The organism is Xinfangfangia pollutisoli (assembly GCF_020179405.1).
GTDB lineage: Bacteria > Pseudomonadota > Alphaproteobacteria > Rhodobacterales > Rhodobacteraceae > Pseudogemmobacter > Pseudogemmobacter pollutisoli.
In genome coordinates this window covers 113,195-169,315 of the sequence record NZ_JAICBZ010000001.1, presented here as the reverse complement: position 1 = coordinate 169,315, position 56,121 = coordinate 113,195, and the positions used below count along the sequence as shown (strand labels likewise).

52 protein-coding genes (2 of these 52 only partly in view) are annotated in these 56,121 nt (G+C 66.3%); 31 read left to right on the top strand and 21 right to left on the bottom strand.

The window, feature by feature from the left end; genetic code table 11:
• The 4 genes from K1Y73_RS00750 to K1Y73_RS00735 all read right to left on the bottom strand — a co-directional run.
• Positions 1–376 carry the 5' portion of a carbohydrate ABC transporter permease gene (locus K1Y73_RS00750; protein ID WP_225025996.1) on the bottom strand. The gene continues 470 nt to the left of window position 1, outside the view, so only the first 376 of its 846 coding nucleotides appear in the window; it begins with the start codon at positions 374–376; its stop codon lies beyond the left edge, outside the window.
• The gene (locus K1Y73_RS00745) at positions 373–1,260 is read right to left on the bottom strand and encodes a carbohydrate ABC transporter permease (protein ID WP_225025995.1); all 888 of its coding nucleotides are present in this window, start codon (positions 1,258–1,260) and stop codon (positions 373–375) included. Before K1Y73_RS00745 ends, K1Y73_RS00750 begins: the two co-directional genes overlap by 4 nt.
• 65 nt (positions 1,261–1,325) lie before the next feature.
• Complete coding sequence (locus tag K1Y73_RS00740; RefSeq protein WP_225025994.1) at positions 1,326–2,600, bottom strand: ABC transporter substrate-binding protein; 1,275 nt, start codon at positions 2,598–2,600, stop codon at positions 1,326–1,328.
• A 132-nt stretch (positions 2,601–2,732) separates the two neighbouring features.
• The gene (locus K1Y73_RS00735; RefSeq protein ID WP_225025993.1) at positions 2,733–3,839 is read right to left on the bottom strand and encodes an ROK family transcriptional regulator; all 1,107 of its coding nucleotides are present in this window, start codon (positions 3,837–3,839) and stop codon (positions 2,733–2,735) included.
• A 324-nt stretch (positions 3,840–4,163) separates the two neighbouring features.
• On the opposite strand from K1Y73_RS00735, the gene K1Y73_RS00730 reads away from it, so the two are divergent.
• On the top strand, positions 4,164–5,027 hold the full coding sequence (locus tag K1Y73_RS00730; RefSeq protein WP_225025992.1) for a universal stress protein: 864 nt from the start codon (positions 4,164–4,166) through the stop codon (positions 5,025–5,027).
• Positions 5,028–5,055: 28 nt separating this feature from the next.
• Here the strand turns inward: K1Y73_RS00730 and K1Y73_RS00725 are convergent, their stop codons facing one another.
• The 5 genes from K1Y73_RS00725 to K1Y73_RS00705 form a co-directional block, all read right to left on the bottom strand.
• Positions 5,056–6,498, bottom strand: coding sequence for an NAD-dependent succinate-semialdehyde dehydrogenase (locus K1Y73_RS00725; protein WP_225025991.1), 1,443 nt, complete (start codon positions 6,496–6,498; stop codon positions 5,056–5,058).
• 51 nt (positions 6,499–6,549) lie between these two features.
• Complete coding sequence (locus tag K1Y73_RS00720) at positions 6,550–7,305, bottom strand: IclR family transcriptional regulator (RefSeq protein ID WP_225025990.1); 756 nt, start codon at positions 7,303–7,305, stop codon at positions 6,550–6,552.
• A 107-nt stretch (positions 7,306–7,412) separates the two neighbouring features.
• Positions 7,413–8,495 (bottom strand): extracellular solute-binding protein, encoded by a 1,083-nt coding sequence (locus tag K1Y73_RS00715; protein ID WP_225025989.1) that lies wholly within the window; start codon positions 8,493–8,495, stop codon positions 7,413–7,415.
• Positions 8,496–8,530: 35 nt separating this feature from the next.
• On the bottom strand, positions 8,531–10,315 hold the full coding sequence (locus tag K1Y73_RS00710; protein ID WP_225025988.1) for an ABC transporter permease subunit: 1,785 nt from the start codon (positions 10,313–10,315) through the stop codon (positions 8,531–8,533).
• The gene (locus K1Y73_RS00705) at positions 10,312–11,454 is read right to left on the bottom strand and encodes an ABC transporter ATP-binding protein (protein ID WP_225025987.1); all 1,143 of its coding nucleotides are present in this window, start codon (positions 11,452–11,454) and stop codon (positions 10,312–10,314) included. Before K1Y73_RS00705 ends, K1Y73_RS00710 begins: the two co-directional genes overlap by 4 nt.
• A gap of 262 nt (positions 11,455–11,716) precedes the next feature.
• Between K1Y73_RS00705 and K1Y73_RS00700 the strand changes: the two genes are divergently transcribed.
• The 18 genes from K1Y73_RS00700 (at position 11,717) to mnhG (ending at position 32,054) form a co-directional block, all read left to right on the top strand.
• Positions 11,717–12,502 (top strand): CoA transferase subunit A, encoded by a 786-nt coding sequence (locus tag K1Y73_RS00700; RefSeq protein ID WP_225025986.1) that lies wholly within the window; start codon positions 11,717–11,719, stop codon positions 12,500–12,502.
• Positions 12,499–13,257, top strand: coding sequence for a CoA transferase (locus tag K1Y73_RS00695; RefSeq protein WP_225025985.1), 759 nt, complete (start codon positions 12,499–12,501; stop codon positions 13,255–13,257). Before K1Y73_RS00700 ends, K1Y73_RS00695 begins: the two co-directional genes overlap by 4 nt.
• 15 nt (positions 13,258–13,272) lie before the next feature.
• Positions 13,273–14,466, top strand: coding sequence for a CaiB/BaiF CoA transferase family protein (locus K1Y73_RS00690; protein ID WP_225025984.1), 1,194 nt, complete (start codon positions 13,273–13,275; stop codon positions 14,464–14,466).
• Positions 14,463–15,512: a 2-hydroxyacid dehydrogenase gene (locus K1Y73_RS00685; RefSeq protein ID WP_225025983.1), complete on the top strand. Its 1,050-nt coding sequence runs from the start codon at positions 14,463–14,465 to the stop codon at positions 15,510–15,512. Before K1Y73_RS00690 ends, K1Y73_RS00685 begins: the two co-directional genes overlap by 4 nt.
• A 9-nt stretch (positions 15,513–15,521) precedes the next feature.
• Complete coding sequence (locus K1Y73_RS00680) at positions 15,522–16,199, top strand: L-fuculose-phosphate aldolase (RefSeq protein ID WP_225025982.1); 678 nt, start codon at positions 15,522–15,524, stop codon at positions 16,197–16,199.
• 2 nt (positions 16,200–16,201) lie between these two features.
• Positions 16,202–17,716 (top strand): FGGY family carbohydrate kinase, encoded by a 1,515-nt coding sequence (locus tag K1Y73_RS00675; RefSeq protein WP_225025981.1) that lies wholly within the window; start codon positions 16,202–16,204, stop codon positions 17,714–17,716.
• Entirely contained in the window at positions 17,713–19,263 is a 1,551-nt protein-coding gene (locus tag K1Y73_RS00670) for an acetolactate synthase large subunit (RefSeq protein WP_225025980.1), read from the top strand. Before K1Y73_RS00675 ends, K1Y73_RS00670 begins: the two co-directional genes overlap by 4 nt.
• Before the next feature lie 11 nt (positions 19,264–19,274).
• Positions 19,275–21,596: a molybdopterin guanine dinucleotide-containing S/N-oxide reductase gene (locus K1Y73_RS00665; protein WP_225025979.1), complete on the top strand. Its 2,322-nt coding sequence runs from the start codon at positions 19,275–19,277 to the stop codon at positions 21,594–21,596.
• Complete coding sequence (locus K1Y73_RS00660; protein ID WP_225025978.1) at positions 21,593–22,162, top strand: peroxidase-related enzyme; 570 nt, start codon at positions 21,593–21,595, stop codon at positions 22,160–22,162. Before K1Y73_RS00665 ends, K1Y73_RS00660 begins: the two co-directional genes overlap by 4 nt.
• Positions 22,163–22,164: 2 nt before the next feature.
• Entirely contained in the window at positions 22,165–22,557 is a 393-nt protein-coding gene (locus K1Y73_RS00655; RefSeq protein WP_225025977.1) for a rhodanese-like domain-containing protein, read from the top strand.
• A gap of 100 nt (positions 22,558–22,657) precedes the next feature.
• Positions 22,658–24,307, top strand: coding sequence for an acyl-CoA synthetase (locus tag K1Y73_RS00650; RefSeq protein WP_225025976.1), 1,650 nt, complete (start codon positions 22,658–22,660; stop codon positions 24,305–24,307).
• Between the two features lie 18 nt (positions 24,308–24,325).
• Positions 24,326–25,726: an FAD-binding oxidoreductase gene (locus K1Y73_RS00645; protein ID WP_225025975.1), complete on the top strand. Its 1,401-nt coding sequence runs from the start codon at positions 24,326–24,328 to the stop codon at positions 25,724–25,726.
• A 285-nt stretch (positions 25,727–26,011) separates the two neighbouring features.
• Positions 26,012–28,900, top strand: coding sequence for a monovalent cation/H+ antiporter subunit A (locus tag K1Y73_RS00640; protein WP_225025974.1), 2,889 nt, complete (start codon positions 26,012–26,014; stop codon positions 28,898–28,900).
• Positions 28,900–29,244, top strand: coding sequence for a Na+/H+ antiporter subunit C (locus K1Y73_RS00635; RefSeq protein WP_225025973.1), 345 nt, complete (start codon positions 28,900–28,902; stop codon positions 29,242–29,244). The genes K1Y73_RS00640 and K1Y73_RS00635 overlap by 1 nt, the downstream gene beginning before the upstream one ends.
• Positions 29,241–30,914, top strand: coding sequence for a monovalent cation/H+ antiporter subunit D (locus K1Y73_RS00630; protein ID WP_225025972.1), 1,674 nt, complete (start codon positions 29,241–29,243; stop codon positions 30,912–30,914). The genes K1Y73_RS00635 and K1Y73_RS00630 overlap by 4 nt, the downstream gene beginning before the upstream one ends.
• The gene (locus tag K1Y73_RS00625; RefSeq protein WP_225025971.1) at positions 30,911–31,399 is read left to right on the top strand and encodes a Na+/H+ antiporter subunit E; all 489 of its coding nucleotides are present in this window, start codon (positions 30,911–30,913) and stop codon (positions 31,397–31,399) included. The genes K1Y73_RS00630 and K1Y73_RS00625 overlap by 4 nt, the downstream gene beginning before the upstream one ends.
• Positions 31,396–31,674: a K+/H+ antiporter subunit F gene (locus K1Y73_RS00620; protein ID WP_225025970.1), complete on the top strand. Its 279-nt coding sequence runs from the start codon at positions 31,396–31,398 to the stop codon at positions 31,672–31,674. The genes K1Y73_RS00625 and K1Y73_RS00620 overlap by 4 nt, the downstream gene beginning before the upstream one ends.
• Positions 31,671–32,054, top strand: a complete 384-nt coding sequence (gene mnhG / locus K1Y73_RS00615; protein WP_225025969.1) for a monovalent cation/H(+) antiporter subunit G — start codon at positions 31,671–31,673, stop codon at positions 32,052–32,054. The genes K1Y73_RS00620 and mnhG overlap by 4 nt, the downstream gene beginning before the upstream one ends.
• A gap of 25 nt (positions 32,055–32,079) precedes the next feature.
• Here mnhG and K1Y73_RS00610 read toward each other — a convergent pair whose 3' ends face one another.
• A complete protein-coding gene (locus K1Y73_RS00610; RefSeq protein ID WP_225025968.1) occupies positions 32,080–32,775 on the bottom strand; it encodes a DnaA N-terminal domain-containing protein in 696 nt (231 codons plus the stop codon).
• 513 nt (positions 32,776–33,288) lie between these two features.
• Here K1Y73_RS00610 and K1Y73_RS00605 point away from each other — a divergent pair.
• Together K1Y73_RS00605 and K1Y73_RS00600 are read left to right on the top strand one after the other, a co-directional pair.
• A complete protein-coding gene (locus tag K1Y73_RS00605) occupies positions 33,289–34,584 on the top strand; it encodes an AAA family ATPase (protein ID WP_225025967.1) in 1,296 nt (431 codons plus the stop codon).
• Between the two features lie 13 nt (positions 34,585–34,597).
• Entirely contained in the window at positions 34,598–35,710 is a 1,113-nt protein-coding gene (locus K1Y73_RS00600; RefSeq protein ID WP_225025966.1) for a ParB/RepB/Spo0J family partition protein, read from the top strand.
• 21 nt (positions 35,711–35,731) lie between these two features.
• Here K1Y73_RS00600 and K1Y73_RS00595 read toward each other — a convergent pair whose 3' ends face one another.
• Together K1Y73_RS00595 and K1Y73_RS00590 are read right to left on the bottom strand one after the other, a co-directional pair.
• Positions 35,732–36,772, bottom strand: coding sequence for a tyrosine-type recombinase/integrase (locus K1Y73_RS00595; protein WP_225025965.1), 1,041 nt, complete (start codon positions 36,770–36,772; stop codon positions 35,732–35,734).
• Between the two features lie 266 nt (positions 36,773–37,038).
• Entirely contained in the window at positions 37,039–38,136 is a 1,098-nt protein-coding gene (locus K1Y73_RS00590) for a tyrosine-type recombinase/integrase (RefSeq protein ID WP_451923577.1), read from the bottom strand.
• A 126-nt stretch (positions 38,137–38,262) separates the two neighbouring features.
• Here K1Y73_RS00590 and K1Y73_RS00585 point away from each other — a divergent pair, with 126 nt between their 5' ends.
• Positions 38,263–39,180 carry a DUF1403 family protein gene (locus K1Y73_RS00585; protein WP_225025963.1) on the top strand — a complete coding sequence of 306 codons (918 nt, stop codon included), beginning with the start codon at positions 38,263–38,265 and terminating at the stop codon, positions 39,178–39,180.
• 2 nt (positions 39,181–39,182) lie between these two features.
• A complete protein-coding gene (gene scpB / locus K1Y73_RS00580; protein WP_225025962.1) occupies positions 39,183–39,812 on the top strand; it encodes an SMC-Scp complex subunit ScpB in 630 nt (209 codons plus the stop codon).
• A gap of 189 nt (positions 39,813–40,001) precedes the next feature.
• On the opposite strand, the gene K1Y73_RS00575 is transcribed toward scpB, so the two are convergent.
• The 5 genes from K1Y73_RS00575 to dctP all read right to left on the bottom strand — a co-directional run bounded on the left by K1Y73_RS00575 (position 40,002) and on the right by dctP (position 44,168).
• Entirely contained in the window at positions 40,002–40,853 is an 852-nt protein-coding gene (locus tag K1Y73_RS00575) for a shikimate dehydrogenase (RefSeq protein WP_225025961.1), read from the bottom strand.
• A 4-nt stretch (positions 40,854–40,857) separates the two neighbouring features.
• Positions 40,858–41,286, bottom strand: a complete 429-nt coding sequence (locus K1Y73_RS00570; protein ID WP_225025960.1) for a type II 3-dehydroquinate dehydratase — start codon at positions 41,284–41,286, stop codon at positions 40,858–40,860.
• A 15-nt stretch (positions 41,287–41,301) separates the two neighbouring features.
• The gene (locus K1Y73_RS00565) at positions 41,302–42,603 is read right to left on the bottom strand and encodes a TRAP transporter large permease (RefSeq protein WP_225025959.1); all 1,302 of its coding nucleotides are present in this window, start codon (positions 42,601–42,603) and stop codon (positions 41,302–41,304) included.
• Positions 42,600–43,112 carry a TRAP transporter small permease gene (locus K1Y73_RS00560; RefSeq protein WP_225025958.1) on the bottom strand — a complete coding sequence of 171 codons (513 nt, stop codon included), beginning with the start codon at positions 43,110–43,112 and terminating at the stop codon, positions 42,600–42,602. The genes K1Y73_RS00565 and K1Y73_RS00560 overlap by 4 nt, the downstream gene beginning before the upstream one ends.
• A 63-nt stretch (positions 43,113–43,175) precedes the next feature.
• Positions 43,176–44,168, bottom strand: a complete 993-nt coding sequence (dctP, locus tag K1Y73_RS00555) for a TRAP transporter substrate-binding protein DctP (protein ID WP_225025957.1) — start codon at positions 44,166–44,168, stop codon at positions 43,176–43,178.
• Positions 44,169–44,362: 194 nt separating this feature from the next.
• Between dctP and K1Y73_RS00550 the strand changes: the two genes are divergently transcribed.
• A complete protein-coding gene (locus K1Y73_RS00550) occupies positions 44,363–45,055 on the top strand; it encodes a GntR family transcriptional regulator (protein ID WP_225025956.1) in 693 nt (230 codons plus the stop codon).
• A complete protein-coding gene (locus K1Y73_RS00545; protein ID WP_225025955.1) occupies positions 45,052–45,762 on the top strand; it encodes a GntR family transcriptional regulator in 711 nt (236 codons plus the stop codon). Before K1Y73_RS00550 ends, K1Y73_RS00545 begins: the two co-directional genes overlap by 4 nt.
• Positions 45,763–45,860: 98 nt before the next feature.
• Here K1Y73_RS00545 and K1Y73_RS00540 read toward each other — a convergent pair whose 3' ends face one another.
• Both K1Y73_RS00540 and K1Y73_RS00535 read right to left on the bottom strand, forming a co-directional pair.
• The gene (locus K1Y73_RS00540; protein WP_225025954.1) at positions 45,861–47,948 is read right to left on the bottom strand and encodes a calcium-binding protein; all 2,088 of its coding nucleotides are present in this window, start codon (positions 47,946–47,948) and stop codon (positions 45,861–45,863) included.
• Positions 47,912–49,021 carry a calcium-binding protein gene (locus tag K1Y73_RS00535; RefSeq protein WP_225025953.1) on the bottom strand — a complete coding sequence of 370 codons (1,110 nt, stop codon included), beginning with the start codon at positions 49,019–49,021 and terminating at the stop codon, positions 47,912–47,914. The genes K1Y73_RS00540 and K1Y73_RS00535 overlap by 37 nt, the downstream gene beginning before the upstream one ends.
• A gap of 679 nt (positions 49,022–49,700) precedes the next feature.
• Here K1Y73_RS00535 and K1Y73_RS00530 point away from each other — a divergent pair.
• Positions 49,701–50,285, top strand: a complete 585-nt coding sequence (locus K1Y73_RS00530; protein ID WP_225025952.1) for a hypothetical protein — start codon at positions 49,701–49,703, stop codon at positions 50,283–50,285.
• Positions 50,222–50,515: a LytTR family DNA-binding domain-containing protein gene (locus tag K1Y73_RS00525; protein ID WP_225026043.1), complete on the top strand. Its 294-nt coding sequence runs from the start codon at positions 50,222–50,224 to the stop codon at positions 50,513–50,515. The genes K1Y73_RS00530 and K1Y73_RS00525 overlap by 64 nt, the downstream gene beginning before the upstream one ends.
• A gap of 12 nt (positions 50,516–50,527) precedes the next feature.
• On the opposite strand, the gene K1Y73_RS00520 is transcribed toward K1Y73_RS00525, so the two are convergent.
• Together K1Y73_RS00520 and K1Y73_RS00515 are read right to left on the bottom strand one after the other, a co-directional pair.
• The gene (locus K1Y73_RS00520) at positions 50,528–50,896 is read right to left on the bottom strand and encodes a hypothetical protein (RefSeq protein ID WP_225025951.1); all 369 of its coding nucleotides are present in this window, start codon (positions 50,894–50,896) and stop codon (positions 50,528–50,530) included.
• Between the two features lie 515 nt (positions 50,897–51,411).
• Positions 51,412–52,206, bottom strand: coding sequence for an IclR family transcriptional regulator (locus K1Y73_RS00515; RefSeq protein ID WP_225025950.1), 795 nt, complete (start codon positions 52,204–52,206; stop codon positions 51,412–51,414).
• Between the two features lie 61 nt (positions 52,207–52,267).
• On the opposite strand from K1Y73_RS00515, the gene K1Y73_RS00510 reads away from it, so the two are divergent.
• The 4 genes from K1Y73_RS00510 to K1Y73_RS00495 form a co-directional block, all read left to right on the top strand.
• Positions 52,268–53,257 (top strand): TRAP transporter substrate-binding protein, encoded by a 990-nt coding sequence (locus K1Y73_RS00510; protein ID WP_225025949.1) that lies wholly within the window; start codon positions 52,268–52,270, stop codon positions 53,255–53,257.
• A gap of 66 nt (positions 53,258–53,323) precedes the next feature.
• Positions 53,324–53,815 carry a TRAP transporter small permease gene (locus tag K1Y73_RS00505; RefSeq protein WP_225025948.1) on the top strand — a complete coding sequence of 164 codons (492 nt, stop codon included), beginning with the start codon at positions 53,324–53,326 and terminating at the stop codon, positions 53,813–53,815.
• Positions 53,812–55,092 (top strand): TRAP transporter large permease, encoded by a 1,281-nt coding sequence (locus K1Y73_RS00500; protein ID WP_225025947.1) that lies wholly within the window; start codon positions 53,812–53,814, stop codon positions 55,090–55,092. Before K1Y73_RS00505 ends, K1Y73_RS00500 begins: the two co-directional genes overlap by 4 nt.
• On the top strand, positions 55,092–56,121 hold the 5' portion of the coding sequence (locus K1Y73_RS00495; RefSeq protein WP_225025946.1) for a tRNA-dihydrouridine synthase. Its footprint extends 32 nt past the window's final position; 1,030 of the gene's 1,062 nt are visible here — the first part of the coding sequence; it begins with the start codon at positions 55,092–55,094; its stop codon lies beyond the right edge, outside the window. The genes K1Y73_RS00500 and K1Y73_RS00495 overlap by 1 nt, the downstream gene beginning before the upstream one ends.

Here is a 56,121-nt window from a genome sequence, read left to right as displayed (position 1 = left end):
CCGCCGTCGGCACCATCAAAGACAGCATGACCACGGCAAACAGCGCCTTGCGGCCCGGAAAGTCGAACAGCGAGAATTCGAAGGCCGCCAGCGATCCGAACAGCAGCACGCCCGCGATGGTCAGCACCGCGTAAAGCAGCGAGATCGCATAGGCGCGCAGATAGCCGGTCTCGGCAAAGATCATGTGGATCTTGTCGAACCCCGCCGAAAGCGAGGTGGGCCAGAGCCGCGGGTTCAGCGACACCGGCTCGCCCGGCAGGGCGAAGACCACGTTGATCATCCACCAGATCGGGAACAGCGCCACGACGGCAATCGCCAAGGCCAGCATCCATTTCGCCACCGTCCAGGGGGTGACGCCTGCGGTAACGGCATTCATCTCCGCTCTCTCCAGCTGCGCAACAGGAACATGGCGGCGGTGATGGCGATGATCGCCAGGGTCAGCAGGAAGCCATAGGCGGCGGCCTCGCCGAACTTCACCCCGCCGAAGGCGCGGCCCATCATGTCCATCACCGGAAACAGCAGCGCATTGCGCCGCCCGCCATAGCTGGTGAAGGACGATCCGGTCAGCAGCCAGGGCTTGTCGAAGACCTGCATCGCCGAGATCAGCCCGTAGGTGAAGACGAAGAACAGGACCGGCGCCAGCATCGGCACGGTCACATGCACGATCTGCTGCCACTTGTTGGCGCCATCGAGCCGCGCGGCCTCGTACAGCTCGGTCGGGATGTTCTTCAGCCCGGCCAGCAGGATCACCATGTTGAACCCGGCCGAGACCCAGACATCGACGGCGATCAGCGCATACATCATCGTGCCGGTGTCGTTCAGAAAGTTCACCGAACCCGCGCCGAACCAGCCCAGGATCACATTCAACAGCCCCAGATTGGGCGCATAGATCCAGCGCCAGATCGTCGCCGCCAGAAAGGCGGGCAGCACGACCGGCATGAAATAGGCGTTGCGGAAGAAATTCGCCCAACGGCCGGTGAAACTGTCGACCAGCAAAGCCAGGCCAAGCGCCACCAGAATGCCCAGGGGCACGGTGATCGCGATATAGATCAGCAGGTTGCCCATGGCCCGGCTGAAATCGCGCGAGGCCAGGATCTTCTCGTAATTCTGCAGGCCCACGAATTCCGGCGGCTTGGCGCCGTTCCAGTCGTGGAAGCTGTAATAGAAGCCGCTCAGGATCGGATACAGGAAGAAGACCGCGAACAGGATCATGAACGGCGCGATCATGAGGTAATGCGGCAGATGGCGGCGCAGGGACATGCGGGCTCCGTCAGGGGATGCGGCCGGCACCTTGGCCGACCGCAGGGATTTGGATCGCGCAGGGCCTATTGGGCCAGGCAGGCGTTCAGCTCTTCGATCATCGCCTTGGCGCCCTCTTCGGGCGTGTATTCCCCATCGGCCGTGGCCGAGGCGAAGTCGATCACCGTCGCGTTGTAGCAGCTGGGCACCGAATCGATGAAATAGGGCGCCGCCACATCCATCGCGCCATGCGCCGCATCGACCGAGACCTTGATCAGGGGCAGCGCCGAGACATCGGGGTCGGCCATGGCCGCGGCATTGGCGTTGTAGCGCGACAGAAGCTTGGCCCAGCGGGCCATCTGCGCCTTCTCGGTGATGAAGGCCGCGAATTCGAAGGCGATTTCCGCATTCGGGCCCGGCGCCACGCCGATCATCTCATAGCTGCGGATGCCGCCGGTCTTGCCCGGCTCGTCGCCCGGGATCAGCACGAAATCGTATTTCAGCCCGCTGGCCTTGGCCGCCTCGGCATAGGTCGGGTTGACCCAGGGGCCGACCGTGTGGAAGGCCAGCTGATCCGAGATGAACAGATCCTTCGTCGCCTGATCGTTGCGGCTGGTGCCGGTGTTCAGATCCTTCATGTCGACGAATTTCTGCAGCACCTTGGTCATGATCGCCGGGTCGATCCGGGTCTTGCGGTTTTCCCAGTCGAAACCCCAGGTCTCGGTGCTGCCCGAGGTCGCGTAGATCTCGGCGATCGAGTTGAAGACCAGCGTCTCATCCGGGATCGCATAAAGACCCGCCGCCTTGACGGCCTGCATCTGCGCATACCAGTCGGCCCAGCTGGCCGGCGGCACCGAGGCGTCGATCCCGGCCTTCTCCAGCACGGTCAGGTTGCGATAGAGAAGCGAGCCGAAGCCGGTATAGGGCAGGCAGTACAGCTCTTCGGGGCGCGGCATGCAGGCGGCCAGGGCCGATTCGTCGAACTGGGCCCGAAACGCTTCGGGCATGGCCATCCATTTGCTGTACAGATTGTCCAGCGCCCCCACCTCGACCAGCTGGGCGCCGACCGATTGGGCATTCATGAACACGTCCGGCAGGTTGCCGCTGGCCGCACCCGCCACCTGGCCCGCGGTCAGGTCGTCATCGCCCTTGCCGACGATGTTCACCGTCACGCCCGGATGCGCGGCGGTGAATTCCTTGATGAAGTCCTGCTGCAGGGCCAGCGCCTCGCCCTGGGCGAAGTCGGAATAGACCCAGTATTCCAGCGTCACATCCTGCGCGGCGGCGATGCCCGCCATCGACATTGCGACCAGCGCGGCAATCCCGGCCGCCCCGGAACGAAGAGTGCTGTGCGTCTTCATTTTTCCTCCTGTTGGAACCCGCGCCGTCGGGGACGGCCCGCCGCCCTTATGTGTTAGGCTGCTTAACTAATAAAAACGAACAGGCAGACGTCAAGCCTTTCCTGCAGGCAGGACGGCAAAATCTGCGGAAGGTCAGGCCTCTTGCCCGATCACCCGCGGCAATGCTGTTTCGATGGCCAGCCGCTCGATCCCCAGCACGGTCGCATCGGCGCCCAGCAGGGTGGACCGGATCTCGGCGGCATAGGACAGGCGGTTCACCGTCTCGCGCACGCCGGGCAGCAACAGGGGCGAGGCGCCAAGCCCCCCGCCCAGAACGACAAGACCGGGATCGACCACGCTGACACAGCTGGCCACCGTCGCGCCGATGTCGTCGGCATGGCGCGCCACATGCTGCAGCGCAAGCGCATGGCCCGCGCCGGCCAGCGCCAGCAATTCGGCCGTGTCGGCTGGCGCCGTGCCCGCATCGGCCGGCCAGTCGGCGCGCACCCGGGCCAGAAAGGCCTCGGTGCCCAGATATTGCTCGGCCTCGCCGGGCCGGGGCTGCAGGCCGGGGGCAAAGGGAAAGCTCAGATGGCCGATCTCGCCCGCGGCGCCGTTGCGGCCGCGGATCAGCTGATCGCCCAGCATCAGCCCCATGCCGATCTTCACCCCGACCTGGACATAGGCGAAATTCGCCTCGCCCCGCGCCGCGCCGTAATGGCGCTCGGCCACCGCGGCGCAGTTCACGTTGTTCTCCAACACCACATCCACGCCCGGCGGCGGGGTGAAGGCGCTGAACACCACTTCCTGGCGGCTGGCCACCACATCGCCGCCCGGCCCCACAACCCGCGTCGGCACCGCAATGCCAAGCGCGCGCAGCGGCCCCCAGTCGGGCTGCGTCGCCGCCAGCGCCGCCGCCACCTGCTGGGCCACGGCGCGGCTGACCTGATCGTTGATCGAGATCTGGCTGACCGGCAGGCGGTAGACCCGCGCATCCAGAAGCCGCCGGTCCAGCGTCGAGACCCGCAGGCTGACATGGGTCGATCCCGCATCGACCGCCATCACATGGCCCGCGCCCTGCCCCACCCGGTATTGCGCCGCACTGCGCCCCAGGGGCCCCTGCACGGCACCGATCATCTCGACCAGGCCGGGCTTTTCCAGTTCGGCAATCGCCGCCGACATGGTCGGTCGCGACAGGCCCAGCGACTGGCCGATCTGCGGCCGGGTCGAGGGGCCTTCTTCGACCAGACGCCGGAACACGGCGCGCGCGCTGCCGGTCAGCGCAGGTCGGGCTGCGGCAGGCAGTCTCTGGTCCAAAGCGTCCTCGAACATGGTAGGGGCGCAGAGTGTCAGACTGACCGGGCAGAGTAAAGCAAGCGCCCGCGCGTCGCTTCCGCCTTGTGCAGCCCGAACCAGCGCAGGCGGTTTGGCCTGCGGGCGGGCCGGCGGTCAAGCGGCATGGCCTAATGCCATGCGCTGTCCTATCCTGCGGCTGAGCGATGATTTGAACGGCCCGGCGGCCCGTTTCCCGCCAGGGCCTGGTCGGCCATGGTCTTCCCGCCCGACCGAAGCGAAGGACAGACCATGCCCCCCCGCCTTCTTTGCGCCACCGATTTCTCGGAACGCTCCGACCGGGCCCTGCGCCGCGCCGTTCTGGTGGCCCAGGCGCATCAGGCCCGGCTGGATCTGGTTCATGTCGTCGATGACGACCGCCCCAAACGGCTGGTCGATCACGAGGCCGCCGATGCCCGCGCCCTGCTGCACCGGATGGCGCAGACGCTGCAGCAGCATGACGGCCTGCGCTCCGAGACCGAGGTGATCTTCGCCGATCCGTTCGAGGGGCTGTTGCGCGCGGCCGAAACCCGGCCCCTGCTGCTGGTTCTGGGCCCGCATCGCCGCCAGGCCCTGCGCGATGCCTTCATCGGCACCACGGCCGAGCGGGTGATCCGCAAGGCCGCCTGCCCGGTGCTGACGGTCAATGCCCCGCCGGCCGGCCCCTATCGCCACATCCTGCTGACCACCGATCTTTCCGAAACCTCGGCCGCGGCGCTGCAGGGCTTTCTGGATCTGGGGCTGTTCCCCCAGGCGCGGCATTCCCTGCTGACCGTCTTCGATCTGCCCTTCCTGCGCCTGGCCATGGCCGACACTTTGCCGCCGCCCGACCAAAGCCGCGAAATCGCCGCCCATTCCGCCACGTCGCTGGCCGATCTGGCGCGCTTCGCCGCGGGCTTGCGCGGCCCGCTGCTGCAGCCCCTGACGCGGCGGCGCGAAGCGGGCGAGGCGGCCGAGATCCTGAAGGCCGCGGCCGAGATCGGGGCCGATCTGGTGGTCATGGTCAGCCAGGGCAGAAGCGCGCTGGCGCGGATGATGTTGGGCAGCGTCACCCAGCAGGTGCTGCAGCAGGCCCAGGTCGACGTGCTGACCCTGCCCTGCCCCGCCAGCGCCTAGGCAGCCCCCTGCGCCGCGGCTTTCCCGGTCATTCGGCCATCTGCGTGACGAATTTCGTCGTCAGATAGGCCTCGATCGCCTCGGACCCGCCTTCCGTGCCATAGCCCGAATCGCGCACGCCGCCGAACGGCACCTCGGGCAGGGCCAGACCCAGATGGTTGATCGTGGTCATGCCGGCGTCGATCTCCAGCCCCAGCCGCTGGATCGAGCGGGCCGAGCGGGTGAAGGCATAAGAGGCCAGGCCGTAAGGCAGGCGGTTCGCCTCGGCGATCGCATCGTCCAGCGACGCGAAGCGGTTCACGATGGCCACGGGCCCGAAGGGTTCCTCATGCATGATCCTGGCCGACAGCGGCACATCGGCCAGCACTGTGGGCGGGAAGAAATTGCCGACATTGCCGATCCGCTTGCCCCCGGTCACCAGCTTTGCGCCCTGCGCGACCGCATCGGCCACCAATGTCTCCAGCGCGGCCACGCGGCGGTCATTCGCCAGCGGCCCGATCTGGACACCCTCCTCCAGCCCGTTGCCCTGGCGTGCGGCTTGCACGGCCGCAGTAAAACCGGACAGGAAGGGATCGAACACCGCCTCTTGCACCAGAAAGCGCGTGGGCGCGACACAGACCTGCCCGGCATTGCGCAGCTTGCTGCCCGCGATCAGCCGCACCGCCTTGTCCAGATCGGCGTCGTCACAGACGATCACCGGCGCATGGCCGCCCAGCTCCATCGTCACCCGCTTCATGTGCTGGCCGGCCAGCGCGGCCAGATGCTTGCCGACCGGCGTCGAGCCGGTGAACGAGATCTTGCGGATCACCGGATGCGGGATCAGGTATTCCGAGATTTCCGCAGGCACCCCGTAGACCAGATTGATCACGCCGGCCGGCACGCCGGCATCGGCAAAGGCGCGGATCAGCGCGGCCGGGGCGGCGGGGGTTTCCTCAGGCGCCTTGACGATGATCGAACAGCCCGCCGCCAGGGCGGCCGAAACCTTGCGCACCGCCTGATTGATCGGGAAGTTCCAGGGCGTGAAGGCCGCAACCGGGCCGACCGGCAGCTTGACCGTCATCTGCGTGACGCCCGGCACCCGGGCCGGGATGATCTGGCCATAGGCGCGGCGACCCTCTTCGGCGAACCAGTCGATGATATCGGCGGCGGCCAGCACCTCGCCGCGGGATTCCGCGACCGGCTTGCCCTGTTCGCGGGTCAGGGTGACGGCAATCTCTGCCGCCCGCGCGCGCAGCAGGTCGCCGGCGCGGCGCATGATCCGGCAGCGCTCGAACACACCCGTGGCCGCCCAGATCGAAAAGCCGCGCGCGGCGGCGTCAAGGGCGGCATCCAGATCGGCGATCTCGGCCCGGGCGACGGTGCCGATCTGTTCCGAGGTGGCGGGGTCGATCACGGGAATGACACGCCCGCCGCTGCCCGCACACCAGGTGCCGTCGATGAAAAGCTGGGTATCGGGGTAAGTCGCAGTCATCGGATGTCCTTGGCGGATGCGGAAACGGAATGCGGCGAAGGCCGCGCGGGGTCAGTTGCCCGGCAGATAGCCAAGCGCGGCCGAAATGGTCTGGGCCGCCTCCATCACTTGCGGGGCGATCAGTTTCAGCTGTTTGCGCTTGATGCGGGAATCGGGGCCGGACATGCCGATCGCGCCGACCAGATCCCCCGTGCGGCCCAGGATGGCGCAGGCACAGGCGGCAATGCCCTCGCGCCATTCGCCCTGCAGCACCATCGCATAGCCCTGCTCTCGGGCCAGCTGGATATCCGCGCGCAGATCCTCGATCGTGACACGGGTGGTATCGGTGTAGCGGCGCAGATGGGGCCGGAACCGTTCCAGATAGTCGTCGGGCATATGGGCCAGCATCGCCTTGCCGGTGGCCACGGTGAAGGCCGGCGCGCGCGAGCCCACACTGGTATTGGCGCGGATGTGATGCGCGCTTTCGATCTTTTCGACATAGACGACGTCGATATCGTCCAGGATCGACAGATGGATCGTCTCGCCGGTCTGGTCGGCCAGCCGCTGCATCGTCGGACGGGCGACCGAGATCAGATCCATGCGCCGGATCACATGGCTGCCCAATTCCCAGATCTTGGTCGTCAGCTCATAGGTGCTGTTCGGCGGCACCTGCCTTACATAGCCTTGCGCCTGAAGGGTTTGCAGCAGGCGGTGGATATTGCTTTTCGTCATCGCCAGCTGCGTGGCAAGATCGCTGACGCCGCGCGGCTTGGGACTGACGGCAAGGCATTCCAGCAATCGCAGCCCCTTTATGAAAGCCTTGTCCATCACGGCACGTCATTCCTTTCGGCACAGATCGCCACAGGCGCGCGATCTTTGCCAGTATACGGTAGGTTGCGGTGGCCGCCACCGCAGCAAGCGGCCACCGCGCAAGATTATTGCGCCAGAAGCGCGTTCAGCTGTTCCTGACCATATTCCTCATTGGTCATGGCGCCGTCCGCCGTCATCGCCCCCCAGTAATCCGGGCTCCATTCGATGGCGCGCGACACGTTTGCCGGGTTGTTGGCCCAATAGACGCTGATCGCGGGATCGGCCGCCTCGAACACCACCGGCGAAGGCAGCGCCACCGGGAAGTTCGAGGTCAGCTCGGCGGCGCGCTGCGGCTCCAGCCGCCAGGACAGCAGCTTCATCGCATTCTCGTAATTCGGCGCCCCCTTGGGGATCGAGAAGAAGTCGTAATAGACGAAGCCCTGGTTCCATTCGACTTCGATCGGCGCGCCTTCAAGCGCCAGCTTCGAGGTCGAGCCGGTATAGGCCATGCACATATCCGCCTCGCCATCCAGCAGCAGCTGCGGCGGCTGGGCCGAGGTGGTCCACCATTTCGACACATGCGGCTTGATCTCGGCGATCTTCTTCAGCGCGCGCTCCATGTCCAGCGGGTAAAGCTGGTCCTTCGGCACGCCATCGGCCATCAGCGCCGCTTCCATCACGAAGCGGGGCCAGGCGGGCAGGCAACGCTGGCCCGGGAATTTCTCGACATCCCAGAAATCGGCCCAGCTGGCCGGCTTCGCATCGCCGCTATAGACGTCCTTGTTATAGACCAGCCCCACGCCGATCACCTGCAGCGCCACCCCCTTCTGACGCTTCAGATTGTCGGGCATGGCGGCAAGGGTCTTCTGCGCCTCGTCGGACATCATGCTGTAGTCGATGTCGGCCAGGCAGCAATCGCCCAGAAGCTTGGTTTCCTGGTCAAAGATGAAGGTCAGGTCCCATTCGGTTTTGCCGGCTTCGACCTGGGCCTTGATGCGCGGGCCCGAGCGCGCCTCTTGCACGGTGACCACGGTGATGCCGGTTTCCGCGGTGAAGGGATCGTACATGACCTTGCGCAGCGCCTCGCCATAGCCGCCGCCGGGATCTTGCATGATGACTTCGGTGCTTTGCGCGGCCACCGGCCCCGCCAGCAGGGTGGTCACGGCCAGGGCCGAAACCAATCCCCTCAGGTTTTTCCGTTCAAGCATAACATCCTCCTCCGTTGTTGGGCTTGATCTTGTCGTCAATGGCCTCCACGCGACCGGGACAGAACCGGACGCGCCAGGATCACCCCGCCGACCACCAGCAGCACTTCCAGCGTCGAGACCACCGCCAGAACCGGGTTCAGCTGGTAGTTGATGTCCGCCCACAGCATCAGCGGCAGCGTCTTCATCCGCGGGCTGGACAGGAACAGCGACAGCACCAGCTCATCGAACGAATGCAGGAAGGCGAAGAACACCGCTGCCGCCAGACCCGGCGCGATGGCGGGCAGCGTGACGGTGCGAAAGACGGTCAGCGGCGATGCGCCATGCACGGCGGCGCCCTGCTCCAGCCGGCGATCCACCGCCTGCAGCGAGGCCGCGACAATCACCACCACGATCGGGATACCGCCAATCGCATGGGCGGCCGCCAGTCCGAAATAGGTGCCGACCAGCCCCAGCTGCAAAAACAGGCTGTACAGCGACAGGCCCATCACCACGGGCGGCACGATCATCGGGCTGACCAGCAACAGCATCAGCGCCGATTTGTAGCGGATCTCGCTGCGCACGATGCCCATGGCCGCGGATGCGCCCAGGGTGACCGCAATCACCGCCGACAGCGCCGCGATCCCCATCGAATTCCAGAAGGCCGTCATCCAGTTGGAATCCGAGAAGAACTTCTCATACCACTTCAGCGACCAGCCCGGCGGCGGGAAGGTCAGGTAGCTGGCCTCGCTGAACGAGATGACGATGACGACAAGGATCGGCAGGATCAGCGCGCTGATGATCACAAAGCCGATGCCCCGCACCGTCCATATGCCCACCGAAGCCGGCATCCGGCCCAGGATCCGCAGCAGCGGCCAGCCGACCGTATCGGCGAAGACCATGCCCAGGCTGCGGCGCCGCGGCCGGGTCTTGCCGGGCCGCGACTCGGTGGCGGTCTCGGCCGGTTCCGCCAATTTGCCGCCGCCCCAGATGAACTCGAACCCCATCAGGCGCCCCGCCACGCCCACGACGATCAGCGTGATCAGCAAAAGCACGACCGCCAGCGCCTGAAGGAAGCCCTCGCCGGTGATGGAATCGGCCTGCTGGGTGATGTGCATGGCGAACATCTGATCCGCCGGGCCGCCCAGAAGCGTGGGCGTGATGAAGAAGCCAAGCGCGCTGACGAAGACCAACAGAAAGCCTGCGCCGATTCCGGGCAGGGTCAGCGGCAGAAGCACCCGCCAGAACACGGCCAACGGCCCCGCCCCACTGGCCAAGGCCGCACGGGTCAGGCCGGGATCAAGCCGCGACAGGCTGGAATAGATGCTCAGCACCATCAGCGGCATCAGCACCGCCGTCATGCCCAGAAGCACCGTGCCGCGATTGAACAGCAAGGCCAGCGGCTGGTCATAGATCCCCAGCCAGATGGCGAATTTGTTGATCGGCCCATTGCGGCCAAGCAACACCATCCAGGCATAGGTGCGGATCAGAATGGCGATGAAATAGGGCAGGATGACCGCGGTCGCGATCAGCACCTGCGTCGTGCCCCGGCTGCGCTGGATCAACAGCGCGGTCGGATAGCCGAAGACCACGCAAAGACAGGCCACCGTCAGCGCGATCTGCATCGTCCGCACCAGCGAATCCCAGTACAGCGGCACCGAGAAGACACGGTCGAAATAGGCCCACCAGGGATCGCCCGACAGGCTGACGCGGCCCAGATCAATCAGCGGCATGACATAGATCACCGCCAGGAACAGCGTCGCGGGCACCAGCAGCAGGGCGGGGTTGCGCAGCAGCGGTCTGCGGCGCGCCGGGGCGGTCTCGGAGACAGGCAGGTCCGTCATGCCAGCACCCAGCAATCCTCAGCGCCCCAGCTGACATGAATCTGGCTGCCGACCTGCGGCAGGCTGCGCGCGGCCGTGTCCTGGCAGCGGATCAGCAGGGTCTCGCCCCCGGCCAGCTCGGCCTCGATCCGCAGGGTTTCGCCCATGAACAGGGCCGAGGTCACGGTGGCGGGCACGCTTTCGGCGGTTGCCGTGTCGCAAAGCGCGATGCGTTCGGGGCGCACCAGAACCGTGGCCGTGCCCCGGGCACCGGGATCGCGGCTTTGCGCCTGAAACAGCAGGCCCGCGCGGCTGCGCAAGCGCATCATGCCGCCGCGATTCTCCAGGATCTCGGCCTCCAGCAGATTGCTTTCGCCGACGAAAGACGCAACGAAGCGGCTTTGCGGATGACGGTAGATTTCCAGCGGACGCGCGACCTGGATGATGTGACCCTTGTCCATCACCGCGATGCGGTCGCTCATCGTCAGCGCCTCGCTTTGGTCATGGGTGACGAAGATGATCGTGCTGCCGATGGTCTGGTGCAGGGCGCGGATCTCGATCTGAATCGATTCGCGCAGCCGCCGGTCCAGCGCCGAAAGCGGCTCGTCCATCAAGACGACCTTGGGCCGCATCACGATCGCCCGGGCAATCGCCACGCGCTGCTGCTGACCGCCCGACATCTCGGACGGCGTCTTGCGCGCATGCTCTGACAGCCGCATCATTTCCAGCGTTTCGGCCACGCGCCGGTCGCTGGTGGCACGGTCGACGCCCGCCATGCGCAGCGGGAAGGCGACGTTCTGCGACACCGTCATGTTGGGGAACAGGGCATAGCTCTGGAAGACCATGCCGAAGCCGCGCCGATGGGTGGGCACATGGGCGATGGACTTGCCATCAATCAGGATTTCGCCACCGTCGATGGTCTGGAATCCGGCCAGAAGGTTCAGAAGCGTGGTCTTGCCGCTTCCCGAGGGCCCCAGCAAGGTGATGAACTCGCCCGGCTCGACATCCAGGCTGATGCGGTCCGCCGCGCAGAAGGCCCCATAGGTCTTCACCACGTTCCGCATCGAGATGCTTGAACCGATCACGTCGCGGCTGGCCTCAATCGGGGCTGCAGCCGCGACGCCCCGACGGGGTTCGCGCCAAGCCAAGGTCTCTGCCATTGCTTCCTCCCTCGTGTTCCATAGTATGGAACGCCATTCTGTATCTTATTTTCCGGCGACATTTTCACTTGTCAAGAAAATCCGCAGGCCCCTCTGCCGCCGGGTCGAAATAATCCTCGCAGCACAGACATTGACACGTCGCGCGGGCTCTGCCTATCATAATTTCAGAAAGCCGTTCCACGATATAGAACGCGCTGACGCCGGGCCCTTCGGGGCCGGGCGCGAGGGGGGAAGGATCGGAATGCAGGGCGATCTTCGGTCAATGGCAAGCCGGGTCCGGCCGGGCATGTGCCTTGCGCTGCCGGTCGATTATGCCGGCGTCTCGATGGCGATGACCGCGCCGCTGATCCAGAATGGCGCGGGCGATTTGCATCTGGTCTGCGTCCCGACCGGCGGCTTGCAGGTTGATCAGCTGATCGGGGCCGGACTTGTGGGCCTGGTCGAAACCAGCGCCGTCAGCCTGGGCGAAGCGGGCGGTGCGCCCCGTTTCAACGCAGCGGTCAAGTCGGGCAGCATTCGCCTGCGCGATGCCACCTGCCCGGCCATCCATGCCGGGCTGATGGCCGCCCAGAAGGGCAGCCCCTTCATGCCGATGCGCGGCCTGATCGGAACCGATGTGCTGCGCCATCGCCAGGATTGGCGGGTGATCGACAACCCCTTTGCCACCGAGGGCGATCCGGTGGTGCTGATCCCCGCCATCCACCCCGATATCGCGATCTTTCATGCGCCGATGGCCGACCGTTCCGGCAATGTCTGGATCGGACGGCGGCGCGAGCTGGCGGCGATGGCCTATGCATCGTCCCAGACGCTGGTGACGGTCGAGCGGATCGTCGAGCAGAACCTGCTGGCCGACGAGACGACCGCGGCCGGCACTCTGCCCGCGCTTTACGTGACCGAGGTCGCCCAGGCGCCGCGCGGGGCCTGGCCCTATGGGCTTTGGGGCGAATATCCCACCGATACGGCCGAACTGATGCGCTATGCCAGCGCCGCCCGCAGCGCCGAGGGTTTCGCCGATTACATGGCCGGGCAGGCAAAGGTGCAGGCATGACTTTGGCCCCGCTTCCGCGTGAGATCCTGATCTGCACCATTGCCCGGCTGCTCGACGGCGTGCGCCATGTCGCGGTTGGCGCCTCTTCGCCCATGCCCGCCGCCGGCGCGATGCTGCGCCGCGCGCTGGATGAGGGCCAGGCGCAGGTGCGGCTGTCGATCCTTGGCTCGGTTGCGCATAACTTCTTCACCAATGGCTCGGCCGAGCTGTTCGACAGCGCCGGTCAGGGGCGGCTGGATGCCTTCTTTCTGGGAGGCGGCCAGATCGACGGTCAGGCCAATGTCAATCTGGTGGGCGTGGGCGACTATCCGCAGACCAGCGTGCGCTGGCCGGGATCCTTCGGGTCCGCCTATCTGTACTTCACCGTGCCCCGCGTGATCCTGTTCCGCGAAGAGCATACGCCCCGGGTGATGGTCGAGAAGGTCGATTTCATCTCGGCCCCCGGGATCAGCCCGCCGGGGGTCTATCGTCCGGGCGGTCCGGTGGCGCTGCTGACCAGCAAGGCGCTGTTCCGCTTCGAACGCGACCGTCCCGGCTTCGTGCTGGAAAGCCTGCATCCCCGTCACAGTCTGGACGAGCTTCGCGCCGCGACCGGCTTTGCCTTTGCCCATGACGAAGACCCGCCCGTGACGCCTGCGCCCGATGCCGCCACGCTGGCGCTGCTGCGCGGGCGCGTGCTGGACGAGCTGGAAGAAACCTACCCCGCCTTTGCCGCGGACTGGCGCCGCGAATTGGCGGCGCATTCTCTTGCCTGATCGAAGGACATTCCAATGCTGCATCCCGGCTCTTTGGCCAATCTCAAGGTGATCGACGCCAGCCGCGTGCTGGGCGGCCCCTATGCCGGGCAGATCCTGGCCGACCACGGCGCCGATGTGATCAAGGTGGAACCGCCCGGCGGCGATGAAACCCGGGGCTGGGGCCCGCCCTTCCTTGAAGGCGCCGCCAGCTACTTCCTGGGTCTGAACCGCAACAAGCGCGGCATCGCCGTCGATCTGGCGCAAGAGGCCGGACGCGCCCTGCTGCTGGAACTGCTGGCGGGGGCGGATGTCTTCATCGAGAATTTCAAGACCGGCACATTGGAACGCTGGGGCCTGGGCCATGACGAGCTGGCCGCCCGATTCCCCCGGCTGATCCATTCCCGCATCTCGGGCTTCGGCGCCGATGGCCCGATGGGCGGCCTGCCCGGCTATGATGCCGCCATTCAGGCGCTGTGCGGCATCATGAGCGTGAATGGCGAGGCCGGAGGACAGCCGCTGCGCGTCGGCCTGCCCGTGGTCGATATGGTGACCGGGCTGAATGCCACGATCGGCATCCTGATGGCGCTGAACGAGCGTGCCCAAAGCGGCAAGGGCCAGTTCGTCGAAACCAGCCTTTACGATTGCGGCGTCTCGTTGCTGCATCCGCATCTGCCGAATTACTATCTGTCGGGCAAGGTTGCGGGCACCTCGGGCAATGCCCATCCGAACATCTGCCCCTATGACAGCTTTGCCACCGCCACGACCCCGATCTTCCTGGCCGTGGGCAACAACCGGCAATTCGTCACCCTCTGCCGCCAGATCGGCCGTCCCGACCTGCCGGATGACCCGCGCTTTGCCACCAATGGCGAGCGCAACATCCACCGCGACGCGCTGAAGGTCGAACTGGAAGCCGCCCTGGCAGGCTTCGACTGTGCCACATTGTCGGATCAGCTGATCAAGGCCGGCGTCCCCTGTGGCGCGGTGCGCAGCATTGACGCTGTGATGGCCGATCCGCATACGCTGCATCGCGAGATGGTGGTGGATATCGGCGCCTATCGCGGCACGGGCAGCCCGATCAAGCTGTCGCGCACCCCGGCCAGCTATCGCCGCGCGCCGCCGCAATTTGCCGAACACAGCGTCGAAGTCCTGCAAGAACACGACCTCGACGCCGAAGCCTACAGCGCCGTCCTTCCGGGCCTCGGCGCGCACGCAAAGGATGCGACATGACCCAGACAGAACTGACCATCGGCGTCATCGGCGACGGGTTCATGAAACCCGCATTCTTCATCGACGCCCTGAAGACCCGCCTGGGCGCGCGCCCCGTCTCGTTCCGCGAGATGGAGATCGGCTGGCCCCTGCAGCGGCAATCGACCAAATATGACAAGACCTTGCCGGTCGGCGAATTCGTGGGCCGCCCCGAGGAATATTACGGCTTCATCCAGGGTCTCGATATCCTGGTGACCCATCTTGCGCCGATCATCGGCGACAGCATGGATCAGGCGCCCGACCTGAAGGTGATCGCCGTCTCGCGCGGCGGGCCGGTGAATGTCGACATGGCGGCCGCGCGCGCCCGCGGCATCACGGTGATCAACACGCCCGGGCGGAATGCCTCGGCAGTGGCGGAATTCACCGTGGCCTCGCTGCTGGCCGAGACGCGCAACCTGATCCGCGGCCATAATGACGTGGCCAACGGAACCTGGGGGCGCAGCTATTATCACAGCGATCATGTCGGCCCCGAACTGTGCGAACTGACCATCGGGATCGTGGGCTATGGCGATATCGGCACCCGGGTCGCGCGGCTGCTTCAGCCCTTTGGCTGCAAGATCGTCATCTATGACCCGTTCAAAGAGCTGACCGAGGCCGAGAAGGCCGCCGGATTTGAAAAGGCCGATCTGGACGATCTGATGCGGCGCTGCGATGTGGTGACCCTGCATCCGCGCGTGACGCCCGAGACCAAGGGCATGATCAGCCGCGCCCGCATCGAAATGATGAAGCCCGGCGGATATATCGTGAACACGACCCGCGGCCAGGTCCTGGATTACGCCGCACTTTACGATGCGCTGGTCAGCGGCCATCTCAGGGGAGCCGCGCTGGACACGTTCGAGCCGGAACCCCCGCCGAAGGACTGGCCGTTGCTGAAGCTGCACAATGTGACATTGTCGCCGCATATCGCGGGTGCCTCGCGTTATGCCGCGGTGAAATGCGCCCGGATGATCGCCGAGGATATCGCCTTGATCCTTGACGGCCAGCCGCCGCTCTATCCCTGCAAATGAGGTGATCCGATGACCGATGACGAACGCGCGCTGCGCAGCGAACTGATCGAGGCCTGCCGCAGCATGAACCGGCTGGGCATCAACAAGGGCACCGCGGGCAATATCAGCCTGCGCTATGGCGACGGGTTCCTGATCTCGCCCACCGGCATCCCCTATGACAAGCTGACGCCCGAACATGTGGTGGCGATGAATTGGGATGCGACCTTTGCCGGCGATGTGCTGCCCTCGTCGGAATGGCGCTTTCATCGCGACATCCTGATGGCCCGGCCCGATCTCAATGCGGTGGTTCACACCCATTCCACCAACGCGACCGCCGTCTCGATCCTGGGGCGTGACATTCCGGCGATCCACTATGCCATCGCGGCGGCGGGCGGCGGCACCATCCCCTGCGCGCCTTATGAGATCTTCGGGTCTCAGGAATTGGCCGATGCCGTGGTGCGCGCGCTGCAAGGCCGCCGCGCCTGTCTGATGGCGCATCACGGCGTGATCGCCGCGCATGTGTCGATCGCGCGGGCCCTGGCCCTGGCGGTGACGGTGGAAGAACTTGCGACGCTCTATCTGCAATGCCTGCCCCTGGGCGAGCCGCCGATCCTCAGCGACGCGCAAATCGCCGATGTGATGGAGAAGTTCAAAACCTATGGCCAGCAGACCCCCGAGGTTCAGCAAGGGTTGCGTCAGGCGTCTTGACCATGGACCCGATCCTGCTTGCCCTTGATTCCGGCACGACGGCGGTGAAGGCGGCGGCCTTCGCCGCCGATGGCCGGATGATCGCCACGGCCGAGCGCGCCAATGGCGCGTTGCGGCGCGACGGCATCCGGGTCGAGCAGGATATGGAGGTGACGCGGGACGAGGCTTTCGCCGTGCTGCGCGACTGTGTCGCGCAGATTGGCGGGGCCGCGCAGGTCCGCGGCCTGGTGCTGACGGGCCAGGGCGATGGGCTTTGGCCGGTGGATGCCGCAGGCCAGCCGCTGGGGCGGGCGATGACCTGGCTTGACGGGCGCGCCCGCGACATGATGCCGGCGCTGGCGCCGCAGATGGATGCGGTGCAGGCCATCACCGGGTCGCGCCCGACGGCCGCCTCGGCCAGCCTGCAACTGCTGTGGCTGCAACGCCACGATCCGGCGCGGCTTGCGTCGATCGCGCAGGCGCTGCGGCTGAAGGAATGGCTGCTGCTTTGCCTGACCGGGCAGGTCGCGGCCGAGCCGACCGCCGCCCTGCCGGTCTGGGGCAGCTGGCAAAGCGGCGAGATGCGGCCCGAGGTGCAGGCCGCCCTTGGCCTGCAGCGGGGGTTGGACCTGCTGCCCCCCTTCAGCCCGGTCGGCCAATGCGGCGCGCCGCTTGCCGCCCGGGCCGCGCGCGATCTGGGCCTGCCTGCGGGCCTGCCGGTTCTGCTGGGGCCGGGCGATGTGCAGGCCAGTTTTATCGGCATGGGTCTTGGCAGCCGGCCCGGCGTGTCGCGCGGCTCGATCTTCGGGACCAGCGCGATCCATGCCTGCCTGCACCCCGATCCCGCCGCGATGCAGGCCACCCCGGCCGGGACGATGGTGCAGCGCTTCGCCCTGGGAGAAGGGTATCTCTGCTTCCATCCGGGCTTCAACGGCGCGACGCTGCTGCACCATCTGGCCCGAACCTTCCAGGATCTGCCAAACCCCGCCCCGCCCGCCTATTCTGCGCTGATCCTGCATCCGTTCCTGGAACCGGGCGGCGAACGCGCCCCCTGGACCGACCCGCATGCACAAGGCGCGTTCCTCGGCCTGACCGCAGCCTCCTCCCCCGCCGAGATCGCCTGGGCCGGGCGCGAGGCGCTGGCCTTTGTCGCCTGTCACAGCCATGCCCTGCTGGGCGGCGCGCCGGGCGCGCTGGCTTTGGGCGGCGGGCTGGCCGCCGACCGTTCTTTCGCGCAATTCCTGGCGACCGCGTCCAATCGCATGGTGCAGCGCAGCACCGGCGGCCATGCCGGTCTGCGCGGGCTGGCGGTGATCGGCGCGCGCAGCCTGCTGCAGGTCAGCCCGGACGACCTGGCCGCGCATTGGCTGACCCCGCCGGACGAAACCCTGCTGCCGCAAACCGGCGCGGTGGCGGATTACGCTGGGCAAAAGCGCCGCCTGTTCACCGATCTTCTGGACGCGGTGATGCCCTTCTGGGCGGCCCTGTCCGATCTGCGGGCCACAGCCCAAACCCTGACAAAGCGAGACACGGCATGAACGGTGCGGATATCCTGTGCGAAACCCTGTTGGCCAACGGGATTGACACCTGCTTTGCCAATCCCGGCACCTCCGAGATGCATTTCGTGGCGGCGCTGGACCGTCAGCCCCGGATGCGCTGCGTTCTGGGCCTGTCCGAAGGCGTGGTGACCGGCGCGGCCGATGGCTATGCGCGCATGGCCGGAAAGCCGGCCGTCACGCTCTTGCATACCGGGCCGGGCCTGGCCAATGGTCTGGCCAATCTGCACAACGCGCGCCGGGCGCGCAGCCCGATGGTGAATGTGGTCGGCGATCACGCCACCTACCATCTGCAGCATGACGCGCCGCTGACCTCGGATATCGAGGGGCTGGCCCGGCCGATGTCGCATTGGGTGGGCCGGATCACCGATGCCGGAGATCTGCGCGCCCGCACCGAAGCCGCGATCCGCGCCGCGCTGACCGGCGCCGGCGGGATCGCGACGCTGATCCTGCCCGCCGATGCCGCATGGTCGGCCGCAATCGGCGGCACGCCCACAGCCATTGCCCGCCCGCAGCCCGATCCGGTCGATGCCGGGCGGGTCGATGCGGCGGCACGCGCGCTGGCCAATGGCTTGCCGACGACGATCCTGGTGACCGGCACCGCCCTGCGCGCCGGCACGCTGGAGGTGCTGGACCGCATCGCCCAGAAGACCGGGGCCCGGGTGATGGCGCAGCAGGCCAATGGCCGGATGCAGCGCGGCGCGGGCCGGGTCGCGCTGGACCGGGTGCCCTATGTCATCGACCAGGCGCTGGACAGCTTTGCCCAAACCGCCCAGCTGATCCTGATCGGCGCCAAGGCTCCGGTCGGTTTCTTCGCCTATCCGGGCAAGCCGGGCAGCATGCTGCCCGAAGGCTGCAGCGTGATCCAGATGGCCGGCGCCGATGCCGACCTGCCCGCCGCCGTCGAGGCGCTGGCCCAGGCGGTGGGCGCCAGCCCCGCCCTGCCCCCCCGGCTGGCCGCGCGTCAGCTGCCCGATCTGCCCGGCGGCGCGCTGACGCCCGATGTCATCGCACTGTCCCTGGCGCGGCTGATGCCGGACGAGGCGATCATCTGCGACGAATCCGTGACCTCGGGCCGGGATTTCTTCCGCGCGACCTATGGCGCCGCGCCGCATGATTTTCTGCAATTGACCGGCGGCGCCATCGGCATCGGCATTCCGCTGGCCACCGGCGCGGCCGTCGCCTGCCCCGACCGCAAGGTGATTGGCCTGCAGGCCGATGGCAGCGGCATGTATACCCTGCAGGGCCTGTGGACACAGGCGCGCGAAAACCTGGACGTGGTGACCATCGTCTTTGCCAACCGGCGCTACCAGATCCTGCATGGCGAGTTGAAGAATGTGGGCGCGGGCCAGCCGGGCGAGAATGCGCGCCGGATGCTGGATCTCGACAATCCGGCGCTGGACTGGGTCAGCCTGGCCCGCGGCATGGGGGTCGAGGCCGCCCGCGCCGAGACCGCCGAAGCCTTCCATGACCTCTTGCAGGCCGCCTGCCGCCGCAAGGGGCCGTTCCTGATCGAAGCCGTAATCTGAAGAGGCGACCGATGATCAAGCGGGTTCCACATTGCAGCCATTGGGGCGCCTATACCCTGCTGGTCCAGGATGGCCGGATCGTCGGGGTCGAACCCTTTGCCCAGGATCCGGCCCCGTCCGAGCTGATCCATTCGGTGCCGGAATGGGCCAAGCCCGATCGCCGCGTGCTGCAGCCGATGGTGCGCGAGGGCTGGCTGGCCCATCGCCAGCACAGCGACCGGCGCGGCCGTGGCCGCGAGCGGTTCGTGCCGGTCAGCTGGGACGAGGTGACCGATCTGGTCAGCGCCGAAATCCGCCGCGTCTCGGCCGAGCATGGCAATTCGGCGATCTTTGCCGGCAGCTATGGCTGGACAAGCTGCGGCAGGTTCCACCACGCCTCGACCCTTCTGAAGCGGATGCTCAATCTGGTCGGCGGTTTCACCGGGCATGTCGACACCTATTCCATTGCCGCCGGGCCGGTGATCCTGCGCCATACGCTGGGCGATGAAAGCGCCTGCGGCGGCCAGTCCAACACGCTGGACAGCATCGCCGATCACAGCGAGACGCTGGTGGTCTTCGGCGCGATGTCGCCCCGCACCGCCCAAAGCGAGGCCGGCGGCATCGGCGCGCATTACCTGGAAACCTATCTGCGCCGCATCGTCGACCGCGGGGTCCGGGTGATCCTGGTCTCGCCGCTGAAGGATGATCTGCCGGACTGGGTGGGCGCCGAATGGTGGCCGATCCGCCCGAACACCGACACGGCGCTGATGCTGGGCCTGGCCGGAGAGATCCTGCGCGCCGGGCGGCAGAATGCCGACTTCCTGGCCCGCTGCACCAGCGGATCGCCGCTGTTTCTGGCCTATCTGCGCGGCGACAGCGACGGCCAGCCGAAGGATGCCGATTGGGCGGCGGCGATCACCGGCCTTCCGGCCGAGGCGATCCGGGCGCTGGCCGGCCGCTTGCCCGAAACCCGCAGCATGCTGACGGTCAGCTGGGCCTTGCAGCGCGCCCATCATGGCGAACAGCCGTTCTGGGCCGCCCTTGGGCTGGCGGCGGTGATCGGACAGATCGGCCTGCCGGGCGGCGGGGTCGGCTACGGCTATGGCTCGCTGGGCGGGGTCGGCGCGCCCTTCACCATCGGCAAGTCGCCGGCCATGTCGCAATTGTCGAAGCCGATCAACAGCTTCATCCCGGTCGCACGGATCAGCGACATGCTGCTGAACCCCGGCGCCCCCTACAGCTACGAAGGCCAGGACCGCCACTATCCCGATATCCGGCTGATCTATTGGGCCGGCGGCAACCCGTTCCACCACCATCAGGACCTGAACCGCCTGGCCGAGGCCTGGACCCGGCCCGAAACGATCATCGTGCAGGATCCGATGTTCACCGCCACGGCACGGCGCGCCGATATCCTGCTGCCCGCCTCGACCTCGATCGAGCGCAACGATCTTGCGGGCAACAAGCGCTCGGATGCGATCCTGGCCATGGGTCAGGCCATCGCGCCCCTGGGCCAATCCCGGTCGGATTTCGACATCTTCAACGCGCTTTGCGAAAAGCTGGGCGTGGCGCCGGCCTTCAACGAGGGCCGCGACGAGATGGGCTGGGTCCGCCACCTTTACGACGAAAGCCGCGATTATGCGCAACAGCGCCACGGTTTCGCGATGCCCGATTTCGACACGTTCTGGGCGCAGGGCTATGCGAAATGTCCCGTGCAGCGCGACCATGTCTATCTGGCCGAGTACCGCGCCGATCCGCAGGCCCATCCGCTTGATACCGAAAGCGGCTTGATCGTGCTGGGAAGTGAAACGCTGGCCCGGCTGGGCCATGCCGATTGCCGGGCGCATCCGGCCTGGATCGCGCCGGCGGAATGGCTTGGCGCGGCCGGGCCCGGCGAGTTGCACCTGATCTCGCATCAGCCCAACGGCCGGTTGCACAGCCAGCTGGAGACCGGCAAAGCCAGCCTCGCCGGACGGCGGGCGGGGCGCGAACAGGTTCTGCTGCATCCCGCCGAAGCCCGCGCCCGCAAGATCGCCGACGGGCAGACCGTGCGGCTCTGGAATGCGCGGGGGGCCTGCCTTGCCACGGCGCGGGTGACCGACAGCGTGGCCCCGGGCGTCGTCATCCTGCCGACCGGCGCCTGGTTCACCCCCTCGGACACAGGCGGGCCCGAGCTTGCCGGCAACCCCAATGTGCTGACCCTTGATATCGGCACCTCGGCCTTCGGGCAGGGCTGCTCGGCCCAGACCTGCCTGGTGCGGGTCGAGCCCCATGCCGGCGATGCCGGCGATGCCATCCAGATCTATGACGCCCAACTGGCAGAACTCCTGCCCAACCGTGAAGGACATTTCTCATGACCGCAGCCGCCATCAGCCGCTTCCCGATCCCCGAGATCGCCGACATGCCCGAAGACCTGCGCGACCGCATTCTGGCCGTGCAGGAAAAATCGGGCTTCGTGCCGAATGTGTTCCTGACGCTGGCGCATCGCCCCGATGAATTCCGCGCCTTCTTTGCCTATCACGACGCGCTGATGGACAAGCCGGGCAATCTGACCAAGGCCGAGCGCGAGATGATCGTGGTCGCCACCTCGAACCTGAACCAGTGCCAGTATTGCGTCGTGGCCCATGGCGCGATCCTGCGCATCCGCGCCAAGGATCCGCTGATCGCCGATCAGGTGGCGATCAACTACCGCAAGGCCGACATCACCCCGCGCCAGAAGGCGATGATCGACTTCGGGGTGAAAGTCTCGGTCCGGGCCTACGAAGTCGGCGACGACGACATCGCGCTGCTGAAATCCCATGGCTTCACCGAGGAAGACATCTGGGACATTGCCGCCATCTCGGCCTTCTTCGGCATGTCGAACCGGCTGGCCAATGTCACCAGCATGCGCCCCAATGACGAATTCTACAATCTCGGGCGCTAGGCATGGCCAAGGGATATAAGGACATGCTGGCCGAGGCCGAGGCCGTCGTGACCTCGGTCGAGGGCGACGAGATGGCGGCGCGCCTTCAGGACCCCGAGATCGTCATGGTCGATATCCGCGACCCGCGCGAATTGGAACGCGAGGGGATGATCCCGGGCGCCTTCCATGCGCCGCGCGGAATGCTGGAATTCTGGATCGACCCCGACAGCCCCTATCACAAGCCGCGTTTCGCCGAAGGCAAGACCTATGTCTTCTACTGCGCCAGCGGCTGGCGGTCGCTGCTGGCGGCCCGGGTCGCGCAGGAAATGGGTCTGCAGGCGCGCAGCCTGCGGGGCGGTTTCGGCGGCTGGAAGACGGCGGGCCGGCCGGTGGCCGAAATGCCCCGGCGCGGCTAGGGCTCGGAACGGCGGCGCGAAACGGCTGGGGAGCGAAACGACTGGGGCCCGGCGCGGCTGGGCCCGGCGGGCTTTGGGGGACAGGCCCGAGGGGGGAAGAATGAGCAAATACGAAGACGGCCTTGGCCGATGCGCCGCCAATCACCAGCCGCTGACGCCGATTTCCTATCTTGAGCGGGCCGCCCACACCTACCCGGCCCATCCGGCGATCGTGCATGGAAGGCAGCGTCATTCCTATGCCCGGCTGTGGCAGGATTGCCGCCGCCTCGCCTCGGCGCTGATCGCGCAGGGCGTCGGCAAGGGCGATACGGTCACGGTGATGCTGCCCAATGTGCCGCCGATGGTGCAGGTCCATTACGCGGTGCCCATGGCCGGGGGGGCGGTGCTGCACGCGCTGAACACCCGCTCGGATGCGGCAACCATCGCCTTTCAGCTGGACCATGCCGAAACCCGCGTGTTGATCGTCGACCGCGAATATGCGGCGGTCATGGCCGAGGCGCTGGCCCTGGCCCGGGTGCGGCCGCTGGTGATCGACTATGATGACAGCGAATATCCGGTTGCGGGCGGTCCGCCCAGGGGCGCCCGCATCGGCACGCTCGACTATGATGCCTTCCTGGCCAGCGGCGACCCTGACGGCGCCTGGTCCCTGCCCGCCGATGAATGGGATGCGATCGCGCTGAACTATACCTCGGGTACGACCGGCAACCCCAAGGGCGTGGTCTATCACCATCGCGGCGCGGCGCTGATGGCGCTGAACAATGTCTTGCATGGCGAGATGGGCAAACATCCGGTCTATCTCTGGACGCTGCCGATGTTCCATTGCAACGGGTGGAGCTTCAGCTGGGCCATCGCCGTTCAGGCGGGCACCCATGTCTGTCTGCGCTGGGTGCGGGCGGGCGCAATCTACGCCGCCCTTGCCGACCATGCGGTGACCCATCTGTGCGGGGCGCCCATCGTCATGTCGACGCTGATCAACGCCCCCGATGCCGAACGGCGCGCGCTGCCGCATCGGGTGATCTTCAACACTGCCGCCGCCCCCCCGCCCGAAGCGGTGCTGCAGGCGATGGCGAATGCCGGGTTCCGGGTCAACCACCTGTACGGGCTGACCGAAACCTACGGGCCGACCGTGGTGAATGAATGGAATGCCGACTGGGACGCGCTGCCCGCCGCCGATCAGGCGGCCCATAAGGCGCGGCAAGGCGTGCGCTATCTGTCGCTCTCGGATCTGGCCGTGCTGGACCCCGAAACGATGCAGCCCGTTCCCGCCGATGGGGAAACGCGGGGCGAGGTGATGTTCCGCGGCAATGTGGTGATGAAGGGCTATCTGAAGAACCCTGCCGCCACGGCCGAGGCCTTCGCGGGGGGCTGGTTCCACTCGGGCGATCTGGGGGTTCTGCATCCCGACGGCTATATCCAGCTGAAGGACCGCTCAAAGGACATCATCATCTCGGGCGGCGAGAATATCTCGTCGATCGAGGTCGAGGACGCGATCTATCGCCATCCCGCCGTCGCGCTGTGCGGCGTCGTGGCGATGCCGGATGCGAAATGGGGAGAACGTCCCTGCGCCTTCGTCGAGCTGCGGGCGGGCCAGACGGTCACCGAGGCCGATCTGATCGCGCATTGCCGCCACCAGATCGCCAAATACAAGCTGCCCGCGCGGGTGGTCTTTGCCGACCTGCCGAAGACCTCGACCGGGAAGATCCAGAAATTCGTGTTGCGCGCGCGTGCAACGGAAATCGCCGAAGCCTAGGGCCGCGCGGGGGGCATGATGACCGAAGACAGAACCGAAGCTTTGCTGGCCCGCCTGGCCCAGGTGCTGCCGCAGCGGGCGCTGATGATCGGCGATGCCGTGGATCCGCGCTATCAGGAAGACCGGCGCAACCGCCCCTCGGCCCGCCCGCCCTTCGTGCTGCGCCCGGGATCGACGGCCGAGGTGGCGGCGGGTGTCGCGGCTTGCAACGCCTTTGGCCAACCCTTGGTGGTGCAGGGCGGCCGCACCGGCCTGTCCGGCGCCCATCGGATCTGGGCGGGCGAGGCCGTCCTGTCGCTGGAACGGATGACCGCGGTCGAACCCGTGCAACCCGGCGCCACCACGGTCCTGGCCGAAGCCGGGGCGCCCCTGCAACGCGTGCAAGAGGCGGCGCTGGCCGCCGACCAGATCTTTGGCGTCGATATCGGCGCGCGCGGCACCGCCACGATCGGCGGCAATATCGCCACCAATGCCGGCGGCATCCGCGTCTTGCGCTATGGCATGTTCCGGGCCCAGGTGGCCGGGCTTGAGGCGGTCCTGGCCGATGGCACGATCCTGTCGGCGCTGAAGGATGTCGAGAAGGACAATTGCGGTTATGACCTGAACCAGCTGTTCATCGGCAGCGAGGGCACATTGGGCATCGTCACCCGCGCCCGGCTGCGCCTGCACCCGCGCCCGGTGATCGAGGCGAATGCCTTTGTCGCCCTGCCGACGATCGAAGCGGCACTGGTTCTGCTGACGCGGCTGCGCGCCGCGGTGGGCAGCACGCTCTCGGCCTTCGAGATCATGTTGCCGGGCGCCTATCATGGCGTCACCAAACATCTGGGCCTGACGCCGCCCCTTGCCACAGCCGCCCCCGCCTATGTGCTGGCCGAGATCCAGGCCCCGGCCGGCGCGGCCGAAGCCGAAGAGATCTTCATGGCAAGCCTGGTCGCCGCGATGGAAGAGGGGCTCGCGCTGGACGCGGTGGTGTCGCAATCCCCGCGCGAGTTTCAGGCCCTTTGGGATCTGCGCGACGGCTGCCCCGAATATGTACGATCGCTGCAGCATGTCGCCAGTGGCGATATCAGCGTGCCGACGGCCCGCATCGCCGATTTCCTGCACGAAAGCCAGGCGGCCTTGCGCGCCATCGACCCCGAGACCGCCTTCCATGTCTTCGGCCATCTGGGCGATGGCAATCTGCACTATGTCTTCCAGACCCCGCAGAAAGAGCCGGCCATGGCCAGGCTTCTTCAGCTGGTGTCAGACTATGGCGGCTCGATCTCGGCCGAACATGGCATCGGCGTCGACAAGAAGCCCTTCCTTCACCTGTCGCGCAGCCCCGCGCAGATCGCGACCATGCGGCTGCTGAAAACCGCGCTGGATCCGCAGATGATCCTGAACCGGGGTCGCATCTTCGACATGCCCGCCGCCGGCTGATCCCACGCCCGACTGATCCTCGGCGCCAATCTGAAAGCCGTTTTCAGCGCTATATCGCCCCTCCCCCGGGGGCCGGGGCCAAGAAAGTTGCGCAACTTCCGCCGCTGCGGAACAAAACTGGCTGAGCCCGACTTGAAACCAAATCCCGAGCGACTTAATCGGAAGCGACGTCCTTCCAGTGATCCGGGGTATGGGCACGATCCGCCGCAGGCGATCGCGTTGGTGACTTGTGTCATAAGGGAAGCCGTCCCACCGATTGACCGTGTAAAGGATTGCCCCAGGCGCATGATCGAAGAAAACCTGCTGCTTATCCTGGTCGGCCTTCCCTTCGCCGCGGCCATCGCCGCGAGTACGGTTTCCACGACGGCACATCGTGCGGCGGCCTGGGTCTCGGGAATTCTTCTGGCCGTGGGCCTGCCGATCCTGGCCACGCTGCACGGGCCGATCGCCGATGGCCAGGTGCTGCGCGCCTCGCTGTATTGGGTGCCCTCGCTGGGGCTGACGCTGACCTTCCGGATGGACGGTTTCGTCTGGATGTTCGTGGCGCTGGTCTATGGCATCGCCATTCTGGTGCTGATCTACGCCCGCTACTACCTGTCGAAATCCGATCCGGTGCCGCGCTTCTACGCCTTCCTGATGGCCTTCACCGGCGCCATGGTCAGCATGCTGATGTCGGGCAACATATTGATGTTGGTGGTGTTCTGGGAACTGACCTCGATCCTGTCCTTCCTGCTGATCGGCTATTGGTATCAGGGCCAGGCCGCCCGCGACGGGGCGCGCATGGCGCTGATCGTCACCGGCCTGGGCGGGCTGTGCCTGTTCGTGGCCATGCTGCTTCTGGGCCAGATCGTCGGCAGCTACGATCTGGACCGGGTTCTGCTGGCCGGAGACAAGGTGCGCGCCGATCCTTTGTATCCGCTGCTGTTGACGCTGTTCCTGCTGGGCGCCTTCACCAAATCGGCGCAGATGCCGTTCCATTTCTGGCTGCCCGGCGCCATGGCCGCGCCCACGCCGGTCTCGGCCTTCCTGCATTCGGCGACCATGGTGAAGGCCGGGGTCTTCCTGCTGGTGCGCTTTTCGCCGGTCATGGGGCAGACCGATCTGTGGTTCTATGCCGTCACCGGCACCGGCATGGTGACGCTGGTCCTCGGCTCGCTGATCGCGCTGTTCCGCCATGACCTGAAGGGCTTGCTCGCCTATTCCACCATCAGCCATCTGGGCCTGATCACCGCCCTGGCCGGGATCGGCAGCCAGGCCGCCATCCTGGCCGCGATCTTCCACATCGCCAATCATGCGGTGTTCAAGGCCAGCCTGTTCATGGCCGCCGGCATCATCGACCACGAAACCGGCACCCGCGACATGCGCCGGCTCAGCGGGCTCATCCGCGCCATGCCGGTCACCGGCAGCCTGGCCATCGTCGCCTCGGCCGCCATGGCGGGGGTGCCGCTGCTGAACGGCTTCCTGTCCAAGGAGATGTTCTTCGCCGAGGCGGCCGACTGGCACAACGGATCCTGGCTGGACGATTCGCTGGCCTATCTGGCCACGCTGGCCGGGGTCTTCGCCGTGGCCTATTCGCTGCGCTTCATCGCCAGCGTGTTCTTCGGCCCGCCCGCGACCGACCTGCCCAAGACCCCGCACGAGCCGCCGGGCTGGATGCGCCACCCAGTCGAGCTTTTGGTGCTGGTCTGCCTGATCGTCGGCATCTTCCCCGACCAGACCCTGGGCCCGACCCTGCATGTCGCCGCCCGCTCGGTTCTGGGCGCCGATCTGCCCTATACCGATATCGCGATCTGGCACGGCTTCACCCTGCCCCTGGGGATGAGCCTGATCGCCCTGGTCGGCGGGGTGGTGCTGTACATGCTGTTCCGCGACCGGATCGCCGCCGGGCCCGAAGGCCCGCCGCTGTTGCACCGGCTGCGGGCGCAGCGGGTGTTCGAACGGCTGCTGCTGCTGTTGACCTGGAAATTCCCCCGCCAGGCGCATCGCCTGATCGGGGCCGACCGGCTGCAGCCGCAGCTGCGCATCATCGTGCTTCTGGCGGTGGCGGCGGGTGTGGCCACGCTTTGGGGCGGGTTGCGCCAGGCGCCGCAACCGCTGGCCACCCCGCTGAACCCGTCTTTCGCGGTGATGTGGCTGGTCGGCGGCGCCTGCGCCATCGGCGCGGCCTGGATGGCCAAGTACCACCGCTTCGCCGCCGTCGTGCTGCTGGGCGGGGCCGGCGCGGTCACCTGCCTGACCTTCGCCTGGCTTTCCGCGCCCGATCTGGCGGTGACCCAGCTTCTGGTCGAGATCGTCACCACCGTGCTTCTGCTTCTGGGCCTGCGCTGGCTGCCCAAGCGGCGCGAAGAGATCGCCGAGGACCGGCTTCTGCCCGCCCGCCTGCGCCGCGGCCGTGATTTCGTCATCGCCGTCGTCGCCGGGGCCGGCCTGTCGGCCATCGCCTATGTGATGATGACCTGGCCGCATATCTCGAATGTCGGCAACTGGTTCCTGCGCAACGCCTATAGCGAGGGCGGCGGCACCAATGTGGTCAATGTGATCCTGGTCGATTTCCGCGCCTTCGACACATTCGGCGAAATCACCGTGCTGGCGATCGTGGGCATCAGCGTCTATGCGCTCTTGCGCCGCTTCCGTCCGGCGCCGGAAAGCATCGACCAGCCGGCCGACCAGACCGGTCCCGAACAGCGCAGCATCACCGAGGTGCTGCTGGTGCCTTCGGTGATCATGCGCTGGATGTTCCCGGTGCTGATCGTGCTGGCGGCCTATCTGTTCTTCCGCGGCCATGATCTGCCGGGCGGCGGCTTTTCGGCCGGGGTGACCGTTTCGATCGCCTTCCTGCTGCAATATCTGGCCCATGACGTGCGCTGGATCGAGGCGCGGCTGACCGTGCTGCCGATCAAATGGATGGGGGCGGGCCTGTTGGTGGCGGGGCTGACCGGCGTCGGCGCCTTCCTGTTCGGCTATCCGTTCCTGACCGCGCATGCGCAATATGTCGACCTGCCGCTGATCGGCAAGGTTCCGGCGGCGACGGCGCTTCTGTTCGATGCCGGGGTCTTCGCCCTGGTCATGGGCGCGACGGTGCTGATGCTGGTCGCCATCGCGCACCAGGCGCTGCGGATCGCCCGCCTGCGCGAACGCGACGCCGCGGCGCGCAGTGAAACGGAGGGCCTGTGATGGAACTTGTGCTGTCGCTGGTGATCGGCATCTTCGCCGGATCGGGGATCTGGCTGTTGCTGCGGCCGCGGACCTTCCAGGTCATCATCGGCCTTTGCCTTCTGTCCTATGCGGTCAACCTGTTCATCTTCTCGATGGGCCGGCTGACCGTGGGGGCGCCGGCCATCATGCCGCGCGGCGGTTTCGTCAACCCCGCCGCCTATGCCGATCCGGTGCCCCAGGCGCTGGTCCTGACCGCAATCGTCATCAGCTTTGCCACCACGGCGCTGTTTCTGGTGGTGCTGATCGCCGCACGCGGGCTGACCGGCAATGACCATGTCGACGGAAGGGAGACCGAGCAATGATGCCCGGACCCGATCACCTGATCATCGCTCCGATCCTGATCCCGTTCTTCGCCGGGGCGCTGATGCTGGTCTATGACGAACGCCAGCGCAGCGCCAAACTGGTGATCAGCCTGGCCTCGGTCCTGGCCACCCTGCTGGTCGCGATCGAGCTTCTGGTCCGCGCCGAGGGCAGCGAGCTGGTCGGCGACAATGACATCGGCTTCTATCTGCTGGGCGACTGGGCGGCGCCCTGGGGCATCGTGCTGGTGATCGACCGGCTGTCGGCGATGATGCTGGTGCTGACCGGGCTTCTGGCCCTGCCCGCCCTGGTCTATGCCGCCGCCGCCTGGTCGCGCCAGGGCCAGCATTTCTACAGCATGTTCCAGTTCCTGCTGATGGGGCTGAACGGCGCCTTCCTGACCGGCGACCTGTTCAACCTCTTCGTGTTCTTCGAATTGCTGCTGGCGGCGTCCTACGGGCTGTTGCTGCATGGCGGCGGGCAGCTGCGCGTCTTGGGCGGCATGCATTACATCGCCATCAACCTGGCCGGTTCGCTGCTGTTCCTGATCGGCGTCAGCCTGATCTACGGCGCCACCGGCACGCTCAGCATGGCGCATCTGTCGAACATCGTCCCCACCCTGCCCGAGGCGCAGCGCCCGCTGCTGCAGGCCGGCGCCGCCTTCATGGGCCTGGCCTTCCTGATCAAGGCCGGGATCTGGCCGCTGTCCTTCTGGCTGCCCACCGCCTATATGGCCGGCGCCGCCCCGGTCACCGCCATGTTCGCCATCATGACCAAGGTCGGCGTCTATGCGATCCTGCGCCTGGTCTTCCTGCTGTTCGGCGCCAGCGCCGGCGTCTCGGCCGGCTTCGGCGGCGAGGTGCTGATCCTGGGCGGCATGGCCACCGTGACCTTCGGCTTCCTGGGGGTCCTGGCCTCGCAGGGGCTGGGGCGGATGGCCGCGCATATGGTGCTGGTCTCGTCCGGCACGGTCCTGGCCGCCGCGGGCTTCGTGCTGCTGGGCGGCAGCGTGCAGATCCTGGCCGCGGCGCTGTTCTACCTTCTGTCCTCGACCCTGGCCATCAGCGCGCTGTTCCTGCTGATCGAACCGATGAGCCGCGAGGAAGGCGGCATTGCCGCCCTTCTGGCGCTGACCGCCGATGCCTATGGGCTGGACGACCGCGAGGAGGACCGCCAGCCCGAAGTGGGCCTGGCCATCCCGGGCACGCTGACCGTACTGGGCCTGGCCTTCGGCGCCTGTGTGCTGGTGCTGGCGGGCCTGCCGCCCCTGTCGGGCTTCCTGGGCAAGCTCGGGATGCTGCAGGGGCTGCTGCGCGACGGGGCGGCCACGCCGGTCCTGTCCTGGACCTTCATCACCCTGCTGATCCTGTCGGGCTTTGCCACGCTTCTGGGCCTGGTGCGCGTCGGCATCCAGACCTTCTGGGCCAGCGAGGGCGAACCGCCCCAGGTCCTGGCGCTGGAAATCGCCCCGGTGATCGCCTTGATCGGCATGATCCTGTTCCTGACCTTCAAGGCCGATGTGACCCTGCGCTACATGGAAAAGACCGCCTCGGCCCTGCTGCGGCCCGCGATCTATGCCGAAGGCGTGCTGGGCGCCCCCCGCGCCGCCGATGAGGCCGAAGATGCCGCCGAAGCGGCCGCGGCCGCCGCCGCTGCAAAGGAGGCCAAATGATGCGCCTTCTGCCCCATCCCCTGCTGTCGGCCGCCCTGGTGCTGATGTGGCTGATGCTGACCCGCTTCTCGCTGGGCCATCTGGTCCTGGGCTCGGCCATCGCGGTCATCGCGGGCCTGGCCCTGGCCCGGATCGAGCCGCCGGCGCCGCGCATCCGGTCCTGGCCGGCGCTGATCCGGCTGTTCGGCATCGTCACGCTGGACATCCTGCGCTCGAACTGGGCGGTGGCCCGGCTGATGCTGACCAATGGCCGCCACGGCGCCCGCCGCTCGGCCTTTGTCGACATTCCGCTCCGGCTGCAGAACCCGGTCGGGCTGGCGCTTCTGGCGGTGATCGTCACCGCCACCCCCGGCACGGCCTGGCTGGAATACGATCAGGAAAGCGGCGTGCTGCTGCTGCATGTCTTCGACATGATCGACGAGGATGGCTGGCGGGCGCTGATCCGCGACCGCTACGAAGCCCTGCTGTTGGAGGTGTTCGCATGACCACGCTGCTCTGGGTCGCGCTGACCTATGCCCAGATCACCCTTGCCCTGGCCGCCTGCCTGGCCGCTGCGCGCATCCTGATCGGCCCCAGGGCGCAGGACCGGGTTCTGGGGCTGGATGCGCTGTATATCGTCATCATGCTGCTGTTCATCGTCACCGGCATGCGGCTGGGCACGCCCTTCCTGTTCGAGGCCGCCCTGATCATCGCTGTCGCGGGCTTTGTCAGCACCGTCACCCTGGGCAAGTTCCTGCTGCGCGGCGAGGTGATCGAATGAGCGGGCTTGAAGGTCTGCCGCCCTGGCTGATCCTGCCGGTCGCGGGGTTTCTGGTGCTGGGCAGCACGCTGACCCTGCTGGGCGCCTTCGGGCTTCTGCATCTGAAAAGCTTCTACGACCGCATCCATGCCCCCACTCTGGGCACCAGCTGGGGCACGGCGGCCATCCTTCTGGCCTCGGCCCTGTCCTGGTCCTGGGCCGAAGACCGGGTCTTCCTGCACGAGCTGGTGATCGGCATCTGCGTCATGGCCACCACGCCCGTCACGCTGATGGTTCTGGGCCGCGCCGCCCTGCACCGCGACCGGACCGAGGGGCGCGGCGATGTGCCCCCTGCCCCGCCGCGGACCGAACCGGCGCCTGAGGGCGCGGATAAGGCCTAAAGGGCCCCCTGCCCTACCGCTGCCGCTACGCGATCACCTGCACCGCCGCGATCGACGGATCGGCCGCCCGCAGCGCCGCCAGCAGCCGCGGCTGCAGATGCGTCATCACATATGAGGCGTGAAACCGCGTCGGCGCGGCCAGGGTGATCCGGCCGTCCTCCAGCCCCGCCTCGGTCAGCGGATGGAACCAGGCGCCATAGCTGGCCGCATCCTGCGCCAGAAGCCGGGCCTGCGCCTCGGCCCAGGTCGAGCCATCGGCCACCGGCTGCGGGGCTGCCACCGCGCGCAGAGGCACCACATTCGAGGCGGCCGAGGCGGCGGGCTCGGTCTCGGCCTGCCCGCCCAGCCGCGCCACGAAATCCGGCCCGATCCGCGGCCAGGCGGGGCGGGTGTCTTCCAGCATCCGCTCCAGATCCAGCCCATAGACGCTGACCCGTCCGCGGGCGCCCTGGCGTTTCTGCACCAGCCAGCCCTGCGCCCGCAGCCGCGCCATCTCGCGCTTGACCGTGCGTTCGTCGACCGACCACAGCCGGGCGATCTCGGCCTGGCCGACCGACAGCTCGTCGCGCTGCCAGTTGTAGCGGCTGGTGATCAGCGCCATGATCCGCAGGACCAGCCGCTGCACATGCTTGTCCTGGGCCAGGGCAAAGGCCATCAGCGCCGAAAGGATATCATACTTCCGGGACGCCGCCTCGCGGCCGACGGGCCGGGGAAGCTGCATGGGGTTCTCCTGTCGCCTCTGCCGGGGGGACCGGCCTGCCTCTGGTCCGACCATTCGCAGGGGGCGCTGCGGAGCCGAACTCAACGTTCTTGTTTGCTTGTCCGCCATTAACGTCCGCCGTTTCGATTCTGTCAAGATCGACCTGCAGATCTGCCGACCCCTGCCCCAACCATTTCGAATCTGAAATGGGTTCAATGGTATTGGGGGACGGCTTGTCTGTCCCGTAATCGGACAGAAATGTCCCCCAATATGCTGCGGGGCGCCCGGGCATGTCCCCCAATATGCGGCGTGCCCCCCGCAAATCCCGCGTCCGCCCCGCCTGCCGCCGCAGGCCCCCGATTCGGCCCGATTCGGCGGGCCCGGCCCGGAAATCTTCCCCGCGGGGAAGGTCTTGGCCCTTCCGCGGCGCAGGACGCTCCTGGCCTGCACATAGTCTAACTTCGCTTTTGCATTTCTGGCAAATCCGGCGTAATTCTCAAATCGACAAGAATTAACGTTGCGACCGAGGCAAAGATGTACACGCATGAAGACCTGGCCCGTATGCAGGCCCAGTCGCTGAAGATGCAGAACTGGATCCGCCAGCAGACCTTCAGCCCCGAGAACCGCAAGACGCTCCGCCGCTTCTCGTCCTGGGAAGTGTCCGAGCTGATCTTCCGGATCAACCAGTCCACCTTCCGCGGCCGGCTGGCCTCCGAGCCCGACCTTCCGGGCGGCGAGGTCGAACCCGATGGCCGCCAGCGCTGGTTCACGCTGGACGAGATCAACGAGCTGCGGCGCAAGATGAAGATCAACCGCAAGTCGCTGATGCCCCCCCGCCCCGCCGGCAAGCGCGCCTTCCGCGCCGCCGTCGCCAACTTCAAGGGCGGCGCCGGCAAGTCGACCGTGGCGCTGCACCTCGCGCATGCGGCCGCGCTGGACGGCTACCGCATCCTTGTCGTCGACTTCGACCCCCAGGCCACGCTGTCGCATTCCATGGGCCTGACCGATGTGGCCGAGGATTATACGGTCTGGGGCATCATGGCCCGCGACCTGATCCGCGAGACCGACCGGATGAACGCCGGCACCGCGACCGGCGCCGCCTCGGGCACCGCCCTGCCCCGCCGGCAGATCCCGGCCTCGATCCGCGACCTGGGCCTGGGCGAGCTGCGCCATGCCGACTTCATCAAGCCCACCGCCTGGTCGACGATCGACATCATCCCCTCCTGCGCCAACGCGGCCTTCGTCGAATTCGCCAGCGCCCAGTACCGGCACCTGAACCCGGAATGGTCCTTCTTCGCCGCCGTGTCGCGCTATCTCGACGGGCTGGCCGATGACGATTACGACCTGATCCTGTTCGATTGCCCGCCCGCCATCGGCTACCAGTCGATGAACGCGGTCTTCGCGGCAGACATGCTCTATATCCCCTCAGGCCCCGGCTATTGGGAATACGATTCGACCACCTCCTTCATCGGCCAGCTGGCCGAGGCGCTGGCCGACCTGTCGGGCTTCGGGTCAACCTTCCCCGCGGGGAAGATCGCCCTGCCCAAGGCCTTTACCGATATCCGCTTCCTGATGACCCGCTACGAGCCGGGCAATGACCTGCATCGCGCGATGTTCGAAGCCTTCCGCAAGGTCTTTGGCGATCATGTGGCCGAACACCCGATCGAGATGACCCGCGCGGTCGAACAATCGGGCCGCTTCCTCGCCTCGGTCTATGAGATCGACTATCGGGAGATGACGCGGGAAACCTGGCGGCGGGCGCGGGCCAGCTTTGATCGCGCCTATGAGGAATTCAAGGCCAGCACCGTCGCGGCCTGGGACAAGATCTGAAAGGGGCCGCGCCATGAGCAAGAAGCGCCGGATGTTCGACATCGACCTGCCCGAGGATGCCGCGCCCGAGCAGACCTTCCCCGCGGGGAAGCCCACAGATCCGCCCGCCCGCCGCGGGCCCATGGCCTCGGCCATCGCGGAAACCGTCGATACGGTGCGCGAACGCGCCGGGATCGAGGCGGCGATCCGTGCCGAAAATGACGCGCTGGCGCATGAACACATGCGCCTGAAGCGGCTGGGTCTGGTGCTGGAGCCGGTGGCGCTGGACCTGATCGACATGAAAAAGCTGGTGCGCGACCGCAAGAAGGGCCCGGATTTCGAGCTGAAAGAGCTGACCGATTCGATCCGCGATCTGGGCCTGTCGAACCCGATCCGGGTGGAAGCGCGGGCCGATGGCCGGTTCGAACTGGTGCAGGGTTATCGCCGGCTGTCGGCCTATCGGGCGCTGCTGGAAGAGACCGGCGATGCCGAACGCTACGGCGCCATCCCGGCCGCCGTCAGCCCGCCGGGCGAGGGGCTGGATGCGCTGTATCGCCGGATGGTCGACGAGAACCTGGTCCGCAAGGACATTTCCTTTGCCGAAATGGCGCAGCTGGCCGCCGATTACGCCGCCGATCCGATCGTGGGCAACAATGATCCCGACAAGGCGGTGGCGATCCTGTTCCGCTCGGCCGGCTACCAGAAGCGCAGCTATATCCGCGCCTTCCTGCCGCTGGTGCAGCGCCTGGGCCGCGACCTGGCCTATATCGAGGAAATCCCCCGCCGCCTGGGCCTGGCGCTGGCCAAGCGGCTGGAGGAAGACGAAGGTTTCGCGCCAGCGCTGCGGGCCGAGCTGAAGCGGCATGACAACCGCTCGGTCCAGGACGAACTGGCGCTGTTGCGGCGGATGCTGGGGCAGGGCGACGACGAGGAGGCGCCGGTCGCCGCCGCCGCGCCATCGCAGTCCGCGGCGCCGCGTCCGGGCCGCGCCAAGACCAGCTTTCAGTTCGACCGTCGCACGGGCCGGGCGAAGTGCGTGGCGGCGGTGGGCAAGCTGGAAATCCAGATCGACCGCGATTTCACCACCATCGACCGGCGGCGGCTGGAACAGGCGGTGCGGCTGATGCTGGATCAGCTGGACGATTGATCTTCCCCGCGGGGAAGACCGTCAGCCCAGCAGATCGGCGGCGGGATTCTCGCTGAACTCGACATCGGCGTAATATTTCTGGGCCTGCACCGCTGATCGGTGCAGGCTTAATTTCATCGCGGCGGCCAGGGGCGCGCCATCCAGCGCCGCCTGGGTCAGAAAGCCCGCGCGCAGCCCATGCGGGGTGGCGTAATCTTCCGGCAGGCCGGCCAGCGCCAGACGGTGGCGCAGGATCGGGCGCAGCGCATCGGGGGCAAGCCGGCGGTCCAGCACCCGGTCGGCCTTTGACACCGGCCGGAACAGCGGCCCTTCGCGCAGGCCCGTGACGTCAAGCCATTGCATCAGCGCCTGGGCGGCGCGGCCCTTCAGCGGCAGGCGCGGGGCCTGATCCTTGCGGGTGGTCTTGGTCTCCAGCAGGCGGACCCACAGCAGCCCGCGGGCCGCGAAATCGCCGCGGCCGATGTCGTCGACCGACAGCGCCGTCACCTCGGACCGGCGGCGGCCGCCACTGGCGAAGGCCAGCATCAACAGCGCGCGGTCGCGCAGGCCGCGGTGGCTGTCATCGCAGCTGGCCAGCAGCGCCTCCAGCACCGGGCGGGTGATCGGGCGCGGCGATCTGGGCCGGCGCGGTGCGGCATTGGCCCGGCGGGCCTTCTGGCGGGCCTGTTGCACCAGCGGTGCCGCGAAGGGAGAGGCAAGGCCGCGCATCCGGTGGAAGGCCTGCCAGCTGGCGATGCGGCGGTCCAGCGTGGCCGGGGCCGGGCAGGCCAGGCTCAGCCGCAGGCCAAGGGCGATCAGGCCCCGGGCGCAGTCCTGCGCCGGGCCGGGCCGATCGGTCAGGTCCTGGGCATGGTCCAGCACGAAGCGCAGGGCGACGCGGTCTTCTTCGGGCCAGGCCAGCGGGCGGCCGAAGGCGGCCATCTTCCAGGCGGCGATATAGGCCAGGTCGCGCTCCCAGGCGCGCAGCGTGTTGGGGGGCGTGCCGCGGCGGTACAGATCGGTCAGCGCGGCCTCGTCGGCCTCGGACAGCTGGGCGAAGGCGGGCAGGATCGGCAGGCTCATGTCGGGGCGGCTCTGCTGGGGGCGTGCGATGCGGGTCGGGGCCGCGCAACGGCGGCGAAACGGGGGTAGGATCGGCGCAGGATGGCCCCCGGGCGGGCGAAAGGCAACAGTCCTGATAAGGCAAAATTATCGTGACTAATGGTGCCGCCGGTGGAACTTGCCAGTGTGCGTTTGTTTCCCGATTTCAATTGAAGCGGTTAGCTGAAACCTGAGCGGTCAGGTTGCAGCTTGGCATTCAGCAAAGGCGTGTCGGACGGGCAGGGGGCTTACAGGCCTGCGGCTTTGGTCAGGTTCACCCGGAACCTGTCGCGGCGCCGCTGATATCGGCGGGTCATCTCTGCGCTGGCATGACCGAGCTGCTTTTGAACATAGCGCTCATCAACTTCCGCGCTGCTGGCAAGGCCTGCACGCAGAGAATGGCCAGAGAACAGCCGCACGCGCTCGGCCTCCGGCAGATCAGGGCGTAGCCCGGCCTCGCGGGCGCAGGTCTTGATCAGCCGGGCGACATGCTTGTCCGACAACCGCTCCGCGGTGGCCTTCAGCCCGTTGCGGGATACCGCGACGAAGAGAGGGCCGAAGTCGATCCTTGCATAATGCAGCCACTGCGTCAGGGCATGCACCGGGCAGGTCTGTTCCGATGACCCGCGGGCGATCTCGACCTCGCGCCAGCCGGTCTTCCCGCGCAGGGTAACCAGAATGCCATCCTCCAGTATCTCGATCCAGCCGCCGCTATCGGGCGTGTCGTCCTTGCCGTGGTCAAGAGAGACAATCTCGGACCGCCTTAGGCCACCGGCAAAGCCGATCAGCAGGATCGCCCGGTCGCGAAGGCCGCGCAGGTCGTGGGGCAGGGTGGCCAGCATGTCGCGCAGGTCTTCGGGCAGGATCGCCTCTTTCTGTGCGGGCGGACGGGCGTGCTTGCGACGGATCCCGGCCAGGACGCTACCGATGTGGCGGTCCTTGCGGTCAAGGCGTTCCCCGCGCTGCGTGTAGCCCCAGGCAAGGCCCGAGAGGCGGCGTTCGATGGACGACACCGAAAGGGCAGGGGTCTTTCCTCCCGGCGCCGCCAGATCGGCGATGTAGAGGCCGATCAGTTGCGGAGACGCGGGCAGGGGATCGGTCCCGCGCATCCGGCACCAGCGGGCGAAATGGGCCCAGTCCTTTCCATAGGCCTTCAGCGTATTCTCGGAGGCCGCAGCCCTGGCATAGCCCCGCGCGGTTTCCACCAGCCGGTCAAGCGCTCCGGAGCTGGCAACGTGGGAAGGCAGGGCGAGGGCCGCATCTTCGGATGCCCCGCTCTCGTCCCGTTCATGGGGATCCACGTCCTCTGGCTGCCCTGAAGGCGATTTCCGGTGCGTTTCGGTCATGCCTTTGAGCATACTTCCTGTATGTCTGATAATGCAAACTTATTGGACATTGCCGAGAAATGACAGGCGCGGCGGATCTGATGTATAATTGTGGTTCAAAGCGCCGATAGCTGCTAAGGTTCCGGCATGGTCTCTGCCCCGAAATCCTCTTTGCCTTCCTTAACTCCTTCGGCTATGCCGCGCTGGGTTCGGCAGGGCGTCGGTCGTGATGATGTTGAAACCGCGATGTTTTCTGCCGGGGCAGCCCTTGCTGTGCTGGATCCGATTGCGCGGTCCGACGACCCGGTCGGCATCCTTTGGCGCAAGCGGCTGGCGCTTTCGGCCGCAGCGGCCGTTTCCCGGCAGGAAGGGCGCCGTGAAGGCGAAGCCGAACTCCGCGATGCCTTCGCCCTGCGCAGACCCGGCGACGATCCCGGCCCCGCGGGGCGGATGCTGATCGGCTGGCGTGCGCTGGGAGAGGCGCGGGCGCTGCGTTCGGCAGATTGGCCCGCACGTCTGCCCGGCTTCTTCGATTTGCCGCCCGGGCCAAGCGCCAAGATCCTGCACGACCTCGGCGCGCGCCTTGCTGGCCGTACGCCGCCGCTGCGCTTTGCTGCTGAAGCCGGGCGCGAGGGTCTTGCCCTTGGTCCGGCCGGTCGCGGTTTGGCGCTTTGGTTGGCGGATGCGCTGTTGGCCCGGGCGCTTGGCTGGGAGCGACCGGTCCCGCTGCTTGCGGCCCATCTGCCGCGGGCAGAATTCCGGCTGGAGGGCGAGGCATGGCTTGCGGCCTGCGCGCGGGCCTGGGGCAGGGGGGCCGTCGCAGCGGTAGATCTTCACGCCGATCTGACCCGCCGGGCCAATGCCTTGCGCGCGGCACATCTGCGACGGCCGGGAAAGGACGCGGCCGCCACCCTTGCCGCAGTTTTGACCGAGGATGCGCTGGCGGCCCAGGCGGGGGCCGCGACCAGCGACCGTGCGGCGCGGCGGCTGTTTGAGCGGCTGACCTCACTGGGCCTGGTGCGCGAGTTGACCGGACGGCCGACCTTCCGGCTTTACGGGCTTTGACGATGGCACAGAAATCATCCGAACCGCTGGACACCGAACTGGCCGATCTGCCGCCGGCCCTGCGCTGGCGCGAATGGATGGCGCGGGTCGAGGCAGTGCTGTTTGCGTCCTCCGATCCGGTCGGGCGCGACGTCCTGGCCCGTGTGGTCGGCCGGGATTGTGCGCTTGATCTGCTGATCGAGGATATTTCTGCCGAACTTGCGAGTCGTCCCTACGAGATCGCGCGCCTTGCGGGCGGTTGGCAGTTCCGGACCAGGCCAGAGCATGCCGCCGCGATCCGCACCGCGCGGAAGGACGGCGATGCCATGCGCGATCTGACCCGGAACGAAGCCCTTGTGCTGACCATCATCGCCTATATGCAGCCGGTGACCCGTGGCGCGATCGCGCGCCTGACGGGCCGCGAGGTCAGCCGCGATCTGATCGCGCGCCTGCACCGTCAGGCCCTGATCGCCCGCGGCCCGCGCAGCCCCGAGCCGGGCGCGCCCTACACCTATGTCACCACGCCGGGGTTTCTGGTGCAGTTCGGGCTGGAAACGCTGCGCGACTTGCCCGACTTCGAGGCGCTGGAAGATGCGGGTTTGCTGAGGCCCGCGACAGACCCCGCGCTGGATCTGCCGATTGTGGGCGATTAGCGCATGGACGCAGACCCTTGAGACATTGCCCCCAATGTCACGCCGGCCTGACGGATCCTTGCGGCCGATGGATCAACCCGTCCCGCCGTCCCGCGCCGCGCGGGACCATCGCGCCGGCAGAGGCCGAGGCAAATCCGGCGCGGTTCAAGATGGTCACGCGTTCGGCGGAGGGACGGGGCCGGAGACCTGTCAGCCCCCGGTCATCTGCGCGAAATGCGCCATCATCCTTTCCGGATCCGGCTCTTGCCCGGTGAACAGGCGAAAGGCCGCGGCGGCCTGGAACACTGCCATGCCGCCGCCGTGCAGCACCCGGCAGCCGCGCGCGCGCGCCGCTGTCAGCAGGGCGGTTTCCAGCGGGAAATAGACGATCTCGGCCACCCAGTGCCGGGCGGTCAGCAGTCCGGGGTCCACGGGCAGGCCGGGATGAGCTTCCATCCCCATGGGTGTCGCGTTGATCAGCCCGTCAACCTGCGCCATCGCGCTGGCCAGATAGGGCGTTGCAACGGCGGGGGTGGCGCCTGTCCGCGCGTTCAGATCGGCGGCCAGCGCCTCTGCCCGGGCGAGGTCGGCGTCGTGAAGCCACAGCCGCTCGACGCCAAGCCGAAGGCAGGCATGGGCCACGGCGGCGCCCGCGCCGCCTGTTCCCACCAGAAGCACATTGCGGAAGGCCACATCAGGCAGGCCGCGGCGGAAGCTTTCGGCAAAGCCCGACCAATCGGTATTGTGCCCGATCCGGCACCCGTCGCGGAACAGCACCGTATTCACCGCGCCCAGCTGGGCTGCATCTTCGGACAGCTCATTCAGCAGCGGGATCACCCGCTGTTTGCAGGGATGGGTGATGTTCACGCCGGCAAACCCCTGTGCCTCGGCCGCGGCGAGAAGCTCGGGCAAGGCCTCGGGCCCCAGGCCGCGCGCGGTCAGGTCGATCAGCTCATAGCTCAGCGAAAGGCCCTGCGCCCGCGCCTCCTGCATATGCAGAAGCGGCGATTTGGACTGTTGGATGCCTGCGCCGATCAGGCCGACGCGGATTTGCCCCGGCATGATCTTAGCCGATCAGGTCCAGAAGGGCCCGAACGGCGACCGGGTAGCCGCGCGGGCCCAGCCCGGCGACCACTGCCGTCACGACGGGCGACATCAGAGACCGGTGATAGACCGCCTCGCGCGCATGGATATTCGAGATGTGAAGCTCGATCTTCGGCGCGGGGTACATCTTCAGCGCGTCCATCACCGGCACCGAGGTGAAGGTCAGCCCGGCCGGATTGATGATCAGACCGGCGGCCTTGGCGTCGATCGCCTCATGCACCCAGTCGATCAGCTGGAATTCGGCATTGGTCTGGCGGAATTCCACCGAGTGATCGCCTGCCGCCGCACGCGACCAGGCCTCGACCTCGGCCAGGGTCGTATGGCCGTAGATTTCGGGTTCGCGCTTGCCAAGGCGGTTCAGGTTGGGGCCGTTCAGGATGTAGATGGTCATTTCGGTCACCAAAGGTCAGCCGGCATAGCCCGCCATGCGGGGCAGCCAAAGCACGAGGTCAGGGAAGAAGGTGATCAGTCCAAGGCAGAGGACCATCCAGCCCAGGAAGGGCAGGCAGTCGCGGATGATGTCCCTCATCGGAGAGCCGGAGATATTCGTCATGATGAACAGCAAAAGCCCATAGGGCGGCGTGACCAGCCCCAGCATGATGTTCACGACCACGACCACGCCGAAATGCACCAGATCGATGCCAAGTGCTTGCGCGGCCGGGATGAAAACCGGAACGATGATCAGAAGAACCGCCGTTCCTTCCAGCACGCAGCCAAGGATCAGCAGGATCGCGTTCACCAGCAGCAGGAATTGCAGCGTCGACAGCTCCCATCCCTGCAGCAGGACACGCAGGGTTTCGGGGATGTTCTCGACGGTGACGACGTAATTGAAGACCAGCGCCCCGCCGATCATCATCCCGATCGAAGCCGAGGTCTTGGCCGAGATCAGGACGGCATTGTAGCCCTCGCGCCAGGTCAGGCTGCGGTAGATCACGGTAGAGACCAGCACCGCATAGGCGGCGGCCAGGGCGGCGGCCTCGGTGGGCGTGGTCACGCCGCTGTAGATGCAGCCCAAAAGGATGACGGGCATCAACAGCGTCGGGAAAGCCGCCCAGGTGACGCGGGGGATTTCCCGCATCGCGACACGCTCTTCCACCGGGAAATTGTGGCGCCGTGCGTCCCAGGCCACCTGCGCCATCTGCATCGCGGTCATCAGAAGGCCGGGCACGACGCCGGCAAGGAACAGATAGCCGATCGAGGCGTCGGAGACGAGCGCATATACCACCATCGGGATCGAAGGCGGCAGGATCGGCCCGACCACCGATGTCACCGCCGTCAGGGCCGCCGTATAGGACGGCGTATAGCGGTTGTCGCGCGTCATCATGTTCTGCATCATGCGGCCCGATCCTGCCGCATCGGCGATGGCCGATCCGGACATGCCCGCGAAGATCAGCGATTGCACGACATTCACCTGCGCCAGACCGCCGCGCATATGCCCGACCAGCACGTTGCAGAACCGCAAGAGCCGTTCGGTCATGGAGCCAGAATTCATGATCTCGGCCGCGAAGATGAACAGCGGCACCGCAAGGATGATGTAGTTGGAATACATCCCGTTCAGGAACTGCTCGGCTGCGGTGCCCATATCCATGCCGGACATCCACAGATAGCCGATCGATCCCACGATCATCGACAGGCCGATGGGCAGACCCAGCAGCGCCAGCCCGGTGATGGCAAGAATAGTCAGCGAAAAGGGGCTCGTCAGGGTCATACGCCGGAACTCGCCTTGGTGGGGTCGTAGGCCTCGGGACCGCGGCCATAGATGGCGCGAAAGCCGACCCAAAGATGACGGAGGATCATGGCCGCCGCGAAGACGACATAGATCGAGTAGAGCCAGTCGAACCGGATGCGCAGATAGGCCGACTTCTCTACCTTCATGAAGGTGACGTAATCCCAGGTTGCGGGCATCGACCAGACCAGGGCCGCCACGGTGACGACCGCCGTGATCAGCGCGAAGGCTCGGCGTGTGCGGGCGCCCACGACGGAATAGACCAGATCAAAACGCATCTCTTCAGAGTCGCGGATGACGAAGGCGCCGCCGAACAGCACCAGCCAGATCCACAGCACCACGCTGACCTCATGGGTCCAGCCCATGGGCAGGTTCAGCACGTAGCGCGACACGATCTGCAGCAGGAACACCAGAAACATGGCCAGAAGCATCAGGACCATCACGTCCTCGGCGCGGCGGCGCAGCCACGCGGAAAGCCTTGCAAGGGGCATGGGCGACCTCGGAAATTTGGGCGCGCGCGGCCCCGGTGCAGGGGCCGCGCCGAGTGCAGCGGATCAGAGAGCGGTAATCCGGTCGACCAGCCCCTCGGGCCAGTCCTTGGCCAGGTCGGATTCGAGATAGGCCTTCTGCACATGGGCGCGGAACACCTCGACATCGGGTGTGTAGACGTCCAGCCCCCGCTCGGCCATGGTCTTGGCCAGATCCGCTTCGCGCTTCACATGCTCGGCGGTCGAGAAGGCGATCGCCTCATCCGCGGCTTTCTGGACCGCAGCTTTCTGATCGTCCGACAAGGCGGCCCAGACCTGACCGGAAAGGGTCAGCAGGTCAAAAGCGACAAGGTGCGAGGTCAGGACGATTTGCTTCATCACCTCATAGAACTTCATGTTCTCGACATTGGGCAGCGGATTGTCCTGCCCGTCGATCGCCCCGGTCTGAAGGCCGGTATAGACCTCGGCATAGGCCATGGGCGTCGGGTTCGCACCAAGCGCCTGACCCAGGAACTGCCAGGCCTCACCGCCGGGCATCCGCAGCTTGATCCCGGCCATATCTTCGGGGGTGCTGATTTTCTTGGTGGTGGAAAGGCCAACCTGGCGGGTGCCATAGAAGGTTGGCCCAAGGATCTTGATCCCCAGCTGCTCCTCGGCCATGGCCTTCATCTCGGTGCCGGCGTCGCTGGCAAAGAAGGCGGTCAGATGTGCCGAGTCGCGGAACAGATAGCCCGAGGTCAGCGCCGACCACGCGGGCACCTGATTGGACAGGTCCTGAGGCGCGATGTTCGACATCTCCAGATTGCCGCGCTGAAGGGCGACCAGTTCGGTTCCCTGCTTGAACAGCACCCCGCCATAGAACCCTTCATAGGCAAAGCCGGGGCCGATGCCTTCGGCGAATTTCTTCATCATCTCGGCCCGGATGTCCTGTTCCGAGAACACGGCAGAGAACCGGATCTTCACCGGGTCCTGTGCATGGGCAATACGGGACACGAAGGGCGTCGCCAGAACGGCAGTCCCAAGGGCGGCAAAGCTGCGCCGCGTGACTTTGATGGTCATATATTCCTCCCTGAACGGCGATACCGCTCTCCCCAGCGGCCGGCCTGAGAGAAGACTGCCATCGGATCTTTCTTCGATCAACCATTGATTCATCTTTCATATGAGATTTTCAAAACCACCATATGATATGCCGATGCACGTGCATCTTGCGCTTCTGCAGGGGTTCAGCTTCACTGCGGGCAGGAGGACGGAAGATGATCGCGGCACGGGCCCCCGGCGACCCACCGGGCGAGATGACCTACAGGCGTCTGCGGGAGGATATCCTGTTCGGCCGCCTGCACCCGGGCGGCAAGCTGCGGCTGGAACGGCTGCGCGACGAGTATGATGTCAGCGTGACCACCCTGCGCGAGGTTTTGGCCCGTCTGGTGGCCGAGGGGCTGATCCTGTTCGAGCCGCAGAAGGGCTTCGAGGTCGCCCCGATCTCGGCCCGCGATCTGCGCGAGATTTCCGATATGCGCATCCTGTTGGAATGCCATGCCGTCGGCCCGTCTTTCGCCGCGGGAGATCTGGAATGGGAGGCCGCGGTCGTGGGCACGCATCACAAGCTGGCCCGGATGGAGGCGCGGATGCTGGCGGGGGACCGCAGCGATACGGCCCGCTGGAAACGCTATGACCGAGAATTCCACGTCGCGCTGATCTCGGCCTGCGGATCGGCCGAGCTGCTGGCCACGCATGAGCGGATCTTCGACCGTTTCCTGCGCTATCAGGTTCTCTTGGTGATGTTCCGTGGCACGGTGGCGGCGCAGGAACATGATGCCCTGCTGGCCGCGGCCCTGGACCGCGACGCCGACCGTGCCCGGGCCGTGCTGACCGCGCATATCGGCGCCTGCGTCGACTATACGACGCAGAACGGCTTGTTCCGCACGACTTCGGGAGCGGCGGCATGATCGCGCTTCCGCCGCAGCCGGAGACCGCCGAAGGCATGGGCCGGGAAACCGTGGGCGCCACCATCTATCAGCGGCTGCGCAGCGATATCATCATGGGCCGCCTGCGCCCGGGCCAGCGGCTGCGGCTGGACCAGCTGAAAGAGGATTACGCCGCAGGCGCCAGCACATTGCGCGAGGCTTTGTCGCGGCTGACAGCGGATGGGTTCGTGCTGGCCGAGGGGCAGCGCGGCTTTGAAGTGTCGCCGATTTCGGCCGAGGGTCTGCATGAGATTGCCGCCTTGCGCCTGTTGATCGAGGAACATGGGCTGGCGCTGAGCTTTGCGCAGGGCACGCTGGAATGGGAGGCGGAGGTAATCGCCGCGCATCACCGGCTGGAAAGCCACGAATTGCGGCTTGAGGCCGGGGATGCCTCGGAAATCACCGCCTGGCGCAAATGCGACTGGCAGTTCCATCAGGCGCTGATCGCGGCCTGCGGATCGCGGGTGCTGATGCAGACACATGCCGAGGTTTTCGACAAATATCTGCGCTATCAGATGATCGCGCTGGCTTTCCGGCCGGCCGCCTCGCGCCCCGAACATCAGGCGCTGAAAGAGGCGGCGCTGGCGCGGGATGTGCCGGGGGCGGTGGCGCTTTTGCGCCGTCACCTGCAGGGCGGCCTGGATCAGGCGCTGGCGCTTGGCGTTTTCGGCCCGACCCCTGCAAGATAGCCAATCGGAACGCGTCAGCGACGCGGCCGGTGGCGCAACCCGCGCCAAACCGGGCTGCAGGGGCTCGGGTCGCGGCTTTCGGAAAGTTCAGGGGCAGGTCAACCGAACCCGAAGCGGGGAAAACCCCCTTGCCATTGGGCCTTTCGTGGGCGGCACATAGAACCGCTCAAGCGCCCGGCAGAAGGGCGCGACGGTAGAGCTGCGCCTCTATCGGCATCAGCCGCGGCACCCTGTGCAAGGATGTCATTGCCGGTGCCGCCATAGACCGTGTCGTTGCCGCCATCGCCATTGATCACATCATTGCCGGCTTCGCCGTGGATCAAGTCATCGCCGATGGGGTTCACGGTGACCGGCGGGATTGCCGGCGCTGCCGCATTGACCTGCACATTGTCGATAACCGGATTGTAGGATCCGGTGGTATTGGCGTCGAAGCGGAGATAGAGCGGAACCCCGGTCGCGTTCGCCACGCTCAGCGCGTAGGTCTGCCAGGCAAGCGAATTTCCGTCCAACAAGATTTGGGTGACCGTATTGCCCAGATAGGTGAAGGGCACCGCGCTGTTCAAATCATAGGGGTCGGTCAACAGACGGAAGATCGTGTAGGTTCCACTGTTCGCGATCTGCTGGCCTGCCCCGTCCCATTCCGAATACTGGAACTGGATGTTCAGACTGGACCCGGCAGCCGGATCGACCTCGGTGAAGGCCCAAGGCTTGTTGAAGTGCGGGTAGTTGCCGAAACCCAGCCCGCCATGCGACAGGTCCACGGTCTGACCGATGTTGCCGGGGTCGATGCTGGTGGTCCAGCCGTTCATGTTGCTGGCGAAGGTGCCGTTGCTGACCAGCTGCGAATTTGTGGCGGGTGTCCCCGGGATCACATAGCTTGGCCCGTCGCCCGAAAGCGTGTCGTCGCCCGAGCCGCCATGGATCGTGTCGTTGTCGTGGCCCCCTTCGGCGCTGTCGTTGCCAAGGCCGGCTTCGATGCTGTCATTGCCGTTATAGCCGCGGATCGAGTCGTCGTTCGGCCCCGCGCCGGGCAGGATCGCATCGTTGCCGTCGACAACATCGCCCGTGGGGTCCTGGTTGTAGCTTGCGTCGATATGGTCGCTGCCCTGCGTGCCTTCGACGATGCCGTCCGTGTCATGGACATTGGTGTTGTCAAAGGTCAGGCCCGACCCGGCAACGGCGCTGCCGCCGTTGTAGATCTGAAGGCCGCCGGCCTGTTCAAGCGTTCCGTTCGCCTGATCTGCCCGAAGCCAGGCCAGGGGGGTCGCGTAGGTCTGGCCGGGATTGGCCGCATTCCAGGCCGCAAGGGAAACGGTATTGTAGAACTGTGACAGATCCACGAAGTCGTTGTTCTGCTGGTTGCCGTCGGCGTTGTTCGCCAGACTGAAATCGCTGATCCGGTCCGCGGTGCCATCGGCGATGAACACGTCATTGCCGGCCCCGCCGGTCAGCGAGTCCACCCCGGCGCCACCGTTCAGCAGGTCGTTGCCATTTCCTCCGAACAGGCTGTCAGTGCCGGCATCGCCAAAAAGCTGGTCATTGCCCGCACCGCCGAAGACGGATTCATTGCCGTCTCCGGCATAGATCGTGTCAGAGCCGCCGTTGACCGTGTCTCCCGACGTGTCGCCGTAGATCGTGTCGTTGCCCGCGCCGCCATAAAGCGTGTCGTTGTCGGTCCCGCCGAAGAGGCCGTCATTGCCGTTGGCGCCGTCCAGCAAATCGTTGCCGGCATCGCCATAGAACGTGTCGTCATAGGTGATGGGAACCAGCGTGTTGTTCACCGACCAGACCACGAGATCGGAGCTTGCCGTCCCGGTCGAGGTCTGGTTCGTGATGCGGATGGTGGTGTTCGGGCCGGCGGCGATGTATTCAAGAGTGAAGAACGGCTGCTGTGCATTGGCGACAACTTCCGTCCGCGACGCGATGACGTTGCCGCTGCCGTCCAGAACCTCGATCAGGATCGTGTGGTCTGCGTTGCCGCCGCCAAGTTCGCCGGCCTGGAGCGTCAGGTTGTATCTAGCCCCCGCCGCCGTGGTGGAGATCGTCTGCTGGATACCGTCGCCGTAGACCGCCTCTTCGTAGCCGTTGAGGCCGACATAGGCATTGTTATTATAGACACCCTGATACGGACCCGTTCCCCCGGTCGGGTTCAGGGGCGTCCAGCCGACGAAGGGGGTCTGGCCCATTTCCGGATCGTGGTTCCGGCCGTCGTGGCGGTGTAATCCAGGGTCGGGCTGACGGAGGTGCCGTTGTTCACCCAGACTGTCGTCGAAGCAATGACGACGCCGTTGTCGTCAACTGCCTCGATCAGCACCTGATGGTTCTGAATGCCGCTCCCGAATTCACGCGCGTTTACGGTGATCTCGTATTGCGCGCCGATGGTAGTCGTCACGCGTTGCGCAATCCCGTCGCCGTCGTTCTGCGTGTCGGTCGAGTTAAGCAGTGCGACACCGGGCTGCCAAGTATAGCTGACACCAGCCGCATTCTGACCGGCCCCGCCAGTCGGGTTGATCTCGGTCCAGCCCGCACCGTTGGGAATGTCGAAGCTGGAGTTGAAGGTCGTCCCCGGTTCGTCGGAATCGCTGATGAAGTCGTTACCGGTCCCGCCATAGCCGGTGTCGTTGCCGGCCCCGCCGTTCAGGACGTCATTGCCGGCGCCGCCATCCAGGCTGTCGTTCCCCTGCTCGCCCCGCAGCGTGTCGTCTCCGGCGCCGCCGTCCAGGCTGTCATTGCCCAGTTCGCCGCGCAGATCGTCGTTGCCGGTTCCGCCGTAGAGCGAGTCGTTGCCCTGACCGGAAAGGATCGTGTCATTCCCATCGCCGCCGCTCAGACTGTCGTCACCCCCCGCCGCGCCAGGGTCGGACGGTGTCGCGACCAGGGAATTGATCGCCTGATCGATATGCAGGTCGCTGTTGACGGTATTGGTTGACCCGGTGTTGGTGATCTTGATCGTCGTGCCGGGCGTGGTTGCCGTATAGGTGACAGGAATGCCTTGCCCCGTCGCGCCATTGGCGATGGTCATGACACCGGAGGTGCCGATCACGGTGCCGTTCTGATCGATGATCTCGACCAGAAGGTCATGGTTCCCGCTGCCCGAGCCCACCTCGCCCGCGGTGACGGTCAGGGTATAGGTTGCGCCCGGCGTGGTCTGAACCACCTGCTGCGCATAGTCGCCGTAGGTTGCCTTGTTCGCTTCGTTGAAGCGCAGGTATCCCCCGAAATGGTGGGCGCAGCCCCAGTTGCTGCCACCAAAGACCAACCGCACGTGTTCGAGAAAAGCCCGTTGGTCAGATCGCCTTGCAGCGCCGTGATGTCGTTCGATTCCGCGATGTAGTCATTGCCGGCCCCGCCCATGAATGTATCGTTCGCCGTGCCCGCCCCGGTGAGCGAGTCATTGGTCGGGGTGCCGCCACTATAAGCCATCTATGTCCCGTTCGCCGCGCTGCCAGATTTCGTGCCAGCACTCGACTCGTGCGGCCTTTGGACGAAGCAGTCCCATAGCCGCGCTCAAACGGGGTGGGGTCAGGGATGAAGGGACGAAATTTGGGACCGAGGGACGAATGAAGCCGCAGGCTTCGGCTCGCCAATCTGGGGCGTAGGCAGCCGCCTGCGCCGCGGATAAAATGTGGCAAGATTGTGTCGTGCCACCGGCGCCCCATCGGTTCTTGATCAGTCCGCCCGGTTTTCAGGGTGACCCGTACCCCGTAGCAAATCGCAAAGAAGCGAACAGCCAGGTTTGCGGCGGGCCCCCCAGTCTTGTGTAAAGATGGCATGCGCTCAGCGCTGGACCAGTGCGCTTATCTGCCCGTCCCTTCCCGACCCCTCGTATGCACCTGATGTACGCTAAACTGTCGGCTTAGCTTTTCTACGGTGCGTATGTGTGAGTGAGGTCGATTGCCATGCAGGTTGTCTCCGACTTTTTCGGACGAGAGGCTGATATGGACTATCTCTCCCAGCTTCAGTTCGATCTGAGGTTTGTGAACGGACAGCGGCTCAGGGTTTCGGCAAATGAAATTATAGAGCTGCTTTACCACAGATACATGGTCGCCTTCTATCTTGCGGCGATCCTGATCATTATCGCCTTGCCTCCGCACGACCAGATGCAGGGGCTCCATGGCACGGCTTTCGTCCTGGTCTATTTCAGCATCAGCTTCTTCAGCTTCTTCAACTTCGCGACCTTCCTCATCGCCGTTGCCTGGACCCTGCAGGGCCTGGGCCGATCGACAGTCTCGGTCACGGCGACCCAGTTCGGCGTCACGCTGATCCATACCTGGCTGGCCAGCATCACCATCTTCGAGATGGCCCTGACCGGTTTCGGCCTGACATTCGGGCCCGCGATGCTGCGCGAGATCCGAAGCGGGGATCAGGCGATCGGCGACAGCCGGATCGCGGATATGATGGAGACGCATTTTCAGGCCGGGGAGGTCGTTCTCAAGCCGGATGACCCCGCCGCCCGCCGCTGGGTGCCGGATCTGGATGCGCATCCGAACGAGATCGTGCGCGCCGAGGCCCAGCAGAACTAGTTCTGGTCTTCACCGCCAACCGCCGCAAGCTGGTACGCATCCCCTTTCAGCGCTTCATCGCGTTGATGCCCGAAGGCCTGGGCGTGCGGATCCATCGGTCCCACTGGGTGGCGCGGTCGGAAATCGCGGATTTCGTCGCGCAGGATGACAAGGTTTTCGTGCAGCTGAAGGACGGCGTCCAGCTGCCGATCTCCAAGCAATACAGGCTGGACGTCCTGCCCAACGACTGAAGCGGCGACCGATTATTGCGGCTGGTCCGGCGCCGATTGCGAGTCTTGCGCCTCAGGCCGCCGGCGGCTCAGGACGACGCAAAGCCCAATGCCCAGGCAGACCGGGATCAGATAGATCGGGCAGACGCAAAGCGCCGGCAGCCCAAGTGTCGAGGCGATCAGAGCGAAACCTGGTCCAAGCAGCGAACCGAGAACCAGCATCGGCGTGGCGACCCGCGGCTGCAATCCCGGCTGCTGCCCCTGATCGGGCAGCGGTCCGACAGGGTCGGACTGTTCGTAGATATGCAGTTCCATTCCGGAGGCCAGCCGCTCGGCGACCGAGCCGTCAAGATGGGCCGTCTGGCTGGTCAGGCGCTGAAAGGTCTGCACGCGCTGTTCCACACGCCGGACCCTTGCCGCCTGCCCTGTTGCGAGACCGCCCTCGGCCTGACGGGAGACCGTCCCCTGCTTGGCGCCCGCGCGATGCGCGGTGGATGGATCTGTCGCCGACCCGGCACCTTGCATTGGCATTGGCATTGGCAATGGCGATGCTTGCGACGACATGGTCGTCTCCTCCATGCCCTTCCTGCGCTTCATCCCGAAATTCTCCCGGACTGGCCCCGGTCCGAGGCCCCATGCCGGTCATCTAGTCCGTATTCCTCTGCCGCCTTCAGCGGGGGTGACGGAGGGATGGGTTCTGTGACGAAGGGACGAAGGGACGCCGGGCCTGCGCGGCTCGGACCCCTTGTCCCTCCGGCTGGCATCCTGCGGTGAGCCGCCCCGGAAGCCCCGCAGAGGGATACCCCCAAAGGGCAAGCGCGATGACAGCGCAAGGATCCTGGCCGCCCGTTCCGCACCGGCTGCTGTGCAACCTGGCTGTGTTGGGGCAGCGCGATTTGGCCCGCGACGTGGCGGGGCTACAGCCGTTTGCCGATCGTCGCGGTCAGGGTGAACAGACGGTCCAAGAGCGCGGGCGGCGGCTCGGCGGCCAGGTGCTGGATCGAGCCGATCAGGCCGATTGACCCGATCAGCTTGCCGCTGCGATCCAGGATCGGCGCGGCAAGCGCGTTGATGCCCAGCATGGCCTCTTCCGGGGCGGTCGCATAGCCGAGACGGCGAATGTCTTCTAGCTCTGCCAGCAGGTTGGGCAGTTGAGTCTGGGTCTTGGGCGTGGCGCGCGGCAGGGGCTCGCGCAGCGCCTCGCGCAGTTCCCGCCCGCCAAAGGCCAGAAAGATCTTGCCCTGCGCCGAGGAATGCAGAAGCAGCTCGCTGCCGGGCCGGACCCCGATATTGATCGGCTGGTTGCTGGGCAGGGTGGCCAGCACGAAGGCCGATTTCGGCGTGGGCACGGACAGGACGACCGCCAGCCCCAATTCGTCGCGGATGCTGCGCATCAGGGGGGCGGCGATCTCGGACAGTACCTGGCCCTCGGGCGCCTTCTGGCCCATCAGCCAGATCTTCGGCCCCAGAAGATACAGCGAGGTCAGCGGATCCTGCAGCACCATGCCGTGATCCATCAGCGTGCGCAGATGCTTATGCGCCGCGCCCTTGGCGATGCCCACGCCCTGCGCAACCTGGGTGACGCCCAGCGGCGTCTCGGCAAAGGCGATCATCTGCAGGATCCGCAGGCTGACATCCGCCGCCCGCACCACATTGCCCCCTTCCGCAACTTCGATCCGGTGACCTAGCGGTTCGCTGCGCTGTTGACTCATCATCGGCCCCACGTCATTATGAGAACACTGTTCTCTATACGAGAACAACTGGGAGGAAGCAATGAAATACTTCGCAGCCGGCGCCTTTGCCGGTCTTTTCTTGGCGACGGCCGCCTTCGCCGAGCCCGTCACCTTGCGCCTGGGCCACCCGGTCTTTGAGGCGCATCCGATTCACGACACAGCCAAGCGGTTCAAGGAAGCGGTCGAGCGGCTGTCGAATGGCGACATCACGGTCGACATCTATCCCGCGCGCCAATTGGGCGATGTGAAGGAACTGGCCGAAGGCGTGCAATTCGGCACTATAGACATGACGGTCAACTCGACCTCGGCCTATGCGACGCTGGTGCCCTCGGTCGATTCCTTCCAGCTGCCCGGGCTGATCCCCGATTATGAGACCTTCGCGAAGCTTGCGGTAAGCGATGAGGCGCATGCGATCATGGCGCAGTTCGATCAGCACGGCATGATCGCGCTTGCGGTGACCGAGGGCGGGCAACGCCATTTCATGACCGTTGGCGCGCCGGTGGAAAGCATGGAGGGGCTGAAGGGCCTGAAGACCCGCATCGCGCCGAACCGGATGTTCCTGGACGCCTGGGCCGCAACGGGGGTGAACCCCACGCCCATGGCCTATGGCGAGGTGTATTCGGCGCTGGAAACCGGCACGCTGGATGCGGTCGAGATCAACCTGACCTCGATCGAAAGCGAGAAATACTATGAGATCGGCAAGTCGGTGACCCTGACCGGCCATTACTTCTGGCCGAGCTTCCTTCTGGTCAACAAGGCCCGTTTCGACAGCATGACGCCCGAGCAACAGCAATGGATGCGCGAGGCCGCCGCCGAGATCGTGGAACCCCAGGTCATGGCGGTGAAGGATCTGGATGCCAAGGTTCTGGCCCATCTTGAAGAGCTGAAGATTCCGGTCATCACGCCCTCGCCCGAATTCAAGGCGGCTTTGAACGAAGCCTTTGCCCCGGTCGTTGCCAGCTACGAAGCCTCTGACCCGCTGATTGCCGCCTTCGCCGCCAAGGCAAGGGCGCTGGCGCCGGCGCAGTAAGCCTGTCTTTGTAACGCGGCGGGGCCCGGTGGCCCCGCCTGCCATCCCTTCAGCAAGGTTCCCTCAATGTCCAAGCTCTGGCGTGCCTATCTTGGCGCGATCGAAGCCTTTTGCGTGGCCGGGGTCGTTCTGATCCTTGTGGTCAGCGCGATGCAGGTCTTCGCGCGCTATGTGCTTGAAAGCTCGCTCTTCTGGTCGGAAGAGCTGATGCGCTACACGATGCTGTGGATCGTGGCGCTTGGGGCCGGCGTCAGCTATGGACGCGGCCAGTTCCTGGGCATGCGGATGCTGGTCGAAAGCCTGCCGCCCGCCCTGCGCCGCGCCTGCGACCTGCTGGGCGCGGTGCTGATCCTGGCCTTTCTGGGCTTTGTCATCGTCTACGGATTCAAACTGTCCTGGGGCACGCGGATGCAATCGGCGGTCGCGCTGAACATTTCGCTGTTCTGGATCCATGTCTCGGTCGTGGTCGGGGCGCTGCTGCTGGCGCTTCATGTCGCGCTGAAAGAGTTCTTCGGCGTCGCCTCGGGCGAACCTGCCGTCGGGGAGGGCGAGGCATGATCTGGCTGGGTTCGGTCTTTCTGTTCACCCTGCTGATCGGCATGCCGATTGCCTTCGTGCTGGGGGTCAGCGCGCTGGCCTATTTCCTGTTCACCGGCCAGACGCAGTTCCTGCTGGTTCTGCCGCAGCGCATGCTGGCGGGGATGGACATGTTCGTCTTGCTGGCCATTCCGCTGTTCGTTCTGGCGGGCAGCATCATGGATGTGGGCGGGCTGACGCGGCGGCTGATCGGGGTGGCCAATTCCTTCGTCGGCCGCTTCCGCGGCGGCATGTCGCTGACCGCGATCTGGGGCTGTTTCCTGTTCGGCGGCGTCTCCGGCTCGGCCGCGGCTGATGCGGCGGCGATTGGCACGGTCATGGTGCCCGACATGAAGCGGCAGGGTTACGATGTCGACTATTCCGCGGCCTTGATCGCGGTGTCGTCGCTGATGGCGCCGCTGGTGCCGCCTTCGATTGCGATGATCATCTATGGCGCGCTGTCGGGCACCTCGATCTCGCAGCTCTTGATCGCCGGCCTGGCGCCCGGGATTCTGCTGGCGGTGTTTCTGTCGGCCTATGCGGTCTATGTTGCCCGGCGCGAGAATTATCCGATTTCGCCCAAGCAATCGGCGCGGGAAATCGGCCAGGGCTTGCTGAAGGCGCTGCCGGTGCTGTTCCTGCCGGTGCTGATCGTGGGCGGGATCCGCGGCGGCGTGGTCACCGCGACCGAGGCCGCATCGGCCGCCGCGATCTATGCGCTGCTGGTGGCAACCTTCATCTATCGCGCGATGAGCTGGCGTTTCCTGAAAGAGGCGATGGTCTCGACCGCGATCATCACCGCCGCGATCTATTTCCTGATCGGCATCGCCAATGTCGCAGGTTTCATCTTTGCCATCGAGCAATTGCCGCAGAAGACCGTGGCGCTGCTGACCGGCATCTCGGACAATCCCTATGTCATCCTGCTGATGGTCAACCTGATCCTGCTGGTGATGGGCATGTTCCTGGACACGGTGGGCGTGCTGATCCTGACCGTTCCGGCACTGACCGCCATCGGCCAGAGCCTGGGCATGGACCCGGTGCATCTGGGTGTGATGGTGGTGTTCAACGTGCTGGTGGGCTTCGTGACGCCGCCGGTCGGGCTGTGCCTGTTCGTCATCGCCGGGGTGACCGGGCGGCCGATGGAGAAGATCGCCGTCAAGGCGCTGCCGATGATTGGCATCGCCATGATCGTTCTGGCGCTGATCACGGTCTTTCCGCAGGTCTCGCTCATCCTGCCCGAGCTGTTGGGGGCGCGCTGATGGGCGAGGCTTTGACGGTTCGGATTGGCGACACCGCGTTGAAAAACCCGGTGATCGCGGCGCCGGGCGAGCATCTGATCTTTGATGCTGGCCTGCGCGCGGCGATTGCGGCCGGGGCGGGGGCGGTGGTGATGAAGTCGACCAACGACTCTGCCGCCGCCAAGCGCCAGCTTCTGCAGGCGGAATATGCGGCGCTGGGGCCGGGCTGGCAGCCTTTGCCCTGGGGCGCCGACACGCCCGCCCATGCGACCGTGCTGACCCGGTCGGGCCTGCATCCTTTGGCCTTCGACGCCTGGCTTGATCAGGGGCTGCGGCTTCTGCCCGAGGCGCGGGCGGCGGATTGCCTGCTGGTGCCCTCGCTGATCCTGGCGGGGCTGCCGCAGGCGGTCGAACAGGCCCGGGCGGTGGAAGAGGCGGGCTTTCCGGTCTTGGAGCTGAACATCGGCACGCCCTATGCGTCGCTGGCACAGAAAGGCGCGGTTTCGACCGAGCTGGATCCGGCCCGGGTGGCCGAGATCGTCCGCGCTGTGACCGCGGCGGTCAGCCTTCCGGTCTGGGTCAAGCTGTCGGGCCAAAGCGAGCGCGTTCCGGCTTTGGCGCAGGCGGCGGTGACGGCGGGGGCCGCGACCGTGGTGATCGCTGGCCGCGCGCTGGGGATGCTGCCCGATCTGGACAGGCTGGCGCCGGTTCTGGGCACCAGCTGCGGCATTGGCGGCGGCTGGAACCTGCCGCTGACCTGCCATTGGCTGGCCGAAACCCGGGCCACTTTGGGCCGCGACCAGCCGCTGATCGGCATCAACGGCGCCACGTCGGGCGCCGATGTGGCGCGGATGATCCTGGCGGGCGCCAGCGCCGTGGGCCTGAGTTCGGCGGTGATGATGCGCGGCTTTGGCGTACTGACCGAAGCCGTTGCCGAGCTGCAGTCATGGTGCACCGAAAAGGGCCTGTCTGCCGCCCAGGCCATTGGCCGTGCCGCCGACGCGCGGCGCAGTTTTTCGGAAATGCCGGTCCTGGACCAGGTCTGGCGCA

What these genes read in the sequence shown, in the direction of transcription:
- K1Y73_RS00745 (WP_225025995.1), bottom strand. Translation starts at nt 1,260, where the DNA reads ATGTCCCTGCGCCGCCATCTGCCGCATTACCTCATGATCGCGCCGTTC.
- K1Y73_RS00740 (WP_225025994.1), bottom strand. Translation starts at nt 2,600, where the DNA reads ATGAAGACGCACAGCACTCTTCGTTCCGGGGCGGCCGGGATTGCCGCG.
- K1Y73_RS00730 (WP_225025992.1), top strand. Translation starts at nt 4,164, where the DNA reads ATGCCCCCCCGCCTTCTTTGCGCCACCGATTTCTCGGAACGCTCCGAC.
- K1Y73_RS00725 (WP_225025991.1), bottom strand. Translation starts at nt 6,498, where the DNA reads ATGACTGCGACTTACCCCGATACCCAGCTTTTCATCGACGGCACCTGG.
- K1Y73_RS00720 (WP_225025990.1), bottom strand. Translation starts at nt 7,305, where the DNA reads ATGGACAAGGCTTTCATAAAGGGGCTGCGATTGCTGGAATGCCTTGCC.
- K1Y73_RS00715 (WP_225025989.1), bottom strand. Translation starts at nt 8,495, where the DNA reads ATGCTTGAACGGAAAAACCTGAGGGGATTGGTTTCGGCCCTGGCCGTG.
- K1Y73_RS00710 (WP_225025988.1), bottom strand. Translation starts at nt 10,315, where the DNA reads ATGACGGACCTGCCTGTCTCCGAGACCGCCCCGGCGCGCCGCAGACCG.
- K1Y73_RS00705 (WP_225025987.1), bottom strand. Translation starts at nt 11,454, where the DNA reads ATGGCAGAGACCTTGGCTTGGCGCGAACCCCGTCGGGGCGTCGCGGCT.
- K1Y73_RS00700 (WP_225025986.1), top strand. Translation starts at nt 11,717, where the DNA reads ATGGCAAGCCGGGTCCGGCCGGGCATGTGCCTTGCGCTGCCGGTCGAT.
- K1Y73_RS00695 (WP_225025985.1), top strand. Translation starts at nt 12,499, where the DNA reads ATGACTTTGGCCCCGCTTCCGCGTGAGATCCTGATCTGCACCATTGCC.
- K1Y73_RS00690 (WP_225025984.1), top strand. Translation starts at nt 13,273, where the DNA reads ATGCTGCATCCCGGCTCTTTGGCCAATCTCAAGGTGATCGACGCCAGC.
- K1Y73_RS00685 (WP_225025983.1), top strand. Translation starts at nt 14,463, where the DNA reads ATGACCCAGACAGAACTGACCATCGGCGTCATCGGCGACGGGTTCATG.
- K1Y73_RS00680 (WP_225025982.1), top strand. Translation starts at nt 15,522, where the DNA reads ATGACCGATGACGAACGCGCGCTGCGCAGCGAACTGATCGAGGCCTGC.
- K1Y73_RS00675 (WP_225025981.1), top strand. Translation starts at nt 16,202, where the DNA reads ATGGACCCGATCCTGCTTGCCCTTGATTCCGGCACGACGGCGGTGAAG.
- K1Y73_RS00670 (WP_225025980.1), top strand. Translation starts at nt 17,713, where the DNA reads ATGAACGGTGCGGATATCCTGTGCGAAACCCTGTTGGCCAACGGGATT.
- K1Y73_RS00665 (WP_225025979.1), top strand. Translation starts at nt 19,275, where the DNA reads ATGATCAAGCGGGTTCCACATTGCAGCCATTGGGGCGCCTATACCCTG.
- K1Y73_RS00660 (WP_225025978.1), top strand. Translation starts at nt 21,593, where the DNA reads ATGACCGCAGCCGCCATCAGCCGCTTCCCGATCCCCGAGATCGCCGAC.
- K1Y73_RS00655 (WP_225025977.1), top strand. Translation starts at nt 22,165, where the DNA reads ATGGCCAAGGGATATAAGGACATGCTGGCCGAGGCCGAGGCCGTCGTG.
- K1Y73_RS00650 (WP_225025976.1), top strand. Translation starts at nt 22,658, where the DNA reads ATGAGCAAATACGAAGACGGCCTTGGCCGATGCGCCGCCAATCACCAG.
- K1Y73_RS00645 (WP_225025975.1), top strand. Translation starts at nt 24,326, where the DNA reads ATGACCGAAGACAGAACCGAAGCTTTGCTGGCCCGCCTGGCCCAGGTG.
- K1Y73_RS00640 (WP_225025974.1), top strand. Translation starts at nt 26,012, where the DNA reads ATGATCGAAGAAAACCTGCTGCTTATCCTGGTCGGCCTTCCCTTCGCC.
- K1Y73_RS00635 (WP_225025973.1), top strand. Translation starts at nt 28,900, where the DNA reads ATGGAACTTGTGCTGTCGCTGGTGATCGGCATCTTCGCCGGATCGGGG.
- K1Y73_RS00630 (WP_225025972.1), top strand. Translation starts at nt 29,241, where the DNA reads ATGATGCCCGGACCCGATCACCTGATCATCGCTCCGATCCTGATCCCG.
- K1Y73_RS00625 (WP_225025971.1), top strand. Translation starts at nt 30,911, where the DNA reads ATGATGCGCCTTCTGCCCCATCCCCTGCTGTCGGCCGCCCTGGTGCTG.
- K1Y73_RS00620 (WP_225025970.1), top strand. Translation starts at nt 31,396, where the DNA reads ATGACCACGCTGCTCTGGGTCGCGCTGACCTATGCCCAGATCACCCTT.
- mnhG (WP_225025969.1), top strand. Translation starts at nt 31,671, where the DNA reads ATGAGCGGGCTTGAAGGTCTGCCGCCCTGGCTGATCCTGCCGGTCGCG.
- K1Y73_RS00610 (WP_225025968.1), bottom strand. Translation starts at nt 32,775, where the DNA reads ATGCAGCTTCCCCGGCCCGTCGGCCGCGAGGCGGCGTCCCGGAAGTAT.
- K1Y73_RS00605 (WP_225025967.1), top strand. Translation starts at nt 33,289, where the DNA reads ATGTACACGCATGAAGACCTGGCCCGTATGCAGGCCCAGTCGCTGAAG.
- K1Y73_RS00600 (WP_225025966.1), top strand. Translation starts at nt 34,598, where the DNA reads ATGAGCAAGAAGCGCCGGATGTTCGACATCGACCTGCCCGAGGATGCC.
- K1Y73_RS00595 (WP_225025965.1), bottom strand. Translation starts at nt 36,772, where the DNA reads ATGAGCCTGCCGATCCTGCCCGCCTTCGCCCAGCTGTCCGAGGCCGAC.
- K1Y73_RS00590 (WP_451923577.1), bottom strand. Translation starts at nt 38,136, where the DNA reads ATGACCGAAACGCACCGGAAATCGCCTTCAGGGCAGCCAGAGGACGTG.
- K1Y73_RS00585 (WP_225025963.1), top strand. Translation starts at nt 38,263, where the DNA reads ATGGTCTCTGCCCCGAAATCCTCTTTGCCTTCCTTAACTCCTTCGGCT.
- scpB (WP_225025962.1), top strand. Translation starts at nt 39,183, where the DNA reads ATGGCACAGAAATCATCCGAACCGCTGGACACCGAACTGGCCGATCTG.
- K1Y73_RS00575 (WP_225025961.1), bottom strand. Translation starts at nt 40,853, where the DNA reads ATGCCGGGGCAAATCCGCGTCGGCCTGATCGGCGCAGGCATCCAACAG.
- K1Y73_RS00570 (WP_225025960.1), bottom strand. Translation starts at nt 41,286, where the DNA reads ATGACCATCTACATCCTGAACGGCCCCAACCTGAACCGCCTTGGCAAG.
- K1Y73_RS00565 (WP_225025959.1), bottom strand. Translation starts at nt 42,603, where the DNA reads ATGACCCTGACGAGCCCCTTTTCGCTGACTATTCTTGCCATCACCGGG.
- K1Y73_RS00560 (WP_225025958.1), bottom strand. Translation starts at nt 43,112, where the DNA reads ATGCCCCTTGCAAGGCTTTCCGCGTGGCTGCGCCGCCGCGCCGAGGAC.
- dctP (WP_225025957.1), bottom strand. Translation starts at nt 44,168, where the DNA reads ATGACCATCAAAGTCACGCGGCGCAGCTTTGCCGCCCTTGGGACTGCC.
- K1Y73_RS00550 (WP_225025956.1), top strand. Translation starts at nt 44,363, where the DNA reads ATGATCGCGGCACGGGCCCCCGGCGACCCACCGGGCGAGATGACCTAC.
- K1Y73_RS00545 (WP_225025955.1), top strand. Translation starts at nt 45,052, where the DNA reads ATGATCGCGCTTCCGCCGCAGCCGGAGACCGCCGAAGGCATGGGCCGG.
- K1Y73_RS00540 (WP_225025954.1), bottom strand. Translation starts at nt 47,948, where the DNA reads ATGGGCCAGACCCCCTTCGTCGGCTGGACGCCCCTGAACCCGACCGGG.
- K1Y73_RS00530 (WP_225025952.1), top strand. Translation starts at nt 49,701, where the DNA reads ATGGACTATCTCTCCCAGCTTCAGTTCGATCTGAGGTTTGTGAACGGA.
- K1Y73_RS00515 (WP_225025950.1), bottom strand. Translation starts at nt 52,206, where the DNA reads ATGAGTCAACAGCGCAGCGAACCGCTAGGTCACCGGATCGAAGTTGCG.
- K1Y73_RS00510 (WP_225025949.1), top strand. Translation starts at nt 52,268, where the DNA reads ATGAAATACTTCGCAGCCGGCGCCTTTGCCGGTCTTTTCTTGGCGACG.
- K1Y73_RS00505 (WP_225025948.1), top strand. Translation starts at nt 53,324, where the DNA reads ATGTCCAAGCTCTGGCGTGCCTATCTTGGCGCGATCGAAGCCTTTTGC.
- K1Y73_RS00500 (WP_225025947.1), top strand. Translation starts at nt 53,812, where the DNA reads ATGATCTGGCTGGGTTCGGTCTTTCTGTTCACCCTGCTGATCGGCATG.